Here is a 40,915-nt window from a genome sequence, read left to right as displayed (position 1 = left end):
CCGGGCGGGCGCGGGCGGCCGGCGGCGCCCGCGCTCATGTCTCCGCCCCGCTCGGCACCGCCGGCCGCCCGCTCCCGCCCAAGAGGCAGGCACACGGAGTATGAGGTCAAAACACGTCGTGGCTGGGGCGGTCGGCTCCACGGCTTTACGGAGCCACTTTGGCGCGAGCCTCGAAGATCATGGCCCCAACGTCGTGCTTTACCGGGCAGGTCCACAGACTGCCCGACGCGCCGGAAGCTTACGGGGCCATGATCACTCGCGCCAAAGCAGCGCCACCCCAAAGCCGCTACGCCGACCGCGTACCTATGCACGGGCTCTGGATCATCCACGGAGATGACGGTCACTTGGCGCTGGCGAGTCAGTCCCACCAAAACGACCAGTGCGTCCGCAGCGGCAAACTATCCGCGTACTCGGGGAAGGGTGTTGGCGGATCATCGACGATGTTGTCAGCGGTCGACAGGACATGCTCCAGGGCAAGCAGCTCCGCGTGCGCCGCGGTCCGCGGTGGGCGGGCAACGGAGACGAACAACTCGCCTCCCATTCCCACCACCCGAGCGCCGAACCGCTCCTCCCAGCTGCGCAGCAGCGCGCACACGAGCGGCAGCGGAGCCTCCGCATTCCAGCCGAGAAGTGCCGGTATATCGGCGCTGCGCTGTGCGGGGACCAGCACGAGGCTGCATCCGGCCAGCTGGTACGGGTTTGTGGCTATGAGGTGGCCGATCGTGCGCGCTGCAGCGTCCGCCGGGGAGGGATCAGCGTCCGTGACCGAAGTCGCCGGCGTCAGGCCCGGCCATGTCTCGAAGGATGGGCCCGGATCGTGCGGCCACGGCTCGATACCCTCGGGCACCGGCACCGGCTTCGGGTCCGTCCAATAGGGCAGACGACGGCGCCGGTACTCGGCGAAGTCCGAGGCTAGGACGTTCTCCAGACGGACAGCGGATATCTCGGCCAGGTCCGTCGGACGGCCCAGGAACGGTCCGCTCAGCAGTGGTACCAGCCCGGTGTCTTCCTGCCCGTGCAGCAAGGGTCGCCACACGCCATCGACGTCAGACGGCAGTTCGTCCGCAACCCAAACGCACACCGACCCCGAGGAGACGAACCGCCCCGGGGGAAGACCCTCTGGCAAGGCGAAAACCATGCTCGGACGATAGACCTCGACCCCCTTCGGTCGCACACCGCCCCATACGGCCGGGCTGCGTGCGTCGCCACTCAAGCCGTGCCCGCTGCGTGCCCGGTCCGGCGGGATGCAACGGGAACTCACGGGGAACAGCCGCGCCGATCACACTCCGGCCCAAGTCAGTGCCCTGCCAGGTCAGCCGCCACCCGCATACGGTGTCTTCCAAACTAGCTACGCGGGTTCGATTCCCGTCGCCCGCTCTGTATGGCTCAGGGCCAGGCCGGAGGGTTGTTCCTCCGCCTGGCCCTGATCCTTTCCGGGGACCTGGCCGGCCCCGCGCGCCCCCTGCGTGCACTAAAGTCCGCTGCGACCTGCGGAAAGTCCGCACCAGTGGGCTTCCGGGGGTACGGCATGCGTCGAAGAGCGGCGTCGCCCGGCGGGCTCACCTCATGGACGTGCGGCATGCTTGCCTGCTTCGTGTTGCTGACGGTGGCCACCGGGGTGGCGGGCCGGCACAAGTACCAGGTGCTGCTGGCACTGCCGCTGAAGCGGTCTGCCGACGGCCAGGCGTTGGCCAGGGCCGACATGTGATTCGGGAATCTGACCGGGTGGTCACAGGCGGCGTTCCTCGTGACCATGCTGCTGTTCGTCCTCCGGCTCGACAGCATGCGCTCGCTCGCAGACACCGTTTGGCCCCGGGGACAGCGCCGCCACCGTGCGTGGGTGCTCTTCGGCCGGCTGGTTCCACTGGCACAGCTGTTCGTCTAGCACAGCTGTTCGTCCCGAAGATGTTCGTCAACGATCTGTGGGCTGCCGCCCGGCCGGCGGCGCGGCGCCGTCGTGGCAACCCCTTGCTGACGGTGTGGTGGCTCACCGTTCTCGCCGCAGGCCACTGGGCCACGCTCGACCACTCGGCCCTGAAGCGGGCCGCGACAGCGGGCAGGGCCCGCCAGGCGCTGCGGCAGGTGATGCTCGGCGGTGGTCTGCACATCGGAGCCGCCGCGCTGACCATCGCCGTCGTCCGGCGGCTGAGCGTCATGCTGCACCGCGCCGTGATCGAGGGGCCGGCGAGGCCCGGCGGAATCACACCATAGCCAGGCGCGCGCCCCTTGCGTCCCCGGTTCCCTGCCCGGCCCCGTGCCATGCCCGGCCGTGGCTCACGGTTGCAGACGCCGTACGTCGACCGAGTACACCGGGCGGCAGCCGTACGGGGCGTACAGGGCGTCGCCCGGCAGGGCCGGGGATGCGCTGCCGGCGGTCGCGTCGACGTTGCCGCTGCCGCTGTGGCCCGGGCGGGTGGCCAGGAGTTTTCCGGTGCGCCGGTCCGGGGAGGCGAGCCGGCCGTTCGGGGAGGCGACATAGACGCGAGCGCCGGAGGCCGGCGGAGGGCCCGGGTTCTCCAGGGTGGAGCCGTTCTCCCAGTCCTGGCGGCCGGTGCACGGATCGACGGAGCGCACGCTGCCGTTACCCAGGGTGAAGTAGAGGGTGCCGCGCCGAGGTGCACGGCTGCCTGTGCCGGCCGGGGGCGGGCGAGCGGGACGCGGACCACCCGGGTGACGGGTCCAGGGTCGTGATCGCGCGGCACGTCGTGCCCATGTCCGCCTCGGCGAGGACCGGCCGGCCGCGGTCCCGGCCCAGGAGGGAGAGAGGCCCTCGGCCGCGGCGGTCCAGCGCGCGGCCCCCGTGGCCGGACGAGGAGGGAGATCCGGGTGCTCCCGGCCTCGCTCCGGCACAGCACCGCACGAGGTGGACCACCCCCCTCCCGCCGGAGCCCAGGCGGTCCTCGATGCGGTAACCGCCCACCTCCTTCGGGTCCTCGTCGCGCAGCGACACCCCGAACGCCCCTGGTTCGTCCCGGTCGGCTCCGGACCGCCCGCGCGGCCCGGAGCGGCCGTTCCGGTGCCGCCCCGGTCAGAAGCTGATCGAGTTGATGGTCTCCGCTATCGAGTTGAGGAAGCGGTTGATGGACGGAGCCATGCCGGTCGAGGCGAGGAAGAAGCCGAAGAGGATCGCCACGATCGCTGGGCCGGCCTTGATCGAGCCCCCTCGGATCAACACCACCAGGATGATCGCCAACAGCAGCACCACTGACAGCGAAATGGCCACAACTGATCACACCCTCGGTCGGTCCGCTCTCCCGGCCCGGGGGCGCCAACCCCTTGTGCACCCCCGCCAGAACCATCGTGCCACCAACCGGCCCGCGCTATGCGGCCCGTGAGGCATCGTCGGTCACCTCTGCCGCGGGCGCCGCGCGAGCGCACCGCCGGGTGATCGTGAACTCCACGCTCCCGCTCAGTAATTCGAGGCGCCGGCGGCGGGAATAGCGTCATAGATCGTTTCCATGTCCACGCATCGCGTTCGCAGGTTATTCGAATATCCCCCTCACCACCTCCATCGCCGGACATTCCGCCAGAGTCACCCGCGGACGGTATGCCCGCTTTAGTCTGGATGAATGGGGACACAACACCCCTATGTGGTAGGAAAATCGGTGTGTGCCAGAACACGCGACGGCAATGCGGACTCCGCCGGATCCGGGGTATCCGGGACTGATAAGCAGTAGGCGATTCGAGGGTTTTACGAGAGCCCTTCGAGAACGCTAGGGTGCCTCAGATGTTCCACGCCGCCTCTTCCTCCCCAAGAGCAACGGGCCCATCGTCGGCACCACTGTCGCGTGCGCCACTCCCCCCGGTCACATCACCCGCGGACGGAGTCCCGAGCCCACGCGCCGCCGAGCCGGCAAGACCGCCTGCCAGGCAGCGTGACGCCTTCTTCGACAACGCCAAGTACCTGGCGATCGTGCTGGTGGCCATGGGCCACTCCTGGGAGCCGCTGAAGGGCGGCAGCCGCGTCCTCCAGGCTGCGTACATGTTCGTCTACGCCTTCCACATGCCGGCGTTCATCGTCATCTCCGGCTACTTCTCCCGCAGTTTCGACATGCGCCCCGACCGGCTCAAGCGGCTGGTGACGGGCGTCCTGGTGCCGTACGTCGTGTTCGAGACGGCGTACGTCCTCTTCAAACGCACCGTGGGCGGGGACCCCGGCCTGCCGATCAGCCTGCTCGACCCCTGGTACCTGACCTGGTTCCTGGCCGCGCTCTTCATCTGGCGCATGACCACCCCGCTGTGGAAGCTGGTCCGGCAGCCGGTGCCGCTGGCCGTCGTGATCGCCATGCTGGCGTCCGTCTCCCCCGACATCGGTGACGACCTCGACCTCCAGCGTGTGCTGCAGTTCCTGCCGTTCTTCGTCATCGGTCTGTCGCTGAAGCAGGAGCACTTCCGGCTGGTACGGCGCCGCTCGGTGCGGATCCTGTCGGTGCCGGTGTTCGCCGGTGCGCTCGCCGTGGCCTGGTGGGCGGTGCCGCGGATGAACCCGTCCTGGTTCTACCACCGCGACAGCGCACAGGAGTTGGGCGTGCCGTGGTGGTGCGGTCCGGTGATGGTGCTCGCGCTGCTGAGCTGCTCGCTGCTCCTCAGCGTCTGCTTCTTCGCCTGGGTGCCGGGCCGGAAGACGTGGTTCACGACGCTGGGCGCGGGCACCCTGTGCGGCTATCTGCTGCACGGGTTCTTCGTGAAGTGCGCGGACTACCAGGGCTGGTACGACGCGGCCTGGCTGCACCGGCCCTTGGGCGCGGTGTCCGTGACGCTCCTCGCGGGTGCGCTGGTGACGCTGCTGTGCACGTCACCGGTGCGGCGGCTGTTCCGGTGTGTGATGGAGCCGGAGATGGACTGGGCGTTCAGAAGGGACGCGGCGGCGCAGGCGCGGGAGCGTGCGAAGGCCTGAGCGAGCCGCCGCTTAGCTTCGCGCTCGCTTGCCCTTCGCGCTCGCTTGCCCTTCCCGCCCACGCCCCTTCCCCCCCACGCCCCTTCCCGCTGGACGCGGAAGGGGGCTCAGCGGTTCAGCGGGCCGCGGACTGTGCCGTCGGGCCCTCCCGGCAGATCAGCAGCAGCGCCCTGTCGTCGTTGACGTCCTTCGCCACCGCCTCGATCAGATGCCAGGCGGCACCGCGGAAGCCGCCCGCCACATAGCGGTCGGCTTCGCCCGTGAGGCGGTCCATGCCCTCGACGATGTCGCGGTCGGCCGTCTCCACCAGGCCGTCCGTGAACAGCATCAGCACATCGCCGGGGCGCAGTGTGCCCTTCACGGAGTCGAACTGGGCGCCGTCGTAGACCCCGAGGAGCGGGCCTTCCGCCGCCTTCTCCTCCCAGCGGCCGCTGCCCGCGCTGAGCTGGAGGCCCGGCGGATGGCCGGCCGAGTACAGTTCGTAGTCGCCCGACTCCAGGTCCAGGACGAGATGGATGGAGGTCGCGAAGCCCTCGTCCCAGTCCTGGCGCAGGAGATAGCCGTTGGCGGCGGGGAGGAAGGCGTGCGGCGGCAGCGAGCCCAGCAGGCCGCCGAACGCTCCGGACAGCAGCAGGGCGCGCGAGCCGGCGTCCATGCCCTTGCCGGAGACGTCGGTCAGGACGACCTCCAGTGTTCGGCCCCCGTTCGTGCGGGCGGCCACCACGAAGTCGCCCGAGAACGACTGTCCGCCCGCCGGTCTGAGCGCCATCTCACGATGCCAGCCCACCGGCAGCTTCGGCAGCTTGCTCTGGACCCGGATGCGTTCGCGCAGGTCGAAGAGCATGGTTCCGCCGCGCCGCCAGGGCACGCCGACCCGGCTGCGGAACTGCGCGATCAGCAGCCCGAAGAACCCGCAGGCCGCGACCACCAGGACGATGCCGGGCGTGACCCGGGACGGACCCTCGGTGTACGGGCCAAGCTTGACCGACTCGACGATCAGCGCGGTGGCCGCCGCGGCGTACAGGCCGAGCAGGCTCGAGGGGCGCAGCAGCAGGCCGCCGGCGACGATCGGCAGGACGAGGACCGCGGGAGAGCACCACACGGGATCGACCAGGGTGGTCGCCGCGATCAGGGGAACCATCAGCAGCAGTCCGGCCAGCGCCACCCAGTCCGAGCCGTCCCCCCGGAAGTAGTCCACCGCGGATCTGCGCACGCCGGTTCGGGCCCGGTGCCACTGCATCCTCAACCGGGCCGTGAAGGTCTCGGCTTCCGCGCGCCGCTCTCGTCCTGCTGCCATTGCTTCGGGACCCTATCCATCGGACCAGGTGCTTGGCACGGGAGGTCGCACTTGTCCCCCCTCCGAGCGCTGAACTTCACAGGAACCGGGCCCCCGCGACCGAGGAGAAATCCACTCGCTCGTCCCGCATTGCCCTGGTAGGCATGGCCCATGACGACGGACGTGCGGGTGCTGCGGCACGACGAGTGGGACAACTGGTACGGCAACCTCCTCCGGGCGTTCGGCGGGGCGCAGGAATCACCGGAAGAGCGGGCGCTCTGGAAGGAACTCACACCGTTCGACCGTTGTCTGGGCGTATGGGACGACCGGGAGTGTGTGGGTACGGCGGGCGCGTTCCGTTTCCGGCTCACGGTCCCCGGCGGTGCCCCGGTCCGGACGGCCGGCATCACGATGGTGAGCGTCGCGGCGACGCATCGCCGGCGCGGGGTGCTGACGTCGATGATGCGCCGGCAGCTGGACGACATCCGTGACTGGGGCGAGCCGCTGGCCGTGCTGACCGCGTCCGAGCCGGCGATCTACGGCAGGTTCGGGTACGGCGTCGGGACCTTCCAGCTGGGCGCGGAGATCGACACGAGCCGCGTGCACCTGTCCGTTCCGGCCGGTACCGATGAGGTACGGCTGCGGTACGCGTCCCCCGCCGATGTCCTCGACGCGTGCGAGGCGGTCTACGCACGGTTGGTGCCCTCCCGCCCCGGCATGCCGGCCCGGGAGCCCGGCTGGGAGCGGCTGTTCCTGCTCGACCCGCCGGGCGAGCGGGACGGGGCGTCATCGCTTCAGTGCGTGGTCGCCGAGCGGGACGGGGAGATCACGGGGTACGCCCGCTTCCGCACCAAACTCGACTGGGGGGTCACCGGGCACAACGGCACGGTCGCCCTGAAGGATCTGGCCGCGCTGGACCCGGCGACGGACGCGGCGCTGTGGCGTTTCCTGTTCGGTATAGACCTGACGACGACGCTGACCGTGCACGGTCGGCCGCAGGACGAGGGCTGGCAGCATCTGGTGTCCGACATACGGCGGTGCCGGCCACGGCTGCGGGACGCGCTCCATGTGCGTCTCGTCGACGTCGGGGCGGCGCTCCAGGCCCGGACGTACCAGGCGCCGGTGGACGTGGTGGTCGAGGTGGAGGACGCCTTCTGCCCGTGGAACGAGGGGCGCTGGCGGCTGACGGGGGACACGAAGGGCGCGTCCTGTGCGCGTACGGACGACACGGCCGATCTCGCCCTGTCGGTGCGGGAGTTGGGGTCGGCGTACCTGGGCGGGGTGTCGCTCACGGCGCTGGCGGCGGCCGGACGGGTACGGGAGCTGCGGCAGGGGGCGCTGGCGGAGGCGTCGCTCGCGTTCGGCTCGGCGGTGGCGCCCTGGCTGCCGCACGGGTTCTGACCGCTCGGTGACGGCTACCGCTTCTGGCAGCCCGGGCACCAGAAGAGGTTGCGGGCGGCGAGATCGGCGGTGCGGATCTCGCCGCCGCAGACGTGGCAGTGCAGGTTCGCCCTGCGGTACACGTACACCTCGCCACCGTGGTCGTCCACGCGCGGCGGGCGCCCCATGACCTCGGGCGTGTGTTCGGGGCGGACGGTGTCGATGCGGTTGTTGCGGACGCCCTCGCGCATCAGGCCGACGAGATCGGCCCAGATCGCGTCCCACTCGGCCGGGGAGATGTCCTTGCCGGGGCGGTACGGGTCGACACCGTGCCGGAAGAGGACCTCGGCACGGTAGACGTTGCCCACACCGGCGATGACCTTCTGGTCCATGAGCAGGGCGGCGATGGTCGTACGGCTGCGGGAGACGCGACGGTAGGCGGCCGCGGGGTCGGCGTCCTCGCGGAGCGGGTCGGGGCCGAGGCGGGCGTGCAGTGCGTCCTTCTCCTCGTCGGTGATCAGCGCGCAGGTGGTGGGGCCGCGCAGGTCGACGTACGAGACGGGGTTGGCGAGGCGGAGGCGGACCGTGTCGGTGGGCCTGGGCGCGGGGGTGTCACCGAAGGCGACCTTGCCGAAGAGGCCGAGATGGATGTGCACCCAGTCGCCGCCGCGGAAGCCGAGGAAGAGGTGTTTGCCGTGGGCGTCGGCGGTGTGCAGCTCGGCGCCGTCGAGCAGCGCGGCGGCATCGGCGAACTTGCCCTGGGGGCTGGAGACGGCGACGGGCCCGCCGGCGAACCGTGCGGCGTAGTCCCCGGCCAGCCGGTGAATCGTGTGCCCCTCCGGCACGCTCGCCCCTTTCGGATCGTCCGTGTGCCGCCGTACCCGTGGTACGGCGGCACACCGGGGGCGCACGGCCCCCGGTTCACGCCCTTCCGGCGCCCGGCGGGCGCCGGAATCAGTCCTGCGGGTGGTGGGCGGGGATCGGCGGCAGGTCGCCCGTGGTCTCGTAGGCCGACAGCATGTCGATGCGCCGCGCATGCCGCTCGTCACCCGAGAAGGGTGTGCTCAGGAACGTCTCGACGAACTTCGTCGCCTCGTCCTGTGTGTGCATCCGCGCGCCGATCGCGACGACGTTCGCGTTGTTGTGCTGACGGCCGAGCGACGCCGTCTCCTCGCTCCAGGCGAGGGCCGCCCGTACGCCCTTCACCTTGTTCGCGGCGATCTGCTCGCCGTTGCCCGAGCCGCCGATCACGATGCCCAGGGCGTCGGGGTCCGCCGCGGTGCGCTCCGCCGCGCGGAGGCAGAACGGCGGGTAGTCGTCCTGGGCGTCATAGATGTGGGGCCCGCAGTCGACGGGCTCGTGGCCGGCGGACTTGAGCCACTCGACGAGGTGGTTCTTCAGTTCGAAGCCGGCATGGTCGGAGCCGAGATACACGCGCATGGTCCGAGTGTGTCACGCCCGCCACCGATCGGCTTCGCGGGGTTCCGACCCAAAAAGATGTGACCTACACCATTGATGCTCAAGGAAACCTCAAGTAACAATTTGGATTCACAGGTTCCCGAATTTCTTCGCCTCAGATTCACTGGACCGGCTCGTACACCGCTCGTATGAGCCCCCGTACTCCGCGTGCTCCGCGCCGTACGGGGCCCGTATTCGTACGTGCGTGTGTCCCCCACATCCCCGTACTCCCGGCTCAAAGGAAATCTCCTTTATGACCTCGCAGCCGACCCCCACAAAGGCCGGAAACGCCCCCGGCCGCGCCGGAGACTCCGGCGGCGGCCTTCAGGCCGGACTCAAGAACCGTCATCTGTCGATGATCGCCATCGGCGGCGTCATCGGCGCCGGTCTGTTCGTCGGATCCAGTAGCGGCATCGCCACCGCCGGTCCCGGCATCCTGCTCTCCTACGCCCTCGTCGGCACGCTCGTGGTGCTGGTGATGCGCATGCTGGGCGAGATGTCCGCCGCGAACCCCACCTCCGGCTCCTTCTCCGCGCACGCGGACCGCGCCCTCGGCCGCTGGGCCGGTTTCTCGATCGGCTGGCTGTACTGGTTCTTCTGGGTGGTCGTGCTCGCCGTGGAGGCCACAGCGGGCGCCAAGATCCTCCAGGGCTGGATCCCGGCCGTGCCCCAGTGGGGCTGGGCCCTCATCGTCATGATCGTGCTGACCGCGACCAACCTGGTCTCCGTCGGCTCCTACGGTGAGTTCGAGTTCTGGTTCGCCGGTATCAAGGTCGTGGCGATCGGCGCCTTCATCGTCGTCGGCGCCCTCGCCGTCTTCGGTGTGCTGCCCGGCGTGCACAGCGACAAGGCCGGGCTGAGCAACCTAACCGCCCACGGCGGCTTCCTGCCGCACGGGCCGGGGGCGATCCTCACCGGTGTGCTGCTCGTCGTCTTCTCCTTCATGGGCAGCGAGATCGCCACGCTGGCGGCCGGTGAGTCCGAGGACCCGCAGCGTGCGGTGACCAAGTCCACCAACAGCATCATCTGGCGCATCGGCGTGTTCTACCTGGGCTCGATCCTCGTGGTCGTCTCCCTGCTGCCGTGGAACGACCCGTCGATCAAGGAGCAGGGCTCGTACGTCGCCGCCCTGAACTCCCTGGGGATCGCGCACGCCGGTCAGATCATGAACTTCATCGTGCTGACGTCGGTGCTGTCCTGCCTGAACTCCGGCCTCTACACGGCCTCCCGCATGGCCTTCTCGCTCGGCCGGCGCGGTGACGCTCCGAAGGCCTTCGCCCGGACCACCAGCCGTGGTGTGCCGATGGCGGCGATCATCGCCTCCGTCCTCTTCGGCTTCGTGGCGGTGTTCTTCAACTACAAGTTCCCGGACTCGGTCTTCCTCTTCCTGGTCAACTCCAGCGGTGCGGTCGCCCTCTTCGTCTGGCTGGTGATCTGCTTCTCCCAGCTGCGGATGCGGAAGATCATCCAGCGTGAGGCGCCGGAGAAGCTGGTCGTGAAGATGTGGCTGTACCCGTACCTGACCTGGGCCACCGCCGCACTGATCGTGTTCGTCCTCGGCTACATGCTGACCGACACGGAGCACGACGGACGCGAGACGGTGCTGCTGTCGCTGCTCGTGGCGGCGGTCGTGCTCGTGATCGCCGTGGTCAAGCAGAAGCTGGGCGGCGGCCGGGCCGCCGAGCCGGCCGCGGACGCGGAGCAGGCGCGGGCGGAGGTCGGTGCCTGACCGGCGCGTGAGCGTCGAGAAGGGCCCCGTGGCATACGGCCGCGGGGCCCTTCCGCATACGGTGGCACCGATGCGGGACGCGGCGGGGCGTCCCCGGGGCCGAGCGCGACACAGGCCCCCGGGTCAGTGATGACCTGACGGCTTATGTCCGGTTATGCCGCCATGCTGAGGGTCATGGATCTTCTGAAAGGCTCCACAGACCAGCTCGTCCTCCGCCCCGGCGACATCGGCTACGAGGAGGAACTCTCAGGCTTCCAGACGGGGTTCACCCTACGGCCCGACGTGGTCTTCGCCGCCTCCTCGACGCGGGACGTGGCCGCCGCGGTCGCCTACGCGGCCGAGCGGGGACTCCCGGTCGGTGTCCAGGCCACCGGGCACGGGCTGCCGGGCGACGCGGACGGCGGCGTCCTGATCACGACGAAGCGCATGGACCGTGTCACCGTCGACCCCGAGGCCCGTACCGTCCGCATCCAGGCGGGTGCGCGCTGGGGGCAGGTCGTGGCCGCCGCCGTGCCGTACGGGCTCGCCCCGTTGAACGGCTCGGGGCCGGGCGTGGGTGCCGTCTCCTACATCCTGGGCGGCGGCCTCGGCATTCTCGCCCGCCGTTTCGGCTACGCGGCCGACCACGTGCGCTCCCTGGAGGTCGTCACCGCGGACGGCCGTACGCGCACCGTCACCCGGGCCGGCGACCCCGATCTGTACGGGGCCCTGCTCGGCGCGGGCCATGCCTTCGGCGTGGTCACCGAGCTGGAGATGGACCTCGTCCCGGTGCCCCGCCTGTACGGCGGGGTCCTCTCCTTCGACGGGCACGCGGTCCCCCCGGTGGCCGTCCTGCGCGCCTACCGGAAGTGGACCGAGAGCGTGCCCGAGGAACTGACGTCGTCCCTCTCCGCGGTCTCCCACCCCGACATCCCGGCGCTGCCCCCGCAGCTGCGCGGCCGGTACATCGTCTCGGTCCGCCTCGCCCACACCGGCGCCGACGGCGAGTGGCTCGTCGCCCCGCTGCGGGAGATCGGCCCGGCGCTCGAGGACTCGCTGCGCGAGATGCCGTACGCCGACAGCCACACCATCCACAAGGACCCCGAATTCCCCCATGCGTACTACGGGGACAGCGCGGTGCTCGACGACCTCGACGTGGAGGCGGGCGCCCGCCTGATGGCGCGCACCGGGCCGGGCGCGCCGTCCCCGTGCGTGCTCCAGATCAACCACTTGGGCGGGGCGCTGGCGAGGGAGGCCCCCAACTGCGTACCGCACCGCGCGGGACGCTATCTGGTGCGGCTGCTCACGATGCGCACCCGCGAGGCCGCGCGGGCGCTGCTGGATCCGGCGTTCGCCGAGGTGGAGCCGTGGACGGTCGGGCGCGCCCTCAACTTCGCGTTCGGGTCCGGGGACCGCACGGAGGGTCTGTACGACGCCGGAACGCACAAGAGGCTCGCCGGGCTGAAGGTGCGATACGACCCGGCGAACCTCTTCCGCAGGAACTACGGCGGCTTCGACGTCACTTCCTGACGGGCGTCACTTCCTGACGGGCGTCACTTCCTGACGGGCGTCACTCCCCGACAGGCGTCACTCCCGACGGGCGTCACGCGCTGAGACGGCGTCACTTGCGGACGAGCTTCCAGGCGGTGGGCAGCAGGCCCATCGCCAGGGCCGCCTTCAGGGCGTCGCCGATCAGGAAGGGGGTGAGCCCGGCCGCGAGCGCGGCGGACAGGGACATGCCGGTGGCCAGCATCAGATACGGGACACCGACCGCGTAGACGATCGCCTCGCCCAGCAGCATCGCGCCGGCCGTGCGCAGTACCGAGCGGTCGGCGCCGCGGCGCGCCAGGGCGCCCACGGCGGCGGAGGCGAGCAGCATGCCGATGATGTAGCCGAAGGAGGGGGCGGCGGCGCCGGAACCGCCGCCGGCGAACCACGGCACGCCGGCGACACCGGCCAGCGCATACAGGGCGAGCGACAGGAAACCGCGGCCGGCGCCGAGGGAGGTGCCCACGAGCAGCGCGGCGAAGGTCTGTCCGGTCACCGGCACCGGCGAACCCGGCACGGGCACCGAGAGCTGCGCGGCGAGCCCGGTGAGCACGGCACCGCCGACCACGAGCGCGACGTCGCGCACGCGGGACGCGGGAAGCAGATCGGCGAGGACCTCGCCGGGGCGGGCAACTGTGGCGGTGGCGGTGCTCATGGGAACTCCGGCGATGGGAACGGTTCGGGACACGGCGACGCTATCCCAGGCCCGCTGAAGTGATCACCGTCAGCGCTCGACAAAGGCCGGATCCGGGACTTGGTGGGCTATGCACAAAAGCCGGCGCTCACACATGATGCGGCGTGATCCCGGTCACTGAGGTGAGGGCGGTGACGCCGGGAGGGGTCGACCGAGGGCAACTGTAGGGTTTCGCCAACTGGGTTGGCCATGCTCATGGCTCCCGTCCCCTACTCGCACGACGATCACCGGGTAACCGGGGGTTCACCATCCGTACAGCCGGCGTCCGGATAGTGGGCAGCCTCTTCGCCGGAGCGGACAGGCTGCCCAGACTGTGGGGGTTTTTGCCCGACTCTTGCAATTGACAAGGCGCGCCCCATGCCAAGTACCACTGTCGAGACCCCGCCCGAGACCGGGGCCTCCCTGTCCCACGGCCTGAAGCAGCGCCATCTGTCGATGATCGCCCTCGGTGGCGTGATCGGTGCCGGCCTGTTCGTCGGCTCCGGCGCGGGCATCGCCGCCGCCGGCCCGTCGATCGTGATCGCGTACGCCGTCTCCGGTCTGCTCGTCATGCTGGTGATGCGGATGCTCGGCGAGATGTCGGCCGCCTACCCCTCCTCGGGTTCCTTCTCCGCGCACGCCGAGCGGGCCATCGGCCCCTGGGCGGGCTTCACCGCCGGCTGGTCGTTCTGGGTGCTGCTGTGCACGGCCGTCGGCCTGGAGGGCATCGGCGCCGCGAAGATCGTCACCGGCTGGCTGCCGGGAACGCCCGAGTGGGCCTGGGTGGCGCTGTTCATGGTGGTCTTCTGCGGCGCGAACCTGGCCGCGGTGAAGAACTTCGGTGAGTTCGAGTTCTGGTTCGCGGCCCTCAAGGTCGGCGCGATCACGCTGTTCCTGGTGCTCGGCGTGCTGGCGATCGCCGGTGTGCTGCCCGGCACCGACTCCCCGGGCTCCTCGAACCTCACCGGCTTCCTGCCCCACGGCAGCCAGGGCTTTGTCATCGGCCTGCTCGCATCGGTGTTCGCGTACGGCGGTCTGGAGACCGTCACCATCGCCGCGGCGGAGTCCCCGGACCCGATCCGGGGTGTGGCGAGCGCGGTCCGTACGGCGATGTGGCGCATCGCGCTCTTCTACATCGGCTCGATGGCGGTCATCGTCACCCTCGTCCCGTGGAACGGGAAGGAGATCGTCGAGAAGGGCCCCTACGTGGCGACCCTCGACCACCTGGGCATTCCGGGGGCCGGCCGGCTGATGAACGTGGTGGTGCTGGTCGCGCTGCTGTCCGCGATGAACGCCAACATCTACGGCTCCTCGCGCATCGCGTACTCGCTGGTGGAACGCGGCCAGGGCCCGAAGGCGCTCGGCAGGGTGTCCGGCGGCGTTCCCCGGGCCGCCGTGCTGACCTCCTCGGTGTTCGGCTTCGTGTGCGTCGTCCTCAGCTACTGGCGGCCGAACGACGTCTTCCCCTGGCTGCTGAACATGATCGGCGCGGTGATCCTGGTCGTCTGGTTCTTCATCGCGGTCTCCCAGCTGCGTCTGCGCCGCCGCCTGGACCGGGAGGCGCCCGGGCGGCTGGTCGTGCGGATGTGGGCGTTCCCGGTGCTGACCTGGGTCGCACTGGCGGGCATGGCGGCGATCTTCGTCCTGATGGCGCGGCAGCCGGACACACGCGTACAGCTGTACTCGACGGGCGGCATGACGCTGTTCCTGGCCGTCGTGGGCTACGCCCGGCAGCGGGCCCGCGCCCGGGGCTGACGCCACCGATCGAGAGAAGGCCGGGAAGGCCCCCACGCCGACGACACGTGGGGGCCTTCATGTTGTCCGTCCTGTCCCCGCCCGGATCTTCTTGTTGTTAGCGTGTACTTGCAATCCATTTGCAGTAAGACACCCGGAGGGGACCGCCCTGCTGCTCGCCCCCCTGACGGCCCCCGAAGCGTCCTGCCGTGATCGTCTTCTCACCGTTCACCGGCAGGCGGAGAAAGGGGAGACCCCCGCGAGGATGAGGCTCGCGGGGGTCTCCCGGTACGCGGCGGGCGTCGTCAGAGGTTGCTGAAGTCCGGCCCCTTGGTACGGGTGCGCTTGATCTCGTAGAAGCCCGGGATCGAGGCGACCGCCAGGGTGCCGTCCCACAGCTTCGCCGCCTCCTCGCCCTTGGGGGCCGGGGTCACCACCGGGCCGAAGAACGCGATCTGCTCGCCGTCGGCGCCCGGGACCGCGATCACCGGGGTGCCCACCTCCTGGCCGACCTTCTCGATGCCCTCCTTGTGCGAGGCGCGCAGCTCGGCGTCGAACTCGAAGTCCTGCTGCTCGGCGTAGTCGATCAGGTCCGCGGGCAGGCCGACCTCCTCGAGCGCGGCGGCGATCGCCTCGATCGTCGGGCCCTCGCCCTGGTTGTGGAAACGCGTGCCGAGGGCCGTGTACAGCGGGCCGAGGACGTCCGCGCCGTGCTTCTGCCATGCCGCGGTGACCACGCGCACCGGCTGCCACGCCTTGGTCGCCAGCATCTCCCGGTACTCCTCGGGCAGCTGGTCCAGCTTGTCCTCGTTGAGCACGGCGAGGCTCATGATGTGCCAGCGGACCTCGATGTCCCGGACCTTCTCCACTTCCAGGACCCAGCGGGAGGTCATCCAGGCCCAGGGGCACAGCGGGTCGAACCAGAAGTCGACGGGGGTCTTGCCGGAAGCGGTCACGGTCTCGGACATGACTCTCCTAGGTACGCGGTCGTTTACGGGGCAACGTCGGAGGTCACGCCCGCCATTCCCGGGAACCTCCACGAGGTGCGCCCGGGTGCCCCGGATCAGGGGCACATGGCAGGATCGGTCCTTGTCCGCCGATCCAGCCGACCCAAGGGAGTGCCCCTCTTGCCCGGTGAGAACCTGTCCCGCGACGAGGCCCGGGAGCGGGCCGCCCTGCTGTCCGTCGACGGGTACGACGTGTCGCTCGACCTGCGCTCCGCGGTGGGCGAGGCACCCGGCGCCACGGACGGCGAGCCGCGCACGTTCCGCTCGGTCACCACGATCCGCTTCCGCTGCGCCGAGCCGGGCGCCACGAGCTTCGCGGACCTGGTCGCCCCGAGCGTCACCGCCGTCTCGCTCAACGGCAAGGACCTCGACCCCGGCGAGGTCTTCGACGGCACCCGCATCCGGCTGGAGGACCTGGCCGCCGAGAACGAGCTGGTGGTCGACGCCCGGTGCGCCTACTCCCGCACCGGTGAGGGCCTGCACCGCTTCGTCGACCCGGAGGACGGCGAGGTGTACCTGTACACGCAGTACGAGCCCGCCGACTCGCGCCGCGTCTTCGCGAACTTCGAACAGCCCGACCTCAAGGCCCCCTTCCGCTTCGAGGTCCGCGCCCCCGAGGGCTGGACGGTGTGGAGCAACGGCGCCGGCGAGCGGCACGACGGGGTGTGGCGGTTCGCGGAGACGAAGCCGATCTCCACGTACATCACCTGCGTCGTGGCGGGCCCGTACCACTACGTCACGGACACCTACAGCCGCACCCTCGACGACGGCACGACGCTGGAGATCCCCCTCGGCGCGATGTGCCGCAAGGGCCTGGCCCGGCACTTCGACGCGGACGACGTCTTCCTGGTCACCAAGCAGGGACTGGACTTCTTCCACGACCACTTCGACTACCCGTACCCCTTCGGGAAGTACGACCAGGCGTTCGTGCCCGAGTACAACCTCGGCGCGATGGAGAACCCGGGCCTGGTCACCTTCCGCGAGGAGTACATCTTCCGCGGCAAGGTAACCCAGGCGTCGTACGAGCGCCGGGCCAATGTGATCCTGCACGAGATGGCCCACATGTGGTTCGGCGACCTGGTGACCATGGTGTGGTGGGACGACCTGTGGCTGAAGGAGTCCTTCGCGGACTTCATGGGCTCCTTCTCGCTGGTGGAGGCGACCCGCTTCACCGACGGCTGGATCACCTTCGCCAACAACCGCAAGGCGTGGGCCTACCGCGCCGACCAGCTGCCGTCCACGCATCCGATCACGGCGGACATCCGCGACCTGGAGGACGCCAAGCTCAACTTCGACGGCATCACCTACGCCAAGGGCGCGTCGGTGCTGAAGCAGCTGGTGGCGTACGTGGGGCGGGAGGCGTTCCTGGAGGGTGCGCGCCGCTACTTCAAGCGGAACGCCTACGGCAACACGCGCCTCGCCGACCTGCTGTCGGTCCTTCAGGAGACGAGCGGCCGGGACATGACGGCCTGGTCGCGCTCCTGGCTTCAGACGGCGGGCGTCAACTCGCTCACCCCGCAGGTGCTGTTGGGCGCGGACGGCCGGATCGCCGAGCTGTCGGTTCTCCAGGAGGCGCCGGAGTCGCATCCCGAACTGCGGCCGCACCGGGTGGCGGTGGGCCTGTACCGGAGCGAGGGGGACGCGCTCGTCCGGTACGCGCGCGCCGAGGTGGACGTGCACGGTCCACGGACGGTGGTCGGTGAACTGACGGGCACCGAGGCCCCGGAGCTGGTCCTGGTCAACGACGACGACCTCACGTACTGCAAGATCCGCTTCGACGACACCTCGCTCGCCACCCTGAAGGACCGCCTCGGCTCCCTCACCGACCCGCTGGCACGCGCGCTGTGCTGGTCGGCGCTGTGGAACCTGACTCGGGACGCGCTGCTGCCGGCCCGGGACTTCATCGACCTGGTGCTCCGGTTCGCGGGCCGGGAGTCCGACATCGGCGTGCTCCAGATGCTGCACAACTGGGCGCAGTCGGCGCTGACGTACTACGCCGCTCCCGAGTGGCGGGAGACCGGCGGCCGGCTGCTGGCCCAGGGCGCGCTGCACGAGCTGCGGCAGGCGGAGCCGGGCGGCCAGCACCAGCTGACGTGGGCGCGGTTCTTCGCGGCGGTGGCCCGCGACGAGGCCGATCTCGGGCTGCTGCGGGCGCTGTTGGAGGGCACGGCGGAGATCGAGGGCCTGGACGTGGACCAGGAGCTGCGCTGGGCGCTGCTGGAGCCGCTGGCCGCGCACGGGGCGGCGGACGAGTCGGTGCTCGCGGCAGAACTGGCCCGCGACGATACGGCCTCCGGGAAGCGGCACCAGGTGCGCTGCCTGGCCGCGCGCCCCTCGGCGGCGGTCAAGGCACAGGCGTGGGCGCAGGTCGTCGAGTCGGACACGCTGTCGAACGCGCTCGTGGAGGCGACCATCGCGGGGTTTGTGCGGCCCTCGCAGCGCGAACTGCTCGCGCCGTACACCGCGATGTACTTCGCGGCGATCGACCGGGTGTGGTCCGAGCGGTCCATCCAGATCGGGATGGACGTGGTCAGCGGTCTGTTCCCCGCGCTCCAGGACTCCCCGGAGACCCTCGACGCGACGGACGCGTGGCTGTCGGAGCACCAGGACGCGCCGCCCGCGCTGCGCAGGCTGGTCCTCGAGGCGCGCGACGACCTGGCGCGCACCCTGCGCGGGCAGGCGTGCGACGCGGAGGCGGGCCGCTAGACGCCGGGTTCGGGCGGCGGTCCCACGGACGGCCCCCCGGACGGACCCCGGGAAGGGCCTCGGGGAACGACAGTTACGAAATACGAGTATCCGAACCCGTAACCCGTCGTTCCCCCCTCCCGGACCAGCCCCTTTCGGCAGTCGAACGCCCGTACTTTAGCTCTATATTGTCCGGATTTGTCGACAGGCGTGTAACAGCGGTTAGCGGACGGATCGGACACGGGAACTCCGGGGTCATGAACCACAACACCCCGCTCTCCCCCCGCCCCCTCCGCCATCTGTCGGAGGTGCAGCGCCGGGTGCTGACCACCGCCCAGCTGCGCGCCCACGGTGTGACGGCCGACAAGGCCGCCGAGCACGCCCGGCCCGGCGGCCCCTGGCAGCAGTTCCTGCCCGGCGTGTACCTGCTGCACCAGGGTCCGCCGACCTCCGAGGAACGCCTGCACGCGGTGCTGCTCTACGCGACCCGCTCGCCCCTCGCCGTACCGGCCGCCGGTGTCCCGCCACAGCCGGACGCCAACGGCCCGCACGCCCCGCTGCGCTACCCCGACGCGATGCTCACGGGCCTGGCCGCGCTGACCCTGCACGGCTTCTCCTGCACGCCCACGCTGCCGTCCCTGGAGCACATCGACGTCCTCGTCCCGCGCTCCCGGCGGCTGCGCAGCACCGGCAGCGCGCGGGTGATCCGCACTCCGCTGCTGCCCGCCCCGCACGTGGTCACCGGCGTGCCGGTGGCGCCGGTCCCGCGCGCGCTGGCCGACGCCGTGGACCGGCTGCCGGACGCGGACACGGTGCGCCGGCTGCTGACCGAGGCGGTGCGCGGCGGCCACTGCGAGCCGGCCGCGGTGGTCCGGGAGTTGAACCAGGCGAGGCTGCTGAGCCGCCCGCACGTGGTGGACGCGGTGGACTCGCTGCTGGCGGAGGGCCGGGCGATCGCGGAGGACCGCCTGTACCGGATGGTGCGCGAGCACGGCCTTCCGGACCCCGTCTGGAACGTGAACCTCAGGCTCCCGGGCGGCCCATGCCTCGGCGGCCTGGACGCGTACTGGCCCGAGCAGGCCGTGGCGGTGGAGCTGGACACCCGCGCCTCGCGCCACCGCCACCGGCAGGACGACGACGCGGAGTGGTCGGAGTACGCCCGCAAGCGGGAGCACCTGGAACGGCTCGGGATCACGGTCGTCCACATCACGCCGAGGAAGCTGCGGGACGCGCCCGAGCAGCAGGCGACGGTGGTCCGCACGGCCCTGATGGCATCGGCGGACCGCGAGCCCGCCGCGTACGTCATGGTGCTGCCCCGGTAGACCGCGGGGCGCCGGACGTCAGGAGGGGAGAGGAGGGGCCGCCGGACGGCGGCCCCTCCTCGTGTGCCGTGTCCGTCAGAGCGGCTCGGTCAGCGGAGGCTCCGGGAGGGGTGGCCGGAACGACTCCGTGTGCACACGGTCGATCAGTGCGGCGTAGGCGGCGATCATGCGGGTGCGGCTGAACCGCTCGCGGCTGCGGTCGAGGACCGGTGCCAGGTCGGCGCGGGCGGCCACGGCGTCGCCCCAGGCGGCAGCGATCGCGTCGGGGTCCGGCGGGGTGACGAAACCGTGCCCGGCGACGATCGCCGCACTGTCCCCGACATCGGTGGCGACCGGGACGGCCCCGCACATCATGCCCTCGATCAGGCACAGCGGCGCCGCCTCGCCCCAGGCCGAGGTCAGCGCGACCACGTCGGAGGCCGCGTAGAGGGTCTCCATGTCACGCCGCACACCCAGCAGATGCAGCCGGTCCGCGAGCGCCAGGTCGTCCCCGAACGCGGCGTCGATGTCGGCGTGCAGCCCCGGCTGGCCGACCGTCATGCCCGCGCCGCACATCAGTACGTGCCCGTCGGGCTCCTGCCGCAGCCAGGCCCGGGCGGCGCGCAGGAAGAGCGGGACGTTCTTCATGGCGTCGTAGCGGGCCGCGAAGACGACGACCGGGGCGTCGGCCGTGATGCCGAGCGAGGTGCGCAGCCGAAGCCGCCGGGTGGGGTCGGGCCGGAAGCGCAGCAGGTCGACACCGTTCGGGATGACGTGCAGCAGCTCGGGCGGAATACCGGCGGCCTCGTAGGCGGCCCGGGTCGACTCGGCACAGCAGACGCAGGCCGTGACCGTGCCGTCGGCGATGGCGGCCTTCAGCTCGTCCAGCGCCCCGCCCTGGTTCTCCGGGTCGGAGCGGTGCAGGGAGACGATCACCGGCCGACGGGGCAGGCCCGCCTGGTTGAGCAGGCCGAGCGGCTGCTCCTTGAGCGACAGGATGACGTCGGCGCCCGCCATCGCCCTGGCCGTCGCCGCCAGCTCCGGGCCGGTGAACAGCGTCGGGTCGGCGCCGGGGCCCCCGGGCAGCCCGGAGGTGCGGCCCAGGGAGGCGACCTCCACCCCGGCCGTGGTCAGCGACCGGTAGCAGGCGTCGTCCTCCATCGCCTGCCGGGTGGCCTCGCGGAGCACCTCTCCGTGGACGCTCAGCACCCGGTGCTGCTGACCGCCCTCCTGGAGCCCCAGGACTACATCGCTGTGGAGGATCCGGGCGCCCCCGGAGAAGAAACCGTCGTATACCGACAGCACGCGCAGTTCGTGCCTCATGAGCACGTGACCACCCGCCTTGCACACATATCGAACCATCCCCGTGAACTGCGGGTTGTCCGATATGAGGCGGCACAGATGTTTCATCCGGATGAACGGCGTGTCTCATGTCCGGGTCGGATGGGTTTACACCGTAATTCCGCGATCAACGGATGCGCGGGTCCCAAAATCCGGTGGTCCGGGTGCGGTCCCGGTGTGACGATGACCGGATGACCGAGCCGATCAGCATGACGATCACGACGGACGACGGACGGCGCCACACTCTGCGGGAGGCCGTTCCCGAGGACGAGCCGGGCGTGCTGGCGCTCTTCGAGGACGGCGCCGCGTACGTCGAGGCGGCCACCGGTCTGCCCTCGGGCCCGGCCGACCTCCAGAGCCTGTACTACAGCCTGCCGCCCGGCGCGGACTGGCGGGACAAGCTGATCCTGGTGGTGACCGAGGACGCCGGCCGGGTGGTCGGGATCATCGACGCGGTGCGGAACCATCCGGTACCCGGCGCCTGCGCGGTGGGCCTGTTTCTGCTGCATCCGTCGCTGTGGGGCACGGGGACGGGCCGGGCCGTGGCCACCGCCCTGCTGGACCGCGCGGCCGCGTCCGGCACCACCCTCGTGACGGCGACGGTCCCGGTGGGATGGTCCCGGGGCCGCCGCTTCCTCGCCTCGCTCTCCTTCCGCTTCACGGACCCGGCCCCGGGGGGTCCGGCCACGGCCAACCGGTCGACGGGCCCGCGGGAGCCGGCCGTGGAGCGGGCGGAGCTGGTGCCGGCCCGGAAGGGGTGAGCCATGGCGCGGGCCGGCCTTGGCCCTCACGGCCGGCCCCCGGGTTCACCCCTTCTTCAGCACCAGCTCCGTGTTGCGGTCGCTCGGGTTGCCCGCGAGCGTCCTGTCGGCGCCGGGCGCGTTGAAGGACAGCTCGCGGTACAGGGCGGCCAGGCCCGTCTGCGTGAGATCGGCGACATCGGTACGGTGCGGGGCCGCGGACTCGATGAGCGTGGTGAAGACCGAGAGCGTGCCGTCCTTGTTGTCCACCAGCTCGATGACGTTGGCGAGCTGCGGGTAGTCGACGTGCGAGGCGGTGGAGACCTCCCAGAAGGAGCGGCCGCCGTCGGCGGAGTGCGGGGTGATGCGGTTCTTGTGGATGTGCCCGTTCACCCATGCCAGGACATTGGGGTGGCTGCCGAGCAGCGCGACGACCTCCTGGCCGTTGTGCCGCCGCTCGCCGGGGCGGGCCGGGTCGGGACGGGTGTTGGACATCGTCGTGCTGGTGTGGTGGCTGAAGACCACGACGTGGGAATCCTTGTGGGCGCGCAGCGTCCTGTCCAGCCACTTCAGCTGGGCCGTGCCGATCGAGCCGTTGTAGTGGCCGCCCGGGTCGGTGGTGTCGAGGCTGATGCCGATGACGTCGTCGGCGATGCGGAAGGAGTAGTACTGGGTGCCGGAGTCCACGTTCGCCGAGGAGTAGCCGTGGCCGACGGGACCGCGGCCCGAGTACGCGGGGTCGAGGTGGGCCTTGAGGTAGTCGGCGGGGGTGTAGGGGGCGCGCCTCTCGTCGGGGGTGACCGAGCGCATGGCCCGGGCGTGCGCCTTGAGCAGGTCGCGGAACTGGACGCCCTTGGGGTCCTTGGCGTACTTGATCGAGTCCTGGAGCTTCTTCGCCTCGGCCGCGGGCAGGCTCATCAGCTTCCTGCCGCCGATCGCGAACTCGGCGAGATACGGGTCGCCGTGCGCGTAGCAGCCGAGCGGGAGGGCGTCGTGGTTGCCGACCGTGGAGTACCAGGGAAGGTTGAGGCCGGGGCTGCGCACCTCGCGGATCGCGGCGGCCAGGAAGCCGTGGATGTGCGGGAAGCCGAGCTGTTTGTCGGCGTCACGGATGGTGGAGTCGGGCTGCCAGTAGAGCGTGAGGCCGCTGTTCTGGACGCCCTCGTAATGGCGCGGGTCGCCCGAGTTGGGGGTGATGCGACCGCCGCTCATGATCTTCATGAACCATTCCAGCTCGGACTTGGCGTTGTTGTCCGTGTTGTCGCCGGTGGTCATGACGAAGTGGAGGGGGGCGCCGGTGACGGGAGCGCCCCGCAGGGAGTTGACCCGCTCGACGAGCGAGATCGCGCCGGGCACGGTCAGTGCCTCGTGCGGCCGCCAGGCGTGCCGGTCGGTGGAGCGCAGGAACTCCAGCCGCAACGGGTGCTGAGCGTCCATCAGGTGCAGATCGGTGAACTGCACGAAGGCGGCGAGGGTGGTGCGGCGTCCGGCGCGGCCGGACTTGGGCGTGGCCAGCTCGCTGCGCACCACACGCTTCCAGCCGGGGCCGTCGCCGAGCCGGCGGTATCCGGAGCTGTTGCGCGGAGCGGCGACCGTGGCGAGTGTGGTGCCCTTGGTGTAGGGGGCGAGGGCGGCGGCCGGCGCCCGCCGGGACACCGCGACGGGCGCCTCCCCCTGCGCGGCCCGGCCGGTGGCGTGGTCGGCGGCCCGGCTCTCCTCGGGCCGCAGCGCGAGTCCGACGCCCGCGGTGAGGGACATGGCCCCGGCGGCGGCGAGCAGAGCGCGACGATTCATGGCAGCCGCCGTGGCGACAGAGCGTATGCGCGACATGGCGCGATCTCCCCGAGTCCGAACGCGTCAGCAGTGGTCGCGGGACGGTCGCTGAAGCGAACACCCCGCTCACTCTGGATCGTTGGCACCGGGGATGGCCTGCGCGTGAACGCGGTGGCAACGCGCAGCACCGATCACCGTACGTGGATCTTGGGTCACCTCGCGCGTCCACGACCGCTCGTCGAACGGCCGGGGGACGGTCACTCAGCGTTCATTTCCCGGGGTATCGAGGGTGCCGTTCGGCGAGCGACGAGCGGCCGGTCGCGGGGCGCTCGCGCCACAGCGCGAGCCCTATGTCGACCAGCCCCACCCTCTTCAGCCCGGGCACCGCGGCCAGATCCTGCCAGGCCGCGAGGTCGGTGGAGCCGCCGACCTCGTTGCGGAGTGCGCCGCCGGTGACCCGCCCCTCGTAGACCAGCCGCAGGCCGTGGTGGTCGACGGTGCGGCCGAAGCGGTCGGGGAAGCGGCGGCGGACGGAGTCCACGCCGAGCAGTCCGGTCAGTTCGATGCGGTAGCCGGTCTCCTCCTCCACCTCCCGCAGGGCGGTGTCGTAGGGGTCCTCGCCGTGTTCCGTCCCGCCGCCGGGCAGGGTCCACTCCGGAGTGCCGTCGCGGTCCCGCCCCCGGGCGAGCAGGAGCTTGCCGTCGCGAACACAGACGGCGTAGGCCGCCACCCTCAACTTCTTGTGCACACACGGACGTTACCCCGGGCCGTGAGGCGGACGGGCCCGGTGAGCGGCACCGTCCGAAGGCGTCCCGTCACTGCGTGCACACACGCGGGAGCCGGGATCCACGGACTACGCGCGTAGGGGGACAGCCGGCTCACGGGATTGTCCCGGACTGCGCCACTAAGTCCCCGATGACGCATGGCGGAATTGTGCCACGGCTCCATCCCGTCTCGGTCAACTCTCCCCAAACATCTATCCCTTCGGTAAAGCTGAGCGGTCACCAGGACCCGAAATCCGGACGACCGCGGCCAGAACCGACGCATCGCCGGAACCGGCCGCACCAGCCACGTTCCTTTACCTACAAGGGATGCCGATGACCACCGACCCCCAGCGCGCCCCGATATCGGGCGCGAGACGCGTGGCCCGCATAGCCGTTGCCGCGGGTCTCGTGGCCGCGCTCTCCGCGGCCGGGCCGATACCTCTGGCCTTCTCCGCGGACCACCAGCCGGGCCCCGCGGACCCGGCCGTCAAGTCCGCGACCGCCAAACTCGGCTCGGACGACGCAAACCTCCTCGCGGAGGCCAAGGCGGACGGCGCCAAGAACGTCACCATGATGATCGCGACCGCACCCGGGCAGACCGAGCAGGTCGCCAAGGAGCTGGACTCGGTCAAGGGCGGCTCGGTCGGCCGTAGCGACGACAAACTCGGCTACGTCCGCGCCACCGTCCCCACGGCCAAGGCCGACTCGGCCATCGCCGCCGCCGAGAAGCTGTCCTCGGTGCACGCGATCGACCTGCGGCAGGAGATCAAGCTCGACGACCCGACGCCGAGCGCGGACACCGCCAGGGGCACGGCGGGCGGGGGCACGGTCACCTACTCCGGCCCGGGCAGGAGCACCCCCGCCGAGAACCCGTACAACCCGTCCTTCGAAACGGGCGCCGTCGACTTCGTCAAGGAGCACCCGAAGGCGGACGGCCGGGGCATCACCATCGGCATCCTCGACTCGGGCGTGGACCTCGGCCACCCGGCGCTCCAGAAGACCACCACCGGCGAGCGCAAGATCGTCGACTGGGTGACCGCGACCGACCCGATCGTCGACAGCGACGCGACCTGGCGTCCGATGGTCACCGCGGTCTCCGGGCCCACCTTCGCCTACGGCGGCCAGACCTGGACGGCGCCGACGGGCTCCTACGAGATCAGCACCTTCAAGGAGTCCGCGACCACCGGCGGCGACGAGAAGGGCGACCTCAACCGCGACGGCGACACCACCGACAGCTGGGGCGTCCTGTACGACCCGGCGGCCGGCACGGTCACCCTCGACCTGAACAACAACCACGACTTCGGCGACGACACGCCGATGAAGCCGTACAAGGACGGCTACCAGATCGGCTACTTCGGCACCGACGACCCGAAGACCGACGTCGTGGAGCGCGTGCCGTTCGTCGTGCAGATCCGCAAGGACGTGCCGATGGACCCCTTCGGCGGGTCATGGGTCGGCAAGAAGGCCGACTTCGTCAACATCGGCGTCATCGAGTCCGAGCACGGCACCCACGTCGCCGGCATCACCTCCGCCAACGGCCTGTTCGGCGGCAGGATGAACGGCGCCGCGCCCGGCGCGAAGATCGTCTCCTCCCGGGCCTGCACCTGGACCGGCGGCTGCACCAACGTCGCGCTCACCGAGGGCATGATCGACCTCGTCGTCAACCGCGGCGTCGACATCGTCAACATGTCCATCGGCGGCCTGCCGGCGCTGAACGACGGCAACAACGCGCGCGCCGAGCTGTACACGCGCCTGATCGACACCTACGGCGTGCAGCTGGTGATCTCCGCGGGCAACTCCGGCCCCGGCGCCAACACCATCGGCGACCCCGGCCTCGCCGACAAGGTCATCTCGGTCGGCGCTGGCATCTCCAAGGAGACCTGGGCCGCCAACTACGGCTCGCAGGTGACGAAGAAGTACCAGCTGATGCCGTTCTCCTCGCGCGGTCCGCGTGAGGACGGCGGCTTCACGCCCACCCTCGTCGCGCCCGGCGCCGCGATCAACACCACCCAGACCTGGCTGCCGGGCTCCCCGGTCGCCGAGGCGGGCTACTCGCTGCCGGCCGGCTACTCGATGCTCCAGGGCACCTCGATGGCGTCCCCGCAGGCCGCGGGCGCCGCGGCGCTGCTGCTGTCGGCCGCCAAGCAGAAGAACATCGATCTGTCGCCCGCTGAGCTGCGCACGGCCCTGACCTCGACCGCCGACCACATCAAGGGTGCGCAGGCGTACGAGGAGGGCGCGGGCCTGATCAACATCGTCGACGCCTGGGACGCGATCCGCGACGACGCGAGCGCCCACGACTACACGGTGAAGGCCCCGGTCGACACCGCGATCGACTACGCGCTGAGGACCCCCGGCTTCGGTACCGGCCTGTACGACCGCGAGGGCGGGCTGAAGGCCGGTGAGAAGAAGACGTACGACATCACCATCACCCGTACGTCCGGCCCGGACCGGGCGATCCGCCACGAGCTGCACTTCGAGAACAACTACGGCGGCACCTTCCGGATCCTCGGCTCGGACGAGGTGAGGCTGCCCCTGAACCAGCCGGTGACCGTGAAGGTCCAGGCGGCCCCGAAGTCCGCGGGTCTCAAGAGCGCGATCCTCGAGGTCGACGACCCGAGCACCGAGGGCCTGGACAAGCAGATCCTGACCACGGTCGTCGTCTCCACGCCGGTCGAGTACGCCTACTCCGCGTCGGCTTCGGTGCAGCGCAACAGCACCCGGTCGTACTTCGTGACCGTGCCCGAGGGCGCGAAGTCGCTGGAGGTGGCGATCGGCGGGCTGGAGGACAAGAGCCAGACCCGGTTCATCGCGATCCACCCGTACGGCACTCCGGTCGACAACACCTCGACGCCGAACTGCTACAACAACTACCTGGACGGCAACGGCTGCAAGCCCGACGTGCGTTCGTACGCGGACCCGCAGGCCGGCGTCTGGGAGATCGAGGTCGAGGCGCGCCGCACCTCGCCGCTGCTCGACAACCCGTACAAGCTGGACGTCACCGTCCTCGGCGCGGCCTTCGACCCGAAGACCGTGACCGTCCCCGAGGCGAAGGTCGGCACCCCGGCCACCGCCTCCTGGAAGGTGACGAACGCCTACGCGGCGCTGGACGGCAAGCTGGTCGGCGGCCCGCTCGGCTCGTCGAAGAACGCCCGTCCGACCATCAAGGGCGCCGAGACCCAGACCAGCACGGTCGAGGTGCCCGCGGGCGCCACCTCGCTGGACGTGGCCATCGGCAACGTGTCCGACACGGCCGCCGACCTGGACCTGACGGTGTTCGACGCGAGCGGCAAGCAGGTAGCGCAGTCCGCGGACGGCGACTCCGAGGAGTCGGTGCACATCGCCTCGCCCGCCGCCGGCACCTACACCGTCAAGGTCGCGGGCTACTCGGTCCCGTCCGGCTCGACGGCCTACGACTACCGGGACGTGTTCTTCTCCCCCGCCCTCGGCCAGGTCTCGGTCGACGGCTCGGCACCGGTCAAGCTCGGCACGGGTGACTCCGCGACGGTCTCCGGGTCGGTCACCGCGGCCGCGGCGGCCCCCGAGGGCCGGGAGTTCTTCGGCCAGGTCCAGCTGGTCAACGCGCGCGGCACGGTCGCGGGCGTGGGCAGCGTGAAGATCGAGAAGGTCACGCCGTAGTCATCCGTACGGCGGTGAGGGCGGGCGTCTGCCGTTTTGCGACGGGCGCCCGCCCTTCCTCTTTGTCACGGGCGCCCGCCCTTCCTCTTTGTCACGGGCGCCCGCCCTTCCTCTTTGTGACGGGCGCCCGCCCTTCCTCGCAGGGGTCAGCCCGGCCCGCCCGAGGGACACCCGGTGTGCCGGGAGCCCTGCAGCGCCTTGGTGATCCAGGCGCGGTTCGCGGCGACGCGCTTGTCGCCCACGGCCCACAGGGCCGGCCCGTCCCCGTCCCGCGGGACACGGATCAGCACATGCTGGCCCCGGCGCGGCTGCGGCTCGGCCCCGCCGTCGAGGAGGACGGTGACGCGGGACGGGCCGCCGTCGGGCCGGTAGTACCGCGTGACGGTCAGCACCACCCGGATCCTGGGCCCGCCGAGCGGTCCCACCTCGCTCACCGTCCCCTCGACGACGAGCCGGGAGCAGGCCACCTCCCGCTCGGGATCGGACGGCGGCGGACCGTCGCCCACCGAGGGGCCGACGGCACCAGCGCCGTCGGCGCTGCTCTTGGACGCGGCGTCGTCCGCTCCCCCACCGAGCGCGATCAGCCGGGCCAGCCCGACGACGGCCGACAGCGCCACCACGGCCGCAAGCGACCCGAAGGCGAGGCGCAGGGCACGGCCGCGGCGCACGGGCCTCAGCGGGCGCGGGGCGAACGGACGGCTGGGGGCGGCGGCCCGCGACGGCGCCTCGGCCGGTGGCGCCGCCAGCGCGTCCCCGAGGACGCTCAGCTGCTCCCGCAGCAGCGCCACGTCGGCCAGGGCCGCCCGGTGCTCCACCATGAACTCGGCATCCGAGCGTGCGGCGTCCGGCAGCGGTTCCCCGGTGACAGCCGCCATCAGCGCGTCGACGCCGTCGTAGTCGGCGGCCATGTCACACCACCTCGTCCTCGTGCAGACGGTCGCGCAGCGCGCGGACCGCCGAGTGGAGCCTGCTCTTGACCGTGCCCTCCGGGATCCCGAGCTCCTCCGCGATGTCCCGCACCGGCAGATCGGCGTAGAAACGCAGCACGAGGACCTGGCGCTGGGCCTCGGACAGCTCGTCCAGGCCCTGGGCCACGGCCAGTGAGAGCACGCTGGAGTCCTCCCCGGACAGGTGCTCCGGCTGCCGCAGGGAAGCCAGCCGCTCCCCGAGCCTCTCCTGGCGGCGCCTGGCCCGGTGCCAGTCCATCGCCAGGTTGGAGGCGACGACCGCCGCCCACGCGGACACGTCGCGCGGCGCCTCGCGCCCGCTCGCCGTCCGCTCCAGCAGCCGCAGACGGACCTGCTGCACCCCGTCCGGCAGGTCCGTCTGCGGCACCCCGCCGAGCGCGAGCACCGCCCGCACCCGCCGCTCCTGGGCCGCGTCCAGGGGATCGTCCACCGCGTGGACCGCCCCCGGCCCGCGGCGGGCCTTCCTGCGCAGCACAGCCACCCCTCCCCTTGCGCGTTTCCTCTACGACGCCGCAGGGGGCCGAAACGTTCGGACGGCCGTGGCAGACGGCAGAGGTGTACATCACACCTCCGTGTGCGCCGGGAGGGCAGGGGCAGGTACGGGGCAGCACAGCTTGCGGCGCGGACCCCGGGGCAAATGAATTTCTCCAGCTCAGCAGGGCCGGAAACCGGATTTCCGCAACCGACGGCCAAGGGGCGGGCGTCCCATTCCTCGGGCAGGCCGCGCAAAGAATTGGACAGCCGGGCCGGGGTCGGCCGCATGATGGAAAGGCCTCGGCCAGGCACACAGGCACGCAGAACACGCAGAGGGAGTCGCCGTGAGGGTCGGAATCGTCGGAGCCACCGGTCAGGTCGGCACGGTCATGCGCAGGATCCTCACGGAGCGGAACTTCCCGGTCACGCAGCTGCGCCTGTTCGCGTCGGCCCGTTCGGCGGGGACGGTCCTCGACGGTGTGACGGTGGAGGACGCGGCCACGGCCGACTACACCGGCCTGGACATCGTGCTGTTCTCCGCGGGCGGTGCCACCTCGAAGGCACTGGCCGAGAAGGTCGCCTCACAGGGCGCCGTCGTGATCGACAACTCCTCGGCCTGGCGCAAGGACCCGGACGTGCCGCTGGTCGTCTCCGAGGTGAACCCGCACGCGGTGGTGAACCGCCCGAAGGGCATCATCGCCAATCCGAACTGCACGACGATGGCCGCGATGCCGGTGCTGAAGCCGCTGCACGAGGAGGCGGGCCTCGAGGCGCTCGTCGTCGCCACCTACCAGGCGGTGTCCGGTTCGGGCCTCGCGGGCGTCGCCGAGCTGCACGGACAGGCCCAGAAGGTGGTCGCCGAGGCCGACCGGCTGACCCACGACGGCGGGGCGGTCGACTTCCCCGAGCCGCAGGTCTACAAGCGCCCGATCGCCTTCAACGTGCTGCCCTTGGCCGGCAACCTCGTCGACGACGGTCTGAACGAGACGGACGAGGAGCAGAAGCTCCGCAACGAGTCCCGCAAGATCCTGGAGATCCCGGGCCTGAAGGTCTCCGGCACCTGTGTCCGCGTCCCGGTCTTCTCCGGCCACTCCCTCCAGGTCAACGCCCGCTTCGCGCGTCCGCTGCCGGTGGAGCGCGCCACCGAGCTGCTGGCCGGCGCGCCGGGCGTGGCCCTGTCCGACATCCCGACCCCGCTCCAGGCGGCCGGCCAGGACCCCTCGTACGTGGGCCGCATCCGCCGCGACGAGACGGTGGAGAACGGTCTGGCCCTCTTCGTCTCCAGCGACAACCTCCGCAAGGGCGCGGCGCTGAACGCCGTGCAGATCGCGGAGCTGGTGGCGGCCGAGCTGAGCGAGTAGGCCCTCCCTACGCCGACAGGGGCGCGCACCGCCGGCGGTGCGCGCCCCGCGTGGTCTTCGGTGTCATCGCCCAACGCCATGGTGACGTGGAAGGATGACGCAACCCACACATAACGAGGAGATGACCGCGTGCCTGGCACAAACCTGACTCGCGAAGAGGCGCAGCAGCGGGCGAAGCTGCTCACCGTTGACTCGTACGAGATCGATCTCGACCTCTCCGGCGCGCAGGAGGGCGGCACCTACCGGTCCGTGACCACGGTGCGCTTCGACTCTGCCGAGACCGGCGCGGAGTCGTTCATCGACCTGGTGGCCCCGGCCGTCCACGAGGTGACCCTCAACGGTGACGCCCTGGACCCGGCCGAGGTCTTCAAGGACTCGCGGATCGCCCTGCCCGGCCTCCTTCAGGGCCGCAACGTACTGCGCGTGGTCGCCGACTGCGCCTACACCAACACCGGCGAGGGCCTGCACCGCTTCGTCGACCCCGTCGACGAGCAGGCGTACCTCTACACCCAGTTCGAGGTGCCCGACGCCCGGCGGGTGTTCGCCTCGTTCGAGCAGCCCGACCTCAAGGCCACCTTCCAGTTCACCGTGAAGGCGCCCACCGGCTGGACCGTCATTTCCAACTCGCCCACCCCGGAGCCCAAGGACGACGTCTGGGTCTTCGAGCCGACGCCGCGGATCTCGACGTACATCACCGCGCTGATCGTGGGCCCGTACCACTCCGTGCACAGCGTCTACGAGAAGGACGGGCGGACCGTCCCGCTCGGCATCTACTGCCGTCCGTCCCTCGCCGAGTTCCTGGACTCCGAGGCGATCTTCGAGGTGACCCGCCAGGGCTTCGACTGGTTCCAGGAGAAGTTCGACTACGCGTACCCGTTCCAGAAGTACGACCAGCTGTTCGTCCCGGAGTTCAACGCGGGCGCGATGGAGAACGCGGGCGCGGTCACCTTCCGCGACCAGTACGTCTTCCGCTCGAAGGTGACGGACGCGGCGTACGAGGGCCGGGCCGCCACGATCCTGCACGAGCTGGCCCACATGTGGTTCGGCGACCTGGTGACCATGGAGTGGTGGAACGACCTGTGGCTGAACGAGTCGTTCGCCACCTATGCCGAGGCCGCCTGTATGGCGTACCACCCTCAGAGCCGCTGGCCGCACTCCTGGACGACCTTCGCGAACTCCATGAAGACCTGGGCGTACCGGCAGGACCAGCTGCCCTCCACCCACCCGATCATGGCCGAGATCAACGACCTGGACGACGTCCTCGTCAACTTCGACGGCATCACGTACGCCAAGGGCGCCTCGGTCCTCAAGCAGCTCGTCGCCTACGTCGGCATGGACGCGTTCTTCAAGGGCGTGCAGGCGTACTTCAAGCGGCACGCGTACGGCAACACGCGCCTGTCCGATCTGCTGGGCGCCCTGGAGGAGACTTCCGGCCGGGACCTGAAGACCTGGTCGGGGAAGTGGCTGGAGACGGCGGGCATCAACGTCCTCCGCCCCGAGGTGGAGACGGACGCGGACGGGGTCATCACCTCCTTCTCCATCCGCCAGGAGGCCCCGGCGCTCCCGGCCGGCGCCAAGGGCGAGCCGACCCTGCGTCCGCACCGCATCGCCATCGGCCTGTACGACCTCGACGCGGAGAGCGGCAAGCTGCGGCGCGCCGAGGACGGCCGGATCGAGCTGGACGTGGACGGCGAGCTGACCGCCGTACCGCAGCTGGCGGGCCGGCGCCGCCCGGACGTCATCCTGCTCAACGACGACGACCTGTCGTACGCCAAGGTCCGTCTGGACGAGAAGTCGCTCGCCTTCGTCACCGAGCACCTCGGCGACTTCGACTCGTCGCTGCCGCGCGCCCTGTGCTGGGCCTCGGCCTGGGACATGACCCGGGACGCGGAGCTGGCGGCCCGCGACTACCTCTCCCTCGTGCTGTCCGGCATCGCCAAGGAGTCGGACATCGGTGTGGTGCAGTCGCTGCACCGCCAGGTGAAGCTCGCGATCGACCTGTACGCCGACCCGTCGGCGCGCGAGGCGCTGCTCACCCGGTGGACGGACGCGACCCTGGCCCATCTGCGGGCCGCCGAGCCGGGCAGCGACCACCAGCTGGCATGGGCACGCGCCTTCGCCGCGACCGCCCGTACGCCGGAGCAGCTGGACCTGCTGGAGGCGCTGCTCGACGGTTCGCAGTCGATCGAGGGCCTGGTCGTCGACACCGAGCTGCGCTGGGCGTTCGTGGAGCGGCTCGCGGCGGTGGGCCGCTTCGACGAGGCGGAGATCTCGGGCGAGCTGGAGCGGGACAGGACGGCGGCGGGTGAGCGGCACGCGGCCACCGCCCGGGCCGCCCGTCCGACCGCCGAGGCCAAGGCGGAGGCGTGGGCGTCGGTCGTCGAGTCCGACAAGCTGCCCAACGCCGTGCAGGAGGCGGTGATCGGGGGCTTCGTCCAGACCGACCAGCGTGAACTGCTCGCCCCGTACACGGACAAGTACTTCGAGGTGGTCAAGGACATCTGGGACACCCGCTCGCACGAGATGGCCCAGCAGGTCGTGGTCGGGCTGTACCCGTCGATCCAGGTGTCCGAGGAGACGCTGGCGAAGACCGATGCGTGGCTCGCCGCCGCCGAGCCGCCCCCGGCGCTGCGCCGTCTGATCCTGGAGTCGCGTTCGGGTGTCGAACGGGCGCTCAGGGCGCAGGCCGCGGACGCGGCCGCCAGGCGGTCGTAGCGGCTGCCGCCCCGTCGTCATACGGAGGGCGCCCGGCGTGTGCCGGGCGCCCTGTGCCGTGCCCGGTCCCGGTCGTGCGCCGGCGGTACCGTCCTCGCCGTACCGTCTGCGCCGGCCCGTCAGCGTCGGCCCGTCCAGCTGAGCAGCGCCTCCTCGAGCCGCGCGGGTTCGGGGTCCTCGGCCGCCCAGGCGACGTATCCGTCGGGCCGCACGAGCACGGCCGTCCGGCGCCCGCTCGCCCAGTGCTCCACCGCGAGCCGGTCCTCACGTCCGCCCGTCTGAAGGCCCTGGGGGGCGATCAGCACGAACCGGCCGCCGCGCAGGGCCTCGTACAGCCGTCCGGTGGTCAGTGCGACATCGGGGGCGCGCCTGCCGGCCAGCGGGTGGGCGCCGCGCGGAGCGGCGTACCGGTATCCGATGCCGGTGACCTGACCGAACACGCGCCGCCGCGCGGGACCGACATGGTTCAGGAAGGTGGCCAGGATGGCGCGCAGGGCCAGGGTCCACGGGCGCCTGGCCATCGCCAGCCGGACGATCCCGCCGCTGCTGCGCAGCACGGCCCTGCCCACCGGGTGGCGTTCGGAGTGGTAGGTGTCGAGGAGGGCGGGGCCGGCGTGGCCGCGCAATACGGCGGCGAGCTTCCAGGAGAGGTTCGCCGCGTCCTGGAGGCCCGTGTTCAGGCCCTGACCGCCGGCCGGGGTGTGCACATGCGCGGCGTCCCCGGCGAGCAGCACCCGGCCGACGCGATAGGCGGGCGCCTGGCGCTCGTCGCTGTGGAAACGGGACATCCAGCGGGCGTCGCGCATGCCGTAGTCACGGCCGAGCGTGCTGCGGACGATCTCCCGGACCTCGTCGAGGCCGAGCGGCGCGCTGTCGGGGACATCTCGGCCGCGGTGCCAGCCGATGACCCGGTAGTACCCGTCACCGAAGGGCGCCACGAAGGCGAAGGCGTCGCCGACCGCGTTGGCGGTCAGCAGCTGCTCCGGCTTCTCCTCGAGCAGGACGTCGGCGAGGACGACGGAACGGATCACGGACCTGCCGGGGAAGGGCAGTCCGATCGCCCGGCGGACGGCGCTGTGCAGGCCGTCGGTGCCGACCGCGTACGCGGCGCGCATCTCCGCCGGCTCGCCCTCCGCCCCTCGGCCCCGTACGGTCACCCCCTCGGCGTCCTGGCTCAGCCCGGTGACCTCGGTCTCGTACACGAACCGCACCCCTGCCTCCGCCGCGCGCCGCTCCAGAGCCTTCTCCACCTCGTACTGCGGGATGACGAGCAGGTGGGCGAAGCGGGAGGGGAGGGTGTCGAGCCGGACGGAGAGACGGCCGAAGATCCGGACGTCGGAGAGGGGCTGCCCCTTGTCCTCCAGTTCGTCGGCGAGTCCCCGGGCGTCCAGCTGCTCCAGGGTGCGGGCGTGCAGCACGAAGGCGCGGGAGAGGTTGCTGATCTTGTGAGGGCGCTTTTCGACCAGGGTGACGGGGACGCCGGCGGCGGCGAGGTCACCGGCGAGCAGGAGGCCGGTGGGACCGGCGCCGACGACGATGACACCGGTGGGAGTTGCGCTGCCGGACGCGGTGGTGCGGGTCTTGCCTGCCATGGGAACCTCCTGGTGCCAACGGCTGTAGGCCAACGCTCGTTCGCCAACATACGTTGACCCACTAGACGTGTCAACGCTCGTTGGCCTACGTTTGTTGGCATGGCCGAGAAACCACCGCCCCGCCGCTCCGACGCCACCCGCACGGCGATCCTCGCCGCCGCCCGGGAGCGCTTCGCCTCCGACGGCTACGAACGCGCGACGATCCGCGCGATCGCCAGGGACGCACGGATCGATCCGTCCATGGTGATGCGCTACTACGGCTCCAAGGAGGGGCTCTTCGACGCCGTCCTCGACGTCGATCTGCGCCTGCCCGACCCTCGGCGGGTGCGGCGCCACGACGTGGGCGAGGTGCTGGTGGGCCACTTCCTGACCCTCTGGGAGGAGAACCTCGACGCACTCACGGCGATGCTGCGCGTCGGGGTCACCAACTCCGCGGGCGCCGAGCGGCTCCAGGGCATCTTCCGGGAGCAGCTGCTGCCGGTCGCCCGGCAGGTCTGCCCCGACCCCGAGCAGGCGCCGGCCCGTGCCGGGCTCATCGCGTCACAGGTGCTCGGGATGGCCCTCGCGCGGTATGTGCTCAAGTTCCCGCCGACCGTCGCGCTGGCCCGCGAGGAGGTCGTGGCCTGGCTGGCCCCCACGGTGCAGCGCTATCTCACGGCGCCGCATCCGTAGGGACACCCGGACACCCGCGGGGAAGCGCCCGCACGAAAGCGTCCGGGAACCTCCGGGAACAGCCGGGAAAATCCGGGAACATGCGTACGGAAACATCCGTACGGAAACGTCCGCAGGGACACGCACGGCGGGAGCGGCACACACGTCGAGGGAGTCCGCGCACCGGGCCGGTGTGCGGACTCCCTCGACGAGATGTGCGAAAAGGCGGGACGGCCGTCGGACCCCGGGTCGGGCCCCCGGTGGCCGCCCGAAGCGACGTCAGCCCTGTTCGGCCTGCTTGCGGGTCTTGTCGGTGACCATGATGAGACCCGCGATGACCAGGTACAGCACGATCGGCGCCGCGACGAAGAGCCCCAGCGTTTCGGCCACGTTCAGGCCCTTGCCGGGGTCGTCGCCGTCGTCGCGCGACAGCGCGAGCGCGGGGGACGACATGAGCAGCATCATCAGCGTCGTACCGGCGGCCAGGGCGCCGGCGCGCAGGGCGTTCTTCTTGTCCACGGTGCAAAAGTAGCGAACGCCGGAACACGCCGCGCGCCCGGGGGTCCGCTAGGAGGCTTCGGAGCCGGGTGCGACGTCCCTGCCCCGGACCACGTCCATCAGCGCGTGCAGCCGCGGTGAGGCCGCCAGGTCCTCCAGGGTCGTCGGGCGTCCGTCCGCGTCCGCTGTCGGCAGCCGCCAGTTCGGGTACTCGTCCCAGGTGCCCGGCAGGTTCTGCGGACGGCGGTCGCCCACCGCGTCCGGGAGCCAGACCCCGATCAGCCGGGCGGGGGTGCGCAGCAGGAAGCGGTGGACGGCCTGGACCTCGAGCTCCTCCGAGGCCGTCGGGCCCCCGCCGCCCGCGCCCGTCAGCAGCCCGAGCCGGGTCAGCAGGGCGAGCCATTCGCGGGCGTCGGCGGCCGCTTCGGCGCGTTCCTGGTCCAGGGGGCGGGTCAGCAGGCCGAGTCGGTCGCGGAGTTCCACATGGTCGCCGGTGAGCCGGGCCGCGGTCGGCGGCAGATCGTGGGTGGTGGCGGTGGCCAGGCAGTCGGCCCGCCAGCGCTCGGGCGGCAGCGGCTGCCCGGAGCCCTCCCAGTCCCGTTCGAACCACAGGACGGACGTGCCGAGCACCCCTCGCTCGTGCAGCGCCTCCCGTACGCCCGGCTCCACCGTCCCAAGGTCCTCCCCGATGACCAGTGCCCCCGCGCGAGCGGCCTCCAGGACCAGCACGCCGAGCATGGCCTCGGCGTCGTACCGGACGTAGGTGCCCTCCGTGGGCGGCTGCCCCTGCGGCACCCACCACAGCCGGAACAGGCCCATGACATGGTCGATGCGCAGGGCTCCCGCGTGCCGGAAGAGGGCGCGCAGGAGCAGGCGGTAGGGGGCGTAGCCGGAGGCGGCGAGACGGTCGGGGCGCCAGGGCGGCAGACCCCAGTCCTGGCCGCGCGGATTGAAGGCGTCCGGCGGGGCGCCCACCGAGATGCCGGCCGCGAGGTACTCCTGCTGCGCCCAGGCGTCGGCGCCGCCCGGGTGTACGCCCACGGCCAGGTCGTGGATGAGTCCCACGGTCATCCCGGCGTCCCGCGCGGCGCGCTGGGCGGTGGCGAGCTGGGCGTCGGTCAGCCAGGCGAGCCAGGTGTGGAAGCCGACGCGGTCCATCAGCTCGGCCCGGGCGCGGGCCGTCTCCGGCGAGCGCGGATCCCGCAGCCGCGAGGGCCACGCGTGCCAGTCGGAGCCGTACACCTCGGCGAGCGCGCACCAGGTGGCGTAGTCCTCCAGCGCCTCGCCCCCGTCGGCGAGGAAGTCGGCGTACGCGGCGCGCCGCCCCGGTCCCAGGGGCACGGCGTGCACGAGTTCGAGCGCCTCGCGCTTGAGGTCCCACACGGCGTCGCGGTCGATCAGTGCGCCCTTGCCGAGGACGCACTCCCGCAGCCGCGCGGCGCGCTCCAGCAGCGCCCGCAGGCGGGCCTGGTCCTCGACGTGGGGGTACTCGGGGACGTCCTCGATACGCAGATGCACGGGGTCCGGGTGGCGGCGCGAGGAGGGGCGGTAGGGGGACGGGTCGGTGGGCGCGCCGGGCACGGCCGCATGCAACGGGTTGACCTGCACGAAACCGGCGCCGAGCGTCCGGCCCGCCCAGGCGGTCAGCTCGGCGAGGTCGCCGAGATCGCCCATGCCCCACGAGCGGCGGGAGAGCAGGGAGTACAGCTGGACGAGCAGTCCGTGGGAACGTCCGGGCGGCGCGGGCAGCCGGGCGGGCGCGGCGACGAGGTGGGCCTCGGCGGTGCGTCCGTCGGGCGCGGTCGCGTGCAGGGCATGGACGCCGGGCGGGAGCTGCCCGGCCGAGGCGCGCGTCTGACCCTGCTCGGTCTCGATCCTGAGGCGGGTGCCTTCCGGGAGGTGGGCGAGGGCGGCGGGCGGGCGTCCGCCCCAGCCGACCACCGTCGGCGGCAGCAGCCGTTCCCGCAGTTCGCCCTCGCGTGCGGAGAGGGCGTGGCGTACTGCGTCCGGGGTGCTCGCGTCGACGCCGAGAGCCGCCAGGGCGGCGGTGACCGCGGAGTCCGACGCCCTGGCCGTACGGTCCGGGGACGGCCGGTAGGAGGTGGCGACGCCGTGCAGCGCGGCGAGCCGCGCCAGCGGCGTCGCGTCGCGCCCGGGGGCGGCCGTCGTCATCTAGAACCCCGTGGGGTCCGGGCCGGCGGCCGAGGGCTCGCTGGTCAGCGGCGTGGCGTCGGCGAGGGGGGGTTCGCTGGTGAGCGGTTCGGCGTCGAGCAGCGGCGGTTCGCTGGTCAGCGGCAGCTCGGCGCAGGCGCCCTCCGCGCTGAGGACGCACAGCAGGGCGTCGGGGTCGGCGGACGGCCCGGCGGTGCGCGGGGAGTTCCGTTCGAAGTCGCGCGTGGAGTCGCGGGTGGAGTCGCGTTTGGACAGGGCCGGGAGCGGGGGGTGTACCGGTACGGCCACGGGGGCCTCCTAGTCGTCGTACGACGGATGCGGGTGAGAACTGGCCTACCCAGCGGGCGCGCCCGCAGACGTACGAGGACGGACAACGTGCGGTTTGTCACAGACCGTACCGGGTTGCACGGGCTGCGCGCACGCTCCCGGGCACGGCGCGTCCACCGAAGGGGCACGCGACGGCCACCTGTTTGGGGCCCGCTCGGCACCGCCGGCGTGAACCCGCGGCGCCCGGCTGAGCGATAGACGGGGTGTGAGACGGTTCCGCCCCATGAGGGGGCACGGGAAGGACGACACGGACGCGGCGCTGCTGCGGGCCGTGGCGCACGGGGACGCGGCGGCGATGGCCACGCTGTACGACCGGCACGCGGGATGGCTGCACGCGCGGCTCACGCGCCGCTGCGCCGACCCCGAGGTGGGGCGGGAGGTGCTCCAGGACACCTTTGTGACGGTGTGGCGCTCGGCGGGAGCGCACTCCGGCAAGGAGGCCGGGGGCTGGTTGTGGACCATCGCCGCGCGGCGTCTGGTGGACGCGCGGCGGGCCCAGGAGCGGGCGGCCCGGATCGAGACGGCTCCGATGGACACGGCGCGGGTCGAGCGGGAGCCGGCCGCGGCCCTGCCGTCCGCGGAGGAACGCGTGCTGGCGGGGCTGGAGTTCGGCGAGGTGGGTGCCGCGCTGGACCGGATCTCCCCCGAGCTGCGCGAGGTGCTGCGCGCCACCGTCGTCGACGGGCTGACCACCCGGGAGACCGCCCACCTGCTCGGCATACCCGAGGGCACGGTCAAGACCCGCGCCATGCGGGCGCGCGCCGAACTGCGCGCGGCACTGGCCCAGTTGAGCCCCGCTCCGATGGGAGGCCCGGCATGACCGGCTGGCACGCACCCGGGGACCTCGTCGTCCGCTACGCGGACGGCTCGCTGCCGGAGACGGACGCGTGGTCCCTCGAGAAGCACCTGGAGACGTGCGCCGGTTGCGCGGCGCGTGTGTCGCGGGCGATCCGGGAGACGGCGGCGGGCACGGTCCTGTCGGAGGTCCGGGAGGCCGTACTGGACGCGGCGCCCGCGCCGCGGAGCGCCCACGCCCGCCCGTGGCCGGCCGCAGGGGCCGCGCCGGGTGCGGCACCGGCCCGTGCTCCGCGTGTGGCCGGCGCGCGCCGGTGGTCGTCCCGGGCTGCGCTGCCCGTGGGCGGCCCCCGTCTCGCCCGTGCCCTGTGGGCCGCCGGCCCGGCCGTCCGCGGGGCCTGGCTGCCGGCCGTGCTGCTCGTGGCGGCCGGGGCGGTGGCGCTGGCGTACGGGACCGGGTTCGACGGGGCGCGGCCGCTGCTGCTCGCCGTCGCGCCCGTCGCGCCCGTCGCCGGGGTCGCCCTCTCGTACGGCGTGCACGCCGACCCGCTGCACGAGATCGCGGCGGCCACCCCCTCCGGCGGGCTGCGGCTGCTGCTCACGCGCACGGCCGCCGTCCTGGCCGTCAGCCTGCCGCTGCTCACACTCGCCGGACTGCTGCTGCCCGCCTCCGGTGCGCCGGGCGCGGCCGCCTGGCTGCTGCCCGGGCTCGCGCTGACGCTGGCCACGCTGGCCCTGGCCGGCTACGTCGGCTGCCGTGCCGCGGCGGCGGTGACGGGCGGCGGCTGGCTGTGCGCCGTACTGCTCCCGGCGCTGGCCGCCTCCGACGGGGCGCCGGCCACACGGCTGGCCGAGCAGCTCGCCCGCTGCCTCGACGGCGCCCCGGCGCAGGGCTGCTGGGCCGGGGCGGCCGCACTGTGCGCCGCGCTGCTGGCCGTGCGCCGAACCGTCTACGACCGTCTGGAAGGGCTTGGGGCCCGAGGGGAGAAGCGTTGAGCACGATACGTGTGACCGGCCTGCGGGTACGGCACCGCAGGACCGCCGTCGCCCTGGACGGGATCGATCTCGCCTTCGGGCCGGGCGTGCACGGCCTGCTGGGCCCGAACGGCGCGGGCAAGACGTCACTGATCCGCGTCCTGGCCACGGTCGCCGAACCGGCCGGTGGCCGGGTGGAGATCATCGGCGAGGACATCGCCGACCACCGGCGGCGCGGTGCGGTCCGGCGCCGTCTGGGCTATCTCCCGCAGGAGTTCGGCTACTACCCCGGGTTCAGCGTGCGCGAGTTCGTCGCCTACGTCGCCTGGCTGAAGGAGATGCCCGCCGCCGTCACCGCGGCCGCCGTGGAACGGGCCGTGGCGCGGGTGGGCCTCGCCGACCGTATCGACGCGAAGGTCAGGACGCTGTCCGGCGGCATGATCCGTCGCGTCGGCATCGCGCA

General features: G+C 71.7%; 34 protein-coding genes and 1 pseudogene (1 of these 35 only partly in view). 18 read left to right on the top strand and 17 right to left on the bottom strand.

The window, feature by feature from the left end:
• Positions 1-358: 358 nt before the first annotated feature.
• Positions 359-1,036, bottom strand: a complete 678-nt coding sequence (locus ABZ876_RS22245; protein WP_361783745.1) for a DUF4253 domain-containing protein — start codon at positions 1,034-1,036, stop codon at positions 359-361.
• Between the two features lie 543 nt (positions 1,037-1,579).
• On the opposite strand from ABZ876_RS22245, the gene ABZ876_RS22240 reads away from it, so the two are divergent.
• From ABZ876_RS22240 to ABZ876_RS22230, 3 genes are read left to right on the top strand one after another with little or no spacing between them, the layout of a single operon-like run.
• Positions 1,580-1,708 (top strand): hypothetical protein, encoded by a 129-nt coding sequence (locus ABZ876_RS22240; RefSeq protein ID WP_361783742.1) that lies wholly within the window; start codon positions 1,580-1,582, stop codon positions 1,706-1,708.
• A gap of 39 nt (positions 1,709-1,747) precedes the next feature.
• The gene (locus ABZ876_RS22235; RefSeq protein WP_361783778.1) at positions 1,748-1,885 is read left to right on the top strand and encodes a hypothetical protein; all 138 of its coding nucleotides are present in this window, start codon (positions 1,748-1,750) and stop codon (positions 1,883-1,885) included.
• Positions 1,837-2,211, top strand: coding sequence for a DUF4328 domain-containing protein (locus ABZ876_RS22230; protein WP_361783739.1), 375 nt, complete (start codon positions 1,837-1,839; stop codon positions 2,209-2,211). Before ABZ876_RS22235 ends, ABZ876_RS22230 begins: the two co-directional genes overlap by 49 nt.
• 63 nt (positions 2,212-2,274) lie before the next feature.
• On the opposite strand, the gene ABZ876_RS22225 is transcribed toward ABZ876_RS22230, so the two are convergent.
• Positions 2,275-2,574, bottom strand: a complete 300-nt coding sequence (locus ABZ876_RS22225; protein WP_361783736.1) for a hypothetical protein — start codon at positions 2,572-2,574, stop codon at positions 2,275-2,277.
• A 454-nt stretch (positions 2,575-3,028) separates the two neighbouring features.
• On the bottom strand, positions 3,029-3,223 hold the full coding sequence (locus ABZ876_RS22220; RefSeq protein ID WP_026178055.1) for a hypothetical protein: 195 nt from the start codon (positions 3,221-3,223) through the stop codon (positions 3,029-3,031).
• Between the two features lie 504 nt (positions 3,224-3,727).
• On the opposite strand from ABZ876_RS22220, the gene ABZ876_RS22215 reads away from it, so the two are divergent.
• Positions 3,728-4,897, top strand: a complete 1,170-nt coding sequence (locus ABZ876_RS22215; RefSeq protein ID WP_361783733.1) for an acyltransferase family protein — start codon at positions 3,728-3,730, stop codon at positions 4,895-4,897.
• A gap of 115 nt (positions 4,898-5,012) precedes the next feature.
• Here the strand turns inward: ABZ876_RS22215 and ABZ876_RS22210 are convergent, their stop codons facing one another.
• Complete coding sequence (locus tag ABZ876_RS22210) at positions 5,013-6,194, bottom strand: PP2C family protein-serine/threonine phosphatase (protein WP_361783730.1); 1,182 nt, start codon at positions 6,192-6,194, stop codon at positions 5,013-5,015.
• A gap of 150 nt (positions 6,195-6,344) precedes the next feature.
• Here ABZ876_RS22210 and ABZ876_RS22205 point away from each other — a divergent pair, with 150 nt between their 5' ends.
• Entirely contained in the window at positions 6,345-7,574 is a 1,230-nt protein-coding gene (locus ABZ876_RS22205) for a GNAT family N-acetyltransferase (protein WP_361783727.1), read from the top strand.
• Positions 7,575-7,588: 14 nt separating this feature from the next.
• On the opposite strand, the gene ABZ876_RS22200 is transcribed toward ABZ876_RS22205, so the two are convergent.
• Positions 7,589-8,398 (bottom strand): DNA-formamidopyrimidine glycosylase family protein, encoded by an 810-nt coding sequence (locus ABZ876_RS22200; RefSeq protein WP_361783724.1) that lies wholly within the window; start codon positions 8,396-8,398, stop codon positions 7,589-7,591.
• A gap of 109 nt (positions 8,399-8,507) precedes the next feature.
• Complete coding sequence (locus ABZ876_RS22195; protein WP_361783721.1) at positions 8,508-8,993, bottom strand: ribose-5-phosphate isomerase; 486 nt, start codon at positions 8,991-8,993, stop codon at positions 8,508-8,510.
• Between the two features lie 271 nt (positions 8,994-9,264).
• Here ABZ876_RS22195 and ABZ876_RS22190 point away from each other — a divergent pair, with 271 nt between their 5' ends.
• Entirely contained in the window at positions 9,265-10,740 is a 1,476-nt protein-coding gene (locus ABZ876_RS22190; protein ID WP_361783718.1) for an amino acid permease, read from the top strand.
• A gap of 174 nt (positions 10,741-10,914) precedes the next feature.
• Positions 10,915-12,249, top strand: a complete 1,335-nt coding sequence (locus tag ABZ876_RS22185; protein ID WP_361783715.1) for an FAD-binding protein — start codon at positions 10,915-10,917, stop codon at positions 12,247-12,249.
• A gap of 91 nt (positions 12,250-12,340) precedes the next feature.
• On the opposite strand, the gene ABZ876_RS22180 is transcribed toward ABZ876_RS22185, so the two are convergent.
• Positions 12,341-12,922 carry a biotin transporter BioY gene (locus tag ABZ876_RS22180; RefSeq protein WP_361783712.1) on the bottom strand — a complete coding sequence of 194 codons (582 nt, stop codon included), beginning with the start codon at positions 12,920-12,922 and terminating at the stop codon, positions 12,341-12,343.
• Positions 12,923-13,318: 396 nt separating this feature from the next.
• On the opposite strand from ABZ876_RS22180, the gene ABZ876_RS22175 reads away from it, so the two are divergent.
• Entirely contained in the window at positions 13,319-14,695 is a 1,377-nt protein-coding gene (locus ABZ876_RS22175) for an amino acid permease (RefSeq protein WP_361783709.1), read from the top strand.
• A gap of 284 nt (positions 14,696-14,979) precedes the next feature.
• Here ABZ876_RS22175 and ABZ876_RS22170 read toward each other — a convergent pair whose 3' ends face one another.
• A complete protein-coding gene (locus tag ABZ876_RS22170) occupies positions 14,980-15,642 on the bottom strand; it encodes a DsbA family protein (protein ID WP_361783706.1) in 663 nt (220 codons plus the stop codon).
• A gap of 159 nt (positions 15,643-15,801) precedes the next feature.
• Between ABZ876_RS22170 and pepN (ABZ876_RS22165) the strand changes: the two genes are divergently transcribed.
• Both pepN (ABZ876_RS22165) and ABZ876_RS22160 read left to right on the top strand, forming a co-directional pair.
• Entirely contained in the window at positions 15,802-18,387 is a 2,586-nt protein-coding gene (pepN, locus tag ABZ876_RS22165; RefSeq protein ID WP_361783703.1) for an aminopeptidase N, read from the top strand.
• A 236-nt stretch (positions 18,388-18,623) separates the two neighbouring features.
• Complete coding sequence (locus ABZ876_RS22160) at positions 18,624-19,688, top strand: hypothetical protein (RefSeq protein WP_361783700.1); 1,065 nt, start codon at positions 18,624-18,626, stop codon at positions 19,686-19,688.
• Between the two features lie 75 nt (positions 19,689-19,763).
• Here ABZ876_RS22160 and ABZ876_RS22155 read toward each other — a convergent pair whose 3' ends face one another.
• Entirely contained in the window at positions 19,764-20,972 is a 1,209-nt protein-coding gene (locus tag ABZ876_RS22155; RefSeq protein ID WP_361783772.1) for a glycosyltransferase, read from the bottom strand.
• Positions 20,973-21,199: 227 nt separating this feature from the next.
• Between ABZ876_RS22155 and ABZ876_RS22150 the strand changes: the two genes are divergently transcribed.
• On the top strand, positions 21,200-21,769 hold the full coding sequence (locus ABZ876_RS22150; RefSeq protein WP_361783697.1) for a GNAT family N-acetyltransferase: 570 nt from the start codon (positions 21,200-21,202) through the stop codon (positions 21,767-21,769).
• A gap of 45 nt (positions 21,770-21,814) precedes the next feature.
• Here ABZ876_RS22150 and ABZ876_RS22145 read toward each other — a convergent pair whose 3' ends face one another.
• Entirely contained in the window at positions 21,815-23,578 is a 1,764-nt protein-coding gene (locus ABZ876_RS22145; RefSeq protein ID WP_361783694.1) for a TIGR03767 family metallophosphoesterase, read from the bottom strand.
• Between the two features lie 211 nt (positions 23,579-23,789).
• Entirely contained in the window at positions 23,790-24,269 is a 480-nt protein-coding gene (locus ABZ876_RS22140) for an NUDIX hydrolase (RefSeq protein WP_361783691.1), read from the bottom strand.
• A gap of 349 nt (positions 24,270-24,618) precedes the next feature.
• Between ABZ876_RS22140 and ABZ876_RS22135 the strand changes: the two genes are divergently transcribed.
• Positions 24,619-27,924 (top strand): S8 family serine peptidase, encoded by a 3,306-nt coding sequence (locus tag ABZ876_RS22135; RefSeq protein ID WP_361783688.1) that lies wholly within the window; start codon positions 24,619-24,621, stop codon positions 27,922-27,924.
• Between the two features lie 146 nt (positions 27,925-28,070).
• On the opposite strand, the gene ABZ876_RS22130 is transcribed toward ABZ876_RS22135, so the two are convergent.
• Entirely contained in the window at positions 28,071-28,832 is a 762-nt protein-coding gene (locus ABZ876_RS22130) for a hypothetical protein (RefSeq protein WP_361783685.1), read from the bottom strand.
• A gap of 1 nt (position 28,833) precedes the next feature.
• On the bottom strand, positions 28,834-29,367 hold the full coding sequence (locus ABZ876_RS22125; protein WP_361783682.1) for a sigma-70 family RNA polymerase sigma factor: 534 nt from the start codon (positions 29,365-29,367) through the stop codon (positions 28,834-28,836).
• 343 nt (positions 29,368-29,710) lie between these two features.
• Here ABZ876_RS22125 and ABZ876_RS22120 point away from each other — a divergent pair, with 343 nt between their 5' ends.
• A complete protein-coding gene (locus ABZ876_RS22120) occupies positions 29,711-30,727 on the top strand; it encodes an aspartate-semialdehyde dehydrogenase (RefSeq protein ID WP_361783679.1) in 1,017 nt (338 codons plus the stop codon).
• A 129-nt stretch (positions 30,728-30,856) separates the two neighbouring features.
• The gene (gene pepN, locus ABZ876_RS22115) at positions 30,857-33,442 is read left to right on the top strand and encodes an aminopeptidase N (protein WP_361783676.1); all 2,586 of its coding nucleotides are present in this window, start codon (positions 30,857-30,859) and stop codon (positions 33,440-33,442) included.
• A 119-nt stretch (positions 33,443-33,561) separates the two neighbouring features.
• On the opposite strand, the gene ABZ876_RS22110 is transcribed toward pepN (ABZ876_RS22115), so the two are convergent.
• Positions 33,562-35,034: an FAD-dependent monooxygenase gene (locus ABZ876_RS22110; RefSeq protein ID WP_361783673.1), complete on the bottom strand. Its 1,473-nt coding sequence runs from the start codon at positions 35,032-35,034 to the stop codon at positions 33,562-33,564.
• A 99-nt stretch (positions 35,035-35,133) separates the two neighbouring features.
• Between ABZ876_RS22110 and ABZ876_RS22105 the strand changes: the two genes are divergently transcribed.
• Positions 35,134-35,706: a TetR family transcriptional regulator gene (locus ABZ876_RS22105; protein ID WP_361783670.1), complete on the top strand. Its 573-nt coding sequence runs from the start codon at positions 35,134-35,136 to the stop codon at positions 35,704-35,706.
• Positions 35,707-35,964: 258 nt separating this feature from the next.
• Here ABZ876_RS22105 and ABZ876_RS22100 read toward each other — a convergent pair whose 3' ends face one another.
• From ABZ876_RS22100 to ABZ876_RS22090, 3 genes are read right to left on the bottom strand one after another with little or no spacing between them, the layout of a single operon-like run.
• Complete coding sequence (locus tag ABZ876_RS22100; RefSeq protein ID WP_361783667.1) at positions 35,965-36,204, bottom strand: hypothetical protein; 240 nt, start codon at positions 36,202-36,204, stop codon at positions 35,965-35,967.
• Positions 36,205-36,252: 48 nt separating this feature from the next.
• Positions 36,253-38,355: a 4-alpha-glucanotransferase gene (gene malQ / locus ABZ876_RS22095; RefSeq protein WP_361783664.1), complete on the bottom strand. Its 2,103-nt coding sequence runs from the start codon at positions 38,353-38,355 to the stop codon at positions 36,253-36,255.
• Positions 38,356-38,643, bottom strand: a complete 288-nt coding sequence (locus tag ABZ876_RS22090) for a hypothetical protein (protein ID WP_361783661.1) — start codon at positions 38,641-38,643, stop codon at positions 38,356-38,358. It abuts the gene before it with no gap.
• A 262-nt stretch (positions 38,644-38,905) separates the two neighbouring features.
• Here ABZ876_RS22090 and ABZ876_RS22085 point away from each other — a divergent pair, with 262 nt between their 5' ends.
• The 3 genes and pseudogenes from ABZ876_RS22085 to ABZ876_RS22075 all read left to right on the top strand — a co-directional run.
• Entirely contained in the window at positions 38,906-39,502 is a 597-nt protein-coding gene (locus ABZ876_RS22085; protein WP_361783658.1) for an RNA polymerase sigma factor, read from the top strand.
• Positions 39,499-40,473 carry a zf-HC2 domain-containing protein gene (locus ABZ876_RS22080; RefSeq protein ID WP_361783656.1) on the top strand — a complete coding sequence of 325 codons (975 nt, stop codon included), beginning with the start codon at positions 39,499-39,501 and terminating at the stop codon, positions 40,471-40,473. Before ABZ876_RS22085 ends, ABZ876_RS22080 begins: the two co-directional genes overlap by 4 nt.
• A gap of 11 nt (positions 40,474-40,484) precedes the next feature.
• Positions 40,485-40,915: pseudogene (locus ABZ876_RS22075) on the top strand (ATP-binding cassette domain-containing protein); its annotated part runs 4 nt beyond the window's last position; the annotation flags it as partial.

Source organism: Streptomyces sp. NPDC046931, assembly GCF_040644655.1.
Lineage (GTDB): Bacteria > Actinomycetota > Actinomycetes > Streptomycetales > Streptomycetaceae > Streptomyces.
Note: the sequence above shows the minus strand (reverse complement) of the source record. Positions and strands in the feature narration are given on the sequence as shown.

Excerpts from the sequence above, each read along its gene's own strand:
- ABZ876_RS22240 (WP_361783742.1), top strand. The coding sequence starts at position 1,580 with ATGCTTGCCTGCTTCGTGTTGCTGACGGTGGCCACCGGGGTGGCGGGC.
- ABZ876_RS22215 (WP_361783733.1), top strand. The coding sequence starts at position 3,728 with ATGTTCCACGCCGCCTCTTCCTCCCCAAGAGCAACGGGCCCATCGTCG.
- ABZ876_RS22210 (WP_361783730.1), bottom strand. The coding sequence starts at position 6,194 with ATGGCAGCAGGACGAGAGCGGCGCGCGGAAGCCGAGACCTTCACGGCC.
- ABZ876_RS22205 (WP_361783727.1), top strand. The coding sequence starts at position 6,345 with ATGACGACGGACGTGCGGGTGCTGCGGCACGACGAGTGGGACAACTGG.
- ABZ876_RS22195 (WP_361783721.1), bottom strand. The coding sequence starts at position 8,993 with ATGCGCGTGTATCTCGGCTCCGACCATGCCGGCTTCGAACTGAAGAAC.
- ABZ876_RS22190 (WP_361783718.1), top strand. The coding sequence starts at position 9,265 with ATGACCTCGCAGCCGACCCCCACAAAGGCCGGAAACGCCCCCGGCCGC.
- ABZ876_RS22185 (WP_361783715.1), top strand. The coding sequence starts at position 10,915 with ATGGATCTTCTGAAAGGCTCCACAGACCAGCTCGTCCTCCGCCCCGGC.
- ABZ876_RS22180 (WP_361783712.1), bottom strand. The coding sequence starts at position 12,922 with ATGAGCACCGCCACCGCCACAGTTGCCCGCCCCGGCGAGGTCCTCGCC.
- ABZ876_RS22175 (WP_361783709.1), top strand. The coding sequence starts at position 13,319 with ATGCCAAGTACCACTGTCGAGACCCCGCCCGAGACCGGGGCCTCCCTG.
- ABZ876_RS22170 (WP_361783706.1), bottom strand. The coding sequence starts at position 15,642 with ATGTCCGAGACCGTGACCGCTTCCGGCAAGACCCCCGTCGACTTCTGG.
- ABZ876_RS22160 (WP_361783700.1), top strand. The coding sequence starts at position 18,624 with ATGAACCACAACACCCCGCTCTCCCCCCGCCCCCTCCGCCATCTGTCG.
- ABZ876_RS22150 (WP_361783697.1), top strand. The coding sequence starts at position 21,200 with ATGACCGAGCCGATCAGCATGACGATCACGACGGACGACGGACGGCGC.
- ABZ876_RS22145 (WP_361783694.1), bottom strand. The coding sequence starts at position 23,578 with ATGTCGCGCATACGCTCTGTCGCCACGGCGGCTGCCATGAATCGTCGC.
- ABZ876_RS22135 (WP_361783688.1), top strand. The coding sequence starts at position 24,619 with ATGACCACCGACCCCCAGCGCGCCCCGATATCGGGCGCGAGACGCGTG.
- ABZ876_RS22130 (WP_361783685.1), bottom strand. The coding sequence starts at position 28,832 with ATGGCCGCCGACTACGACGGCGTCGACGCGCTGATGGCGGCTGTCACC.
- ABZ876_RS22110 (WP_361783673.1), bottom strand. The coding sequence starts at position 35,034 with ATGGCAGGCAAGACCCGCACCACCGCGTCCGGCAGCGCAACTCCCACC.
- ABZ876_RS22105 (WP_361783670.1), top strand. The coding sequence starts at position 35,134 with ATGGCCGAGAAACCACCGCCCCGCCGCTCCGACGCCACCCGCACGGCG.
- malQ (WP_361783664.1), bottom strand. The coding sequence starts at position 38,355 with ATGACGACGGCCGCCCCCGGGCGCGACGCGACGCCGCTGGCGCGGCTC.
- ABZ876_RS22085 (WP_361783658.1), top strand. The coding sequence starts at position 38,906 with ATGAGGGGGCACGGGAAGGACGACACGGACGCGGCGCTGCTGCGGGCC.
- ABZ876_RS22080 (WP_361783656.1), top strand. The coding sequence starts at position 39,499 with ATGACCGGCTGGCACGCACCCGGGGACCTCGTCGTCCGCTACGCGGAC.